Source organism: Gardnerella sp. DNF00753, assembly GCF_049244275.1.
GTDB lineage: Bacteria > Actinomycetota > Actinomycetes > Actinomycetales > Bifidobacteriaceae > Bifidobacterium > Bifidobacterium greenwoodii.
The window spans coordinates 57672-115342 of record NZ_CP058393.1; the positions used below are offsets into that span (position 1 = coordinate 57672).

Annotated in this window: 54 protein-coding genes and 1 tRNA gene (1 of these 55 only partly in view); 51 read left to right on the forward strand and 4 right to left on the reverse strand. The window is 43.0% G+C overall.

Translation table 11 applies throughout. The annotated features are described in order from the left end of the window. The 8 genes from HXT33_RS00235 to HXT33_RS00270 form a co-directional block, all read left to right on the forward strand. Window positions 1–720, forward strand: partial view of an ABC transporter ATP-binding protein gene (locus HXT33_RS00235; protein ID WP_419388964.1) — the 3' portion only. It extends 48 nt beyond the left edge of the window; only the last 720 of its 768 coding nucleotides appear in the window; its start codon lies off the left edge, out of view; its stop codon occupies window positions 718–720. Window positions 721–791: 71 nt separating this feature from the next. Continuing rightward, window positions 792–2348 (forward strand): hypothetical protein, encoded by a 1557-nt coding sequence (locus tag HXT33_RS00240; protein ID WP_421787062.1) that lies wholly within the window; start codon window positions 792–794, stop codon window positions 2346–2348. Further along, window positions 2338–3069, forward strand: coding sequence for a hypothetical protein (locus tag HXT33_RS00245; RefSeq protein WP_421787064.1), 732 nt, complete (start codon window positions 2338–2340; stop codon window positions 3067–3069). Before HXT33_RS00240 ends, HXT33_RS00245 begins: the two co-directional genes overlap by 11 nt. A 54-nt stretch (window positions 3070–3123) precedes the next feature. Further along, window positions 3124–4464 (forward strand): DNA recombination protein RmuC, encoded by a 1341-nt coding sequence (gene rmuC / locus HXT33_RS00250; RefSeq protein ID WP_421787066.1) that lies wholly within the window; start codon window positions 3124–3126, stop codon window positions 4462–4464. A 58-nt stretch (window positions 4465–4522) separates the two neighbouring features. Continuing rightward, window positions 4523–5371, forward strand: coding sequence for a hypothetical protein (locus HXT33_RS00255; protein ID WP_410310126.1), 849 nt, complete (start codon window positions 4523–4525; stop codon window positions 5369–5371). A 57-nt stretch (window positions 5372–5428) separates the two neighbouring features. Then, complete coding sequence (locus HXT33_RS00260; RefSeq protein WP_421787067.1) at window positions 5429–6235, forward strand: TrmH family RNA methyltransferase; 807 nt, start codon at window positions 5429–5431, stop codon at window positions 6233–6235. A gap of 132 nt (window positions 6236–6367) precedes the next feature. Further along, entirely contained in the window at window positions 6368–7372 is a 1005-nt protein-coding gene (locus HXT33_RS00265) for an ATP-binding cassette domain-containing protein (protein ID WP_004126328.1), read from the forward strand. Further along, window positions 7369–8373, forward strand: coding sequence for an ABC transporter permease subunit (locus HXT33_RS00270; protein WP_421787070.1), 1005 nt, complete (start codon window positions 7369–7371; stop codon window positions 8371–8373). The genes HXT33_RS00265 and HXT33_RS00270 overlap by 4 nt, the downstream gene beginning before the upstream one ends. Before the next feature lie 147 nt (window positions 8374–8520). On the opposite strand, the gene vly is transcribed toward HXT33_RS00270, so the two are convergent. Next, window positions 8521–10071 (reverse strand): cholesterol-dependent cytolysin vaginolysin, encoded by a 1551-nt coding sequence (gene vly, locus HXT33_RS00275; protein ID WP_004136501.1) that lies wholly within the window; start codon window positions 10069–10071, stop codon window positions 8521–8523. Between the two features lie 381 nt (window positions 10072–10452). On the opposite strand from vly, the gene gatC reads away from it, so the two are divergent. The 7 genes from gatC (at window position 10453) to rho (ending at window position 19238) form a co-directional block, all read left to right on the forward strand. After that, window positions 10453–10749, forward strand: coding sequence for an Asp-tRNA(Asn)/Glu-tRNA(Gln) amidotransferase subunit GatC (gene gatC / locus HXT33_RS00280; protein WP_004136500.1), 297 nt, complete (start codon window positions 10453–10455; stop codon window positions 10747–10749). Between the two features lies 1 nt (window position 10750). Further along, on the forward strand, window positions 10751–12292 hold the full coding sequence (gene gatA / locus HXT33_RS00285) for an Asp-tRNA(Asn)/Glu-tRNA(Gln) amidotransferase subunit GatA (RefSeq protein WP_421787073.1): 1542 nt from the start codon (window positions 10751–10753) through the stop codon (window positions 12290–12292). A 33-nt stretch (window positions 12293–12325) separates the two neighbouring features. Beyond that, window positions 12326–13825, forward strand: coding sequence for an Asp-tRNA(Asn)/Glu-tRNA(Gln) amidotransferase subunit GatB (gene gatB / locus HXT33_RS00290; RefSeq protein ID WP_004136497.1), 1500 nt, complete (start codon window positions 12326–12328; stop codon window positions 13823–13825). Between the two features lie 252 nt (window positions 13826–14077). Further along, window positions 14078–14995 carry a GNAT family N-acetyltransferase gene (locus HXT33_RS00295; RefSeq protein ID WP_421787075.1) on the forward strand — a complete coding sequence of 306 codons (918 nt, stop codon included), beginning with the start codon at window positions 14078–14080 and terminating at the stop codon, window positions 14993–14995. After that, window positions 14992–15306, forward strand: coding sequence for a DUF2469 domain-containing protein (locus tag HXT33_RS00300; protein ID WP_004105898.1), 315 nt, complete (start codon window positions 14992–14994; stop codon window positions 15304–15306). Before HXT33_RS00295 ends, HXT33_RS00300 begins: the two co-directional genes overlap by 4 nt. A 90-nt stretch (window positions 15307–15396) precedes the next feature. Then, entirely contained in the window at window positions 15397–17016 is a 1620-nt protein-coding gene (locus HXT33_RS00305) for an NAD(P)/FAD-dependent oxidoreductase (protein ID WP_004136495.1), read from the forward strand. Window positions 17017–17312: 296 nt separating this feature from the next. Beyond that, a complete protein-coding gene (gene rho / locus HXT33_RS00310; protein ID WP_421787077.1) occupies window positions 17313–19238 on the forward strand; it encodes a transcription termination factor Rho in 1926 nt (641 codons plus the stop codon). Between the two features lie 133 nt (window positions 19239–19371). Here the strand turns inward: rho and HXT33_RS00315 are convergent, their stop codons facing one another. Beyond that, window positions 19372–20577, reverse strand: a complete 1206-nt coding sequence (locus tag HXT33_RS00315) for a pyridoxal phosphate-dependent aminotransferase (RefSeq protein ID WP_102695068.1) — start codon at window positions 20575–20577, stop codon at window positions 19372–19374. Window positions 20578–20799: 222 nt separating this feature from the next. Between HXT33_RS00315 and HXT33_RS00320 the strand changes: the two genes are divergently transcribed. The 24 genes from HXT33_RS00320 to nucS all read left to right on the forward strand — a co-directional run bounded on the left by HXT33_RS00320 (window position 20800) and on the right by nucS (window position 43714). Beyond that, on the forward strand, window positions 20800–21261 hold the full coding sequence (locus HXT33_RS00320) for an Lrp/AsnC family transcriptional regulator (protein ID WP_415699183.1): 462 nt from the start codon (window positions 20800–20802) through the stop codon (window positions 21259–21261). Between the two features lie 20 nt (window positions 21262–21281). After that, window positions 21282–21623 (forward strand): chorismate mutase, encoded by a 342-nt coding sequence (locus HXT33_RS00325; protein WP_004134022.1) that lies wholly within the window; start codon window positions 21282–21284, stop codon window positions 21621–21623. A gap of 97 nt (window positions 21624–21720) precedes the next feature. Further along, complete coding sequence (gene fbaA, locus HXT33_RS00330) at window positions 21721–22776, forward strand: class II fructose-bisphosphate aldolase (RefSeq protein WP_421787080.1); 1056 nt, start codon at window positions 21721–21723, stop codon at window positions 22774–22776. Between the two features lie 119 nt (window positions 22777–22895). Beyond that, window positions 22896–24197 (forward strand): adenylosuccinate synthase, encoded by a 1302-nt coding sequence (locus HXT33_RS00335; RefSeq protein ID WP_102695065.1) that lies wholly within the window; start codon window positions 22896–22898, stop codon window positions 24195–24197. A gap of 95 nt (window positions 24198–24292) precedes the next feature. After that, the gene (locus HXT33_RS00340) at window positions 24293–24796 is read left to right on the forward strand and encodes a fluoride efflux transporter FluC (RefSeq protein ID WP_421787083.1); all 504 of its coding nucleotides are present in this window, start codon (window positions 24293–24295) and stop codon (window positions 24794–24796) included. After that, a complete protein-coding gene (locus HXT33_RS00345) occupies window positions 24796–25212 on the forward strand; it encodes a fluoride efflux transporter FluC (RefSeq protein WP_421787627.1) in 417 nt (138 codons plus the stop codon). Before HXT33_RS00340 ends, HXT33_RS00345 begins: the two co-directional genes overlap by 1 nt. 32 nt (window positions 25213–25244) lie before the next feature. Then, a complete protein-coding gene (locus HXT33_RS00350; protein ID WP_421787085.1) occupies window positions 25245–26612 on the forward strand; it encodes a ClC family H(+)/Cl(-) exchange transporter in 1368 nt (455 codons plus the stop codon). Between the two features lie 67 nt (window positions 26613–26679). Next, window positions 26680–27828 (forward strand): ATPase, encoded by a 1149-nt coding sequence (locus HXT33_RS00355; RefSeq protein ID WP_421787087.1) that lies wholly within the window; start codon window positions 26680–26682, stop codon window positions 27826–27828. Then, the gene (locus HXT33_RS00360) at window positions 27815–28948 is read left to right on the forward strand and encodes a CpaF family protein (protein ID WP_421787089.1); all 1134 of its coding nucleotides are present in this window, start codon (window positions 27815–27817) and stop codon (window positions 28946–28948) included. The genes HXT33_RS00355 and HXT33_RS00360 overlap by 14 nt, the downstream gene beginning before the upstream one ends. A gap of 24 nt (window positions 28949–28972) precedes the next feature. Then, window positions 28973–29548, forward strand: a complete 576-nt coding sequence (locus tag HXT33_RS00365) for a type II secretion system F family protein (RefSeq protein WP_415699179.1) — start codon at window positions 28973–28975, stop codon at window positions 29546–29548. 2 nt (window positions 29549–29550) lie between these two features. After that, window positions 29551–30201, forward strand: coding sequence for a type II secretion system F family protein (locus HXT33_RS00370; protein WP_421787092.1), 651 nt, complete (start codon window positions 29551–29553; stop codon window positions 30199–30201). A 178-nt stretch (window positions 30202–30379) separates the two neighbouring features. Continuing rightward, window positions 30380–30655 (forward strand): DUF4244 domain-containing protein, encoded by a 276-nt coding sequence (locus HXT33_RS00375; protein WP_004126283.1) that lies wholly within the window; start codon window positions 30380–30382, stop codon window positions 30653–30655. Window positions 30656–30706: 51 nt separating this feature from the next. Next, on the forward strand, window positions 30707–31102 hold the full coding sequence (locus tag HXT33_RS00380) for a TadE family type IV pilus minor pilin (RefSeq protein ID WP_308582723.1): 396 nt from the start codon (window positions 30707–30709) through the stop codon (window positions 31100–31102). Then, window positions 31099–31500, forward strand: a complete 402-nt coding sequence (locus HXT33_RS00385) for an Rv3654c family TadE-like protein (protein ID WP_116794568.1) — start codon at window positions 31099–31101, stop codon at window positions 31498–31500. Before HXT33_RS00380 ends, HXT33_RS00385 begins: the two co-directional genes overlap by 4 nt. Window positions 31501–31600: 100 nt before the next feature. Then, window positions 31601–34000 carry a DNA polymerase III subunit gamma/tau gene (gene dnaX / locus HXT33_RS00390; RefSeq protein ID WP_421787094.1) on the forward strand — a complete coding sequence of 800 codons (2400 nt, stop codon included), beginning with the start codon at window positions 31601–31603 and terminating at the stop codon, window positions 33998–34000. Between the two features lie 6 nt (window positions 34001–34006). Continuing rightward, window positions 34007–34615, forward strand: a complete 609-nt coding sequence (recR, locus tag HXT33_RS00395; RefSeq protein WP_004126278.1) for a recombination mediator RecR — start codon at window positions 34007–34009, stop codon at window positions 34613–34615. Between the two features lie 127 nt (window positions 34616–34742). Next, entirely contained in the window at window positions 34743–35507 is a 765-nt protein-coding gene (locus HXT33_RS00400) for an aspartate kinase (protein ID WP_004136463.1), read from the forward strand. A gap of 77 nt (window positions 35508–35584) precedes the next feature. Then, complete coding sequence (locus HXT33_RS00405) at window positions 35585–36154, forward strand: ACT domain-containing protein (RefSeq protein ID WP_004136461.1); 570 nt, start codon at window positions 35585–35587, stop codon at window positions 36152–36154. A gap of 43 nt (window positions 36155–36197) precedes the next feature. Then, window positions 36198–37262 (forward strand): aspartate-semialdehyde dehydrogenase, encoded by a 1065-nt coding sequence (locus HXT33_RS00410; protein ID WP_421787096.1) that lies wholly within the window; start codon window positions 36198–36200, stop codon window positions 37260–37262. A 52-nt stretch (window positions 37263–37314) separates the two neighbouring features. After that, window positions 37315–37932, forward strand: coding sequence for a DUF5701 family protein (locus tag HXT33_RS00415; protein ID WP_004136457.1), 618 nt, complete (start codon window positions 37315–37317; stop codon window positions 37930–37932). Window positions 37933–38048: 116 nt separating this feature from the next. After that, a complete protein-coding gene (locus tag HXT33_RS00420; protein ID WP_004136445.1) occupies window positions 38049–38750 on the forward strand; it encodes an ABC transporter ATP-binding protein in 702 nt (233 codons plus the stop codon). 5 nt (window positions 38751–38755) lie between these two features. Then, a complete protein-coding gene (locus tag HXT33_RS00425; RefSeq protein ID WP_421787098.1) occupies window positions 38756–41437 on the forward strand; it encodes an FtsX-like permease family protein in 2682 nt (893 codons plus the stop codon). A gap of 63 nt (window positions 41438–41500) precedes the next feature. Further along, window positions 41501–42970: an amino acid permease gene (locus HXT33_RS00430; RefSeq protein WP_375169159.1), complete on the forward strand. Its 1470-nt coding sequence runs from the start codon at window positions 41501–41503 to the stop codon at window positions 42968–42970. 36 nt (window positions 42971–43006) lie between these two features. After that, window positions 43007–43714, forward strand: coding sequence for an endonuclease NucS (gene nucS / locus HXT33_RS00435; RefSeq protein WP_421787100.1), 708 nt, complete (start codon window positions 43007–43009; stop codon window positions 43712–43714). Between the two features lie 146 nt (window positions 43715–43860). Here the strand turns inward: nucS and HXT33_RS00440 are convergent, their stop codons facing one another. Next, window positions 43861–44850 carry an FKBP-type peptidyl-prolyl cis-trans isomerase gene (locus HXT33_RS00440; RefSeq protein ID WP_375169157.1) on the reverse strand — a complete coding sequence of 330 codons (990 nt, stop codon included), beginning with the start codon at window positions 44848–44850 and terminating at the stop codon, window positions 43861–43863. Between the two features lie 78 nt (window positions 44851–44928). Between HXT33_RS00440 and HXT33_RS00445 the strand changes: the two genes are divergently transcribed. The 3 genes from HXT33_RS00445 to HXT33_RS00455 are packed head-to-tail and all read left to right on the forward strand — an operon-like array spanning window position 44929 to window position 48722. After that, window positions 44929–46575: a hypothetical protein gene (locus tag HXT33_RS00445; RefSeq protein WP_421775883.1), complete on the forward strand. Its 1647-nt coding sequence runs from the start codon at window positions 44929–44931 to the stop codon at window positions 46573–46575. Then, window positions 46575–47648 (forward strand): hypothetical protein, encoded by a 1074-nt coding sequence (locus tag HXT33_RS00450; protein ID WP_004136439.1) that lies wholly within the window; start codon window positions 46575–46577, stop codon window positions 47646–47648. Before HXT33_RS00445 ends, HXT33_RS00450 begins: the two co-directional genes overlap by 1 nt. A gap of 42 nt (window positions 47649–47690) precedes the next feature. Further along, a complete protein-coding gene (locus tag HXT33_RS00455) occupies window positions 47691–48722 on the forward strand; it encodes a tetratricopeptide repeat protein (RefSeq protein ID WP_004136438.1) in 1032 nt (343 codons plus the stop codon). 117 nt (window positions 48723–48839) lie between these two features. Here the strand turns inward: HXT33_RS00455 and HXT33_RS00460 are convergent. Then, window positions 48840–48913, reverse strand: a tRNA-Met gene (locus HXT33_RS00460). 154 nt (window positions 48914–49067) lie between these two features. On the opposite strand from HXT33_RS00460, the gene HXT33_RS00465 reads away from it, so the two are divergent. The 9 genes from HXT33_RS00465 (at window position 49068) to HXT33_RS00505 (ending at window position 57237) form a co-directional block, all read left to right on the forward strand. Beyond that, window positions 49068–50099, forward strand: coding sequence for a homoserine O-succinyltransferase (locus tag HXT33_RS00465; RefSeq protein ID WP_004136437.1), 1032 nt, complete (start codon window positions 49068–49070; stop codon window positions 50097–50099). Window positions 50100–50300: 201 nt separating this feature from the next. Beyond that, complete coding sequence (gene atpB / locus HXT33_RS00470) at window positions 50301–51155, forward strand: F0F1 ATP synthase subunit A (RefSeq protein WP_004126224.1); 855 nt, start codon at window positions 50301–50303, stop codon at window positions 51153–51155. 76 nt (window positions 51156–51231) lie between these two features. Beyond that, window positions 51232–51465 carry an ATP synthase F0 subunit C gene (gene atpE, locus HXT33_RS00475; RefSeq protein WP_004126223.1) on the forward strand — a complete coding sequence of 78 codons (234 nt, stop codon included), beginning with the start codon at window positions 51232–51234 and terminating at the stop codon, window positions 51463–51465. A 64-nt stretch (window positions 51466–51529) separates the two neighbouring features. Then, window positions 51530–52072, forward strand: a complete 543-nt coding sequence (locus HXT33_RS00480; RefSeq protein WP_421775881.1) for a F0F1 ATP synthase subunit B — start codon at window positions 51530–51532, stop codon at window positions 52070–52072. Window positions 52073–52158: 86 nt separating this feature from the next. Then, window positions 52159–52740: a F0F1 ATP synthase subunit delta gene (locus tag HXT33_RS00485; RefSeq protein ID WP_116794577.1), complete on the forward strand. Its 582-nt coding sequence runs from the start codon at window positions 52159–52161 to the stop codon at window positions 52738–52740. A 16-nt stretch (window positions 52741–52756) separates the two neighbouring features. Next, a complete protein-coding gene (gene atpA / locus HXT33_RS00490; RefSeq protein WP_004126217.1) occupies window positions 52757–54418 on the forward strand; it encodes a F0F1 ATP synthase subunit alpha in 1662 nt (553 codons plus the stop codon). 3 nt (window positions 54419–54421) lie between these two features. Further along, complete coding sequence (locus HXT33_RS00495) at window positions 54422–55426, forward strand: F0F1 ATP synthase subunit gamma (protein ID WP_004134077.1); 1005 nt, start codon at window positions 54422–54424, stop codon at window positions 55424–55426. Window positions 55427–55432: 6 nt separating this feature from the next. Next, entirely contained in the window at window positions 55433–56920 is a 1488-nt protein-coding gene (atpD, locus tag HXT33_RS00500) for a F0F1 ATP synthase subunit beta (RefSeq protein ID WP_004134078.1), read from the forward strand. Window positions 56921–56922: 2 nt separating this feature from the next. Further along, window positions 56923–57237, forward strand: coding sequence for a F0F1 ATP synthase subunit epsilon (locus HXT33_RS00505; RefSeq protein ID WP_004134079.1), 315 nt, complete (start codon window positions 56923–56925; stop codon window positions 57235–57237). Window positions 57238–57671: the final 434 nt, after the last annotated feature.

The window sequence follows — 57671 nt, forward strand, 5'->3', positions numbered from 1 at the left end:
TTTTCGTATGGGAAAAAACAAATTTTGCATAATCTTTCTATAGATTTATCTTTTGGCATATGTGGTCTTTTGGGGCCAAATGGTGCTGGGAAAACTACTTTGCTTAACGTTATGGCGACGATTTATGCTCCCTCTAGTGGAAAACTTTTTGTTCATGGCTTTGATGTAACTTGTCGTGCGGAAAGGGCTAAAGCTCGGTCAAATATTGGTTATTTGCCACAATCATTTGAACTTATGAATGCATCGAGTGTGTTAAAAAATGTTCAATATGCCGCATGGGCGCGAGGTTTATCGTGGAGCGCTGCGTATCAAGCTGCTTGGAATGCTCTCAAACAGGTTGGCTTGGAAAAACAAGCGCATCGCATCGTTGCTAAAATATCAGGAGGCCAGCGTCAGCGTGCTGGTATTGCTTGTGTGATTGCTAGTCAGCCTGCAGTATTAATACTTGATGAGCCTACTGTTGGTTTAGATCCTGAGCAGCGTATTGATATTCGTAATTTTCTTAAGTCTTATTCGCAAAAGCATACTGTTATTGTCAGTACACATTTAGTAGAAGATTTAGCAGTAATTGCGGATCGGGTTATAGTTCTTAATGAAGGAATTATATTGCTTGATGGGAAAATGGATAATCTTCTTCAATATGCTAATCGTGAAGATCTTATGGTAACTCCATGGGAATCAGGGTATAGACATTTGCTATCTAAATTTCATAAAAATTAGTAGTAGCAGTAACTGGATATGTATAGTTTCTTATTTTGTTAATGTGGTAGCAAGTAGGGATGTGATTAAATATGCGTCAATATTCTAACTTTTTAACTGAATTCAGATTTTTTACGAAAAATCATAAGAAGTGCACAATTGTTTCACATATTATGTCCCCATTATCTCTAATAAGCAGTTGTGTTTTTAGCTTATTTTTGATTGCATATCCTATTTTTTTGGGTGTGGCAAATTTTTTAGCGCATAATAATAATTATGCGCTTTGGTTAAGAATTGATGTCACATGGATGCATTGTTTGTCTGATATTGTTGCTTGCATTTTTGGCGCATGGTGTTCATGTAAAGCTTGCTCGCCCAGATGTTTGGTTAATCCTGCGTGGTGTGCAGGAAAATCAGCCAGTCGTTACGCTATTCCTATACTAAAAGGCGCTATACTGTGCAGTTTGTTATATTGTGTAAGTATATTGCCAACAGTAATTCAGAGTGATGTAAATATTACAAATTTTCCGTATTTTCCACTATTGTGTGGAGGCGTGACGCCGAGTGCATTTTTTGCAATTGGTTTTACTTTAGGGGTAATTATTGGCAATCGTTGGGCAATTGTGTTTTCAGCTTTATTATCTTTTGCAATAATTTGGTGCTGTATTTATGGCGTCATTATAATGCGTAATGGCGCCATACCTCAGGGAGATATTTTTCCTAGATATTGGGGTAGTAGTTTATACGCAATACTTCCAGTGTCGGATGCTGGTATTGGTGCTGAGCCTGGTTTGCGTATGAACCCATGGTTGGTGACTTTGCGCATATTCTTTGTGTGTGTTGTTATCGTTTCATGCATTCTTTGTTGCGCGCATATTAGATATTTTTGGCAAAAGGGATCTTATTGGCGCATAAAAGCAATAAGTCTTTCTTTAATTATGCCAATAGTATGTGCTTGTTGTATAGCTATGTGGGGTCCAAAACCTTGGATTCGCTCTGGACCTTTTGTGCCTCAGTGTACGACGTTTAAAGATACTGCTTTTTCTGTTTGTGTACATCCTGAAGAAGCTTATATTCGTAAACTTCGTGCTGTTAAACATTTGAAAACTGTTGCTTCTTGGTTTCCTAAGAATCAGAGAGATTCGCAAGGTAAAGGAATTGTGCTTGTACTGGGGAATGCGTTTACTCCAACAAATACTGAAAAATCTTGGAATCTTACTAATAGTGGTTTAATAAAGTTACGTAATCTTAAAGCTACTGTTATTCAACAACAAACAGATACATTTGTTAGGCGTTCTGAGAAATATGGTGATATGACTGGTATCGCTCAAGAAGTGTTACAAAGATTTGTGCCTGCAAAATGTGCATCAAGTGCTATGAAAGAAGTATATGTAAAAAAGAATCTTGATTCAAACGCTTCTGTTACAGCATTTTTGCTTGCACAACTTCCTTCTCGTATAAGTAATGATGTGTATGGGTCATATGGATTTATTCCAGGTGAAGCAAACGATAAAGTGGCTATGAGTATTAATAATGCTGATGATGCTAAGCTGAAACAATTTGTAAAAAATCATGTTAAAGAACTTAATCAATGCCTCATAACTCCACAACAAGTCTTATCGGAACTTGGTGATAAGCATGAAAAATAATTTTCGCGCTTGGCTTGAAGGTAGGCATTATATTGTTGCAATCGTTGCAATTTTATTGTCCGTAGTCCTTCCCTCTTTGATGTTTGTTATATTCAGATCATTTGTAACGCAGTTGCCAGTTTATGTTGGTTATATTTGTTTGCCGGATTCTGCTAATGTGCATAATGCGGTAGAAGGTATAACGTTCCAATGTCAATCTGGTAGTAGTGCTGTTAATTTTGTTGTTCCTCTGTATGAAGTTATTGTAGTTGGGTTTATTACCGCGGCATTCGTTTGCCTTGCTCCGATTATGGTATCGTGGGAACGTTTCGTGATGAAAAGGCTGCGAATATATGCATTGAGTGCTGCTTTATTGTGTTTGTTTGTTTCATTCGGCGCTTCAGTGTTAATTGTTCGTATAATTGACTTGCAGTTATTGAGTACATTGCAGATGATTTTAGGTAATGCTTGGATTGATATTGTGCTCATAATGATTGGATTAGCCTGTTTTGGAAGGTTTTATGGCCTTGCATTTGGTGTCTTTTTAGCGGTGATGAACATTGCCACACAAGGTTTGCAAAGTAAAATTGGATTGATTTTGCGATGGTATCCTTCTGGAACTTTGCCTGTAATTCCTGGACAATCCATATTGTTATATGTCGTTGTTGTGCTTACTGTAATTGCAGTTTGCCTGTGGAGCGGCACGTGTGGACGTGGATTGCTTTATTTTGAACGTGCTTAAAAGACGTATCTAATTATGTGTTAAAAGTCAACTCAATAGTGTTTAATAGAACGTATGTTCGATAATATTGTGATGCTTGTTTTAATGGTGGTTGCTATTGTAATCACCGCCATTGTTGTGTTGGCTATTGTTAAGCGCAACTCTGGAATGCAAGGAGTTAATGGCGTAAACCAGCGCGAATTTAACGAATTGCGCTCGCAGTATGAACAAGCGCGCGCTCAAGCGCAAGAAAATGGCAATCAGGCTATACGGTATCGCACACAAGCAGAGCAGCTTGCTGAGCGATTAAAGTTTGTTGAAGCAGAACTTGCTAAAGCGCAGCAAGCAGAACAATTGCGAGTGAATCGTGAAGAACAATTGCGTGCAGAGCGAGAAGAACGCGAACGGTTAAATCGTGAAAAAACTTTGAAAGAGCAAGGTAAAGTTTTGGAAGCGCTTGCTCCAGTAAAAGACAATCTTGAAGCATTGAAGAATAAAGTTTCGCAGATTGAAGAAGGACGCAAGCAAGAAATGGGTGTGCTGAGCACTCAGCTTAAAGGCTTAAGCGAGCAGCAAACAAGGCTTGACCGCGAAACAAGTTCGCTTTCTGCAGCATTGCGAAATAACAAGGTTCGCGGAGCTTGGGGCGAGGCTCAACTAAAGAATATTGTGGAATCCGCAGGCTTGCTTGAACATGTTGATTTTGATACGCAGGTTGTTGTAACTGGAGTAAATGGCGAGCAGCAGAGGCCGGATATGGTTGTGCATCTGCCAGGAGGCAAAACAATTCCAGTTGATGCAAAAGTTCCATATGCGGATTATCAACGCGCTTGCGAAATACCAGATAATGCAAGTGACGAAGAATTAGCTAGAAGGAACGAGCTTCTAAAAGCGCACGCTAAGGCTTTGCGAGAGCACGTTAGAGTATTGGGAGCTAAAGCATATTGGCAGGCTTTTGAAACAGCACCAGATTTTGTAGTTGCATTTATTCCAAACGAAGCGTTGCTTCAGGCAGCTCTTGAGGCGGATCCAACGCTTATGGATGATGCTTTTGCGCAAAAAGTAGCACTCACTTCGCCAGTTACTTTGTGGGCCGTGCTTAAGTCTGTTGCGTACGCATGGCAGCAGCAAAGTCTCACAGATGATGCAAAAGAACTTTTCGATTTATCTCGAGAATTGTACGATCGCTTTGCAGTTCTTGGAGAAAATGCTTCAAAACTTGGCGTATCTTTGGCAAGAACAGTTGCAGCTTACAATAAGTTTGCTTCCTCGCTTGAATCGCGAGTGTTGGTAACAGCGCGTAAACTTCAGAAGTTAGATCAAAGTAAAGTTATTGCTTCAATAGATCTTATAGATTCTGATAAAGCTGATGTTAAAGAGCTGAGCGCTCCGGAAGTATCAGTAGAAGATCGTTAAGCATAAAAACATCAAAGCATCAAAAATTAAAGAACTCTAAACGCTAAGGAGTGTAATAATGACGGAATTACAAGAGGAACGCGCGGAACTTAAGCGCATGCTTTGTGCGGATATGAGTGCGAAACCATTTAGCGAACTGTTTTCTGTTACTTTTGCTCAGCGCGGCTCCAAGTTGGTTGGTGATGTTCTTTTTGATGCAATTGAGAAAGCTGGGTATTCGTTAGAACGCGATGTTGACGCTATTGGTGCGTTAACTGCTGCTGCAGTGCCGATGGTTTTTGCGCTTATTCATGCTGCAGAACGTAAAGGAATTGCACTCGACGGCTTCGTTATGGATTTTGTTTTCCCTGCAACAAAAGGTCCGTCAGTTAAAGGCAAGCGAGTATTGTTACTTGACTCTTGGCTTTCTGAAAAATCGTATGTTCAAACTTCTTCGCTTGTGACTTTACGACACGGCAATGAATTAAGTCTTGATTTTGGCATTGTTAATCAGCAAGGCGCGCAAATTCTTGCTATAGTTGCATTAATTGGTGGTGTTGACGCCGACGAACAAGGCACAAGGCATCTTCAATTAGTAAATCCAATAAGTGAGGAGAGTACTAAAATGGCATTTGTTCAAGCTTTCGATGAAGAAGAATTACGTGCAGATGCAGATCACGACGATTGCTGCAACGACAACTGCTGTGGCGGTCATTGCGAGGTTAAATGCACTGGTGATTGCAAGCATGATGGTTGCACTGAGCCATGCTGTGAAGACAATTGCTGTGGCGGCCATTGCAAAGTAGAGTGCACGGGTGATTGCGCTCACGATGGCTGCACGGAGCCTTGCTGTGAAGACAATTGCTGTGGCGGTCACTGCAAGTCAGGTTGCACAGGAGATTGCGCAACTGACGGCTGCCAAGACTAGCTGCAATTGCCAGCTGCCAATACTAAGCAAAAGTATTAAACGGAGCAAAACTCACACATGCACGAACCGAATCCAATTACTTTGGCTGCAAAAGCTTCCGATGAGCCAGAATTCCGACCTATAGGAGTTGGCCCGTGGGAAGAAGAGCATCCAGGTGAGCCTCGTCCAGATAATCCAGAATCGCCAAATTATGATGCGCGGTTTAGCACTGAATTACTAGACGAAGGCGACCAGCGTAACGTTTTAGACCGTTACCGGTACTGGAAAGTAGAAGCCATAAAAGCGGATCTCGATTCTAAAGGCCGCCATGAGTTTGAAGTAGCTGTAGAAAATTGGACTCACGATTTCAACATAGGCTCTATGGTTCGCACTGCAAACGCGTTTACTGCTAAAAAAGTGTATATCGTAGGGCCTCATAAATGGAATCGCAAAGGCTCGTTAATGACTGAGCTTTACCAATACGTTGAATGCTGCCCAACTATTGAAACTCTAGTAACTAATTGGCGCGAAAATATAGCACGAGAAGCAGAAGAAGCGCATCAACTTTTGCTTAAAGCGCAAGCAGAAGGCAATATAAAGGCCGAAAAAATCGCAAATATTAAGGAACAAGACGCTAAAAACGCGCGCGTTATAGCGCTCGATATTATTCCAGGCGCTGTTGCTATGGAAAACTACAAGTTCCCTAAACGTTGCCTTATGCTTTTTGGTGCAGAAGGTCCAGGTCTTTCTAAAAAAGCGTTAGAAATGGCGGATGATGTTGTTTATATTTCGCAATTCGGCTCTGTTCGCTCGCTAAACGCAGGAGCTGCTGCGGCTGTTTCCATGCACGCGTGGATTGCGCAACATGCAGTACCAAATTGCTGATACAAGCTACAAACAAGCAAATATAAGCAAACAATCGCAAACAAACAATCGCATTACAAAACGCAGCAGCCTGTACTCATAAACGCTTACATTTAATGTGTATTTTTTTTTTATTTGTGATACTGTTAAGCTATGTTAGAATTCCAACATATTACAAAGCGTTTCGGCGCAAAAACAGCGCTTAACGACGTTTCTTTCGTCGCTGAAGACGGTAAAGTCACGGGCTTTTTAGGCCCTAATGGCGCTGGTAAATCTACTACCATGCGTTGCGCGTTAAATCTTATTCATGCCAATAGTGGTACTTCTCTTATTGACGGAAAACCTTACGCAAAAATCGCATCCCCAATGACGGAAGTTGGCGCAGTTCTTGACGCAAAGTCTGCCCACAGAGGTCGTTCCGCTTATAATCACTTGTACTCGCTCGCTTTAACTCACGGAATATCAAAAAAGCGCGTTGACGAAGTGATTGATATTACTGGTTTAACTAGCGTAAAAACTCGCAAAGCGGGATCCTTCTCGCTCGGTATGAGCCAGCGTCTTTCGATTGCGGCGGCACTTTTAGCAGATCCACACAATCTTATTTTGGATGAGCCAATTAACGGTTTGGATCCAGAAGGCGTTAAGTGGGTTCGCGAATTGTGCAAGTATTACGCAAGTCAAGGTCGAGCAATACTACTTAGTTCGCACTTAATGAGCGAAGTTGCGCTTACTGCAGATAACCTTGTGATTATTGCGCATGGCGAAATTTTGAAGCGTACAACAGTACAAGATTTTGTTAATGCACATTCGCAGCACGCTGTGCGACTTGTGACTCCAGAAGGCGAAAAGCTAAAGTCTGTGCTTGCTCAAAATCATCCTGAATGCAAGATTTTGCAAGATGTTCGCACTCCTCAAGACGTTCAAGAAGGCGAGCTCCTCAGAATAACAGGATGTGAGCTTAATCAGCTTGCTCGCGAAATTGCAGATAATCAAATCATGGTTTATCAGCTGAATCAAGAGCATGCATCGCTTGAGGAAGCATATTTGGCTCTTACGCATGGCCAAGAGCAGTACGTGACTAGGACTATTCCTTCCGGAAACTTAAATCCTGCTGAGCAAAGTGTAGCTCAATTTAATAATCAGGGGAGTGCAAAATGAGTGAGCAAGTAGCAAATCAGCAAGTGCAATTGGCTGAATCTAACGCATATCAATCTAACGCACACCAATCTAACGCATACAAGACTGGCCGTAGCATGAACGCTCAGCACTTACGCCTTACATTTATGCACACGCTTAAATCTGAAATTGTTAAGCTGCGCGGACTTGCATCAACATGGTGGTGCATGGCATTAACAGTTGTTTTGCCAGTAATTTTCAGCTTTATAATCGCGCTTGTGCAAAAAGCAATGTCTAAAGTTGACATTAAGAATGGAGCAAGTCAAAGTAAATCAAGCGCTGCAATTACTGTTGGGCCGAGCAATAAAAGTGACCTTATTGCATCTCAAGAAAGCATTTTCCGCTTGGTCATTAGCTTTGCTTCTATATCTTTGATTGTTTTGGCGATTTTTGCAGTGCTTGCTGTAACTGCGGAACATTCTACGACTTCAGTTCAGGCTTCTCTTACGGCTGTACCTAAAAGGGGTATGTTCTTTACGGCTAAGTTTATTGCGGTTGCAATCTATGTTTTTGTAGCCCAACTTATTGCAATGGCAGTTTCTTTAGCTGCTGCAGAATTAGCTTTTATGGGAGATAACATTTCCGGATTATCGGGAAGCAACGTGTGGAAATTGCCGCTTACTCTGTTCCTTGGATCTCCTGCAATCATGGTTGTTGTGGCAGCAATGGCCTACGGTTTTGGCATGATTTGCAAGTCAACTGCCGGCGGAATTATGTGCGTTATTGGAGCCGTGGTGATTCTGCAGACCATTGTTAGCATTATTATGCTTGCAAGCAATTTCGCGAAGTGGACTTCAATACTTATTCAGATTTTGCCAGGCAGTGCTGTAAGCCAATTCTTAGGTGCCTCTGCTAATTCTGGGCTGCAACTTCCACCAAACGCATATGTTTTCACATGGTGGCAGTCCGGTTTAGTGGTTCTTGCTTGGGCGGTAGTTATGTACGCAATTGGTTACGTAATTGAAAGGCACCGCGATATTTAAAATATCTAAATAATATTTCGCAAATAAAATAAATAATACAAATAAAATAAGGGCTTTATCTCGTAACTGGCTACAAGATAAAGCCCTTATTTGTATTCATTTATCTTTAATTATAAATTAAATTATCTTATTAAATTATAGGAAGCATCAGTCGTTCTTCACAGTTTCAGCAACGCGTGGCCACAAGGTTGTGCCCCAGTTCTTGATTGTGCGCTGGCGAACCAGTGGCAAATCGGAACGGTCATACACTGTACGCCATGGCTCCCAAACCAAGCCGGTCTTCTCAACAAGCTTGATGCGGAGGTTGCGCACATTGCCCTTGAACTGAATAGTTGTGTTGAAGTGAGCTGTACGATACTTGCCGTTGCCTTCCCAAGCGCGAGAACGCACGTAAGGAGTGCCGTCAATTTCGGTGCCATACTCATCCCAGTAGATGTAGTAGCGAGCTACATAAGCTCCACGGTGGTCCAAAGTCAAGTAGCCGTCGCGGTAGGAAGAAACCTTAGTTTCAACGTAATCGCTATTGGTTTGCAAAGTTGCTACTTCGTTATCCTTGACGAAGGAAGTGGTGTAAGCAATTGGAACTGCTGGGCTGGAGGTGCTCAAATTTGCGCCTTCCTGAATCAAAGACTTCAACGTATCGATGTTGCCAGTAACAACCTTGGCTGCACCGTTTGCGCTGCCGCCGAGAATTACAGCAGTTACAGAAGTGTTCTGCAAAATGCGATGGAACTCGGTATTTGGCTTGATTTCAACACCCTTGATTGCAGCTTCAACAGCAGCCTGGAAATCGGTGCTCTTGCTGCGGGTGTCGAACTTTACGTACATTGAACGGCCGTAGGCTACGTTGGACACGTATACTGGCGGACGCTGGCTGTCAACGCCTCGGTTCTTCAAGCTTTCTGGCGTAGTGCATGGTGCGAAGAAGTCAGCTGGGCTATCTGGAGCATCAACACTTACGGTGTAGTAGGTCTGCTTGAAGTTCACAATTTGAGTCTGCTTTTCGCCCTTGTGCACAGCGTCGAAATCAATCTTCAGCGGAACGCCAATCTTGGCGAAATCAGCACCAAACTTTGCTTTGAGTTGGTTCATGCTTTGTGCGCTTGCAGAATCGTACTGCATGCGAGCTGCAACATGATGGCTTGCAGCATACTGTGCATTCCACTTGGAAACTAAGCCGTTCACAGCGGAAGTTACAGAGCTCTTGGTTGGGCGCTGAACAGTTACAGCACTTTCGCCGCCGTGGAATCCTGGCAAATCAACGCTCAACGTGATTGGAGCGCGGTTTGCGGAAATCAGGCTTGGCATATTGTCCATCAAATTCTTATCAGCACGGAAAAGAGCACCTGGGTATACGCGATCATCGTTGGCGGAAGTAACCGACAAGTTTGAAGTTGTATTGGTGATGTTCTTCTTCTGATGCTCAACAACAACGAATTCACCGTTCTTGTTGAAGCTGTCGCTGGAGAATTTGTTGTCAATGGTTTCGCCATGACGGGCGAGAATGTTTGTTTTATCGTATTGCAAATCCCACAAATAATTATTCAACGAGTCTTTCTTGGCTGCGCAAGATGTGGCTGGTTCAGAATCCTTAGCGGAAGGAGCGGCCATTGCTGGTACTGCTAAGCATTGTGGAATAATAGTTGCGCCCGCGAGCAACAACATTGCTGCATTACGGTAGAACTTTGAGTTCTTCATATGTGTCCTTCGATTTTTATTAGATTATTTTTATTAGATTATTTTGATGAGATGCTGAAATTTATATGCTTCAATGCATAATGTGCCTCAGTGCATTAGTTTTTAGCGTCTCACAAAACACGATTATTACACACTTTTTATTTATGCGATAATCGCTTAAAAAATTTTTTTATTTTGAAAACAAGAGTTTAAATATCGTTGAAATATCAACAATTTTTGGTTACGTCGTTTTTGCTTATGCGGCGTGTTGATATAGCAATTGCTGCAAATTTTGAAATTTTATATGCGTAATAATTTTGTGAAAACGCGCACGTGCGGTATGTGGATATAATAGATTTTTTCAGCTTTGAAAGGTCACGCATCACACATATAGTTGGGGTTATGCCTACATTCACACGAGAAGAAATTGAGCATTTGGGTGTTCTTTCCCAGATTGCTTTAAGCGACGAGGAAATTAGTCGCTTGCAAGGCGAATTAAACGTCATTGCAGAATCTATTAATAAGGTGCAGGAAGTTGCTGGCGAAGATGTGCCACCTACTGCAAATCCAGTGCCTCTGGAAGCTTATTTGCGCCCTGATGTGCCTGCTACACCATTGACTCAAGAAGAAGCGCTTTCTGGCGCTCCTAGAAGTGAGTCTGGCATGTTTGTAGCACCTCGCATTTTAGGGGAGGAGTGATATGTCGAATACTCAAGATTTAGTAAAGCTTTCTGCTGCCGATATGGCAAAAGCTGTAAAAGCTAAAGAAGTTTCTAGCCGCGAGCTTGTTGAAGCTCACTTGGCAGTAATCGAAGCAGCCGAACCAGAAATCAAAGCATTCTTGCATGTTTCTGCAGATGTTGCACTTGAACAAGCAGATGCTTTTGATAAAAAGAACGCTAATGGCGAGACTGAGGGATTGCCTGAGTTGGCTGGTGTGCCAATTGCCATTAAGGACATGATTGTTACTAAGGGCATTCCGACCACTGCAGCATCTAAGATTCTTGAAGGCTGGGTTCCACCTTACGATGCTACTGTTATTGAAAAGCTCAAGGCAGCTGGCATGCCAATTCTAGGCAAGACTAACCTAGATGAATTTGCTCAGGGTTCTTCTACCGAGCATTCTGCTTACCAAACTACTTGCAATCCTTGGGATACTGAGCGCGTTCCTGGCGGCTCTGGCGGTGGCTCTGCTGCGGCCGTGGCTGCATTCGAAGCTCCTATTGCTTTGGGCACAGATACCGGCGGCTCTATTCGTCAGCCAGGTGCTTTAACTGGTACAGTCGGCGCAAAGCCAACTTACGGTGGAGTCAGCCGCTTTGGTGCAATCGCTATGGCAAGCTCCTTGGATCAGATTGGACCTGTTTCTCGTACCGTTCTTGACTCTGCGCTTTTGCAGGAGATTATTGGCGGCAACGATAGGCGCGATTCAACTTCGATTCCAGCTCCTGTTCCTCCAATGGCTCAGGCTGCGCGTGAAGGCGCTCGCCGTGATTTGAAGGGCGTAAAAGTTGGTCTTGTTAAGGAGCTTAGCGGTGATGGTTTCCAGCCAGGCGTTGAAGCTCGCTTTAACGAAGCTGTGCAATTGCTTAAGGATATGGGCGCAGAGGTTACGGAAGTTTCCTGCCCTCACTTCCCTTACTCACTAGCTGCTTACTACATTATTATGCCTTCAGAAGTTAGCTCCAACTTGGCTCGCTATGATGGAATGCGCTACGGTTTGCGCGTAATGCCACCTGCCGATAAGCCTCAGACTGCTGCAAATATGATGGCTGCAACTCGTGAGGCTGGTTTCGGCGACGAAGTAAAGCGCCGTATTATTCTCGGTACTTATGCTCTTTCCGCCGGCTACTATGACGCGTGGTACGGTTCTGCTCAAAAGGTTCGTACGCTTATTATTCGTGACTTTGAAGAAGCATTTAATAAGGTAGATGTTCTCGTTTCCCCAACAAGCCCTACAACGGCATTTAAGTTCGGCGAGAAGATGAACGATCCGCTTTCCATGTACATGAATGATATTGCTACTATTCCTGCAAACATGGCTGGCGTTCCAGCTTTGAGCCTTCCAACTGGCTTGAGTGACGACGGCTTGCCTGTTGGTATTCAGATTATTGCTCCGCAATGCCATGATGAAAAAATGTACAAGCCTGCAGCAGCCTTGGAATCTGCTCTCGAAGAGCAGTGGGGCGGCCCAATCTGGAAGTCGCTTAAAGCTGGCTGGCTCGATTCATTGGCTAAGTAAAAGTGAAGTAAAGCTTAAGTAAGAAGGATTCTCATGGCTGAAAAACTTATGAAATACGCCGATGCTGTTGAGCAGTTTGATCCAGTATTCGGTTTGGAAACGCACGTTGAGCTTTGCACTCGCACTAAGCTGTTCTGCCCAGCAGAAGTATCTTTTGGTGGCGAGCCAAACACTCAGCTAACTCCTGTAAGCCTTGGTTTGCCAGGCTCTTTGCCAGTTGTAAACAAGACTGCGGTTGATTACGCGATTAAGCTCGGTTTGGCGTTGCATTGCGAAATCGCTGAGTGGAGCCAGTTCGCTCGTAAGAACTACTTCTACCCAGATATGCCTCGCGATTATCAGATTTCCCAGTACGATAAGCCTACTAATGGCAACGGTTACTTGGACGTTGAGCTGGAAGACGGCACTGTGTTTCGCGTGCCGATTGAGCGCGCTCACATTGAGGATGACGCTGGTAAGAATACTCACGTTGGTGGTGCTGACGGTCGTATTGAAGGCGCAAATCATTCTTTGGTTGATTACAATCGTGCAGGCGTGCCTTTAATTGAGATTGTAACTAAGCCAATCGAAGGTGCGGGCAGCCGCGCTCCAGAAATTGCTGGTGCTTATATGCGTGCTATTCGCGATATTGTTCGCGCTCTTAACATTTCCCACGCTCGCATGGAGCAGGGCAATATGCGTGCTGACGTGAACGTTTCGCTTCGTGCAAAGCCAACCGATCCATTTGGTACGCGTTCTGAAACTAAGAATGTGAACACATTCCGTGGAATTGAAAAGACGCTGCAATATGAGATTCGTCGTCAGGCTGCTATTTTGAGCGAAGGCGGCGAGATTTTGCAGGAGACACGCCACTGGGATGAGGCAACTCAGACCACTGCTGGCGGTCGCGTAAAGTCGGATGCTGACGATTATCGCTACTTCCCAGATCCTGATTTGGTTATGCTTCACATCACTAAAGAGCATATTGAGCAAATGAAGGCGCAAATGCCGGAAATGCCTCGTGAGCGTCGTAACCGTTTGCAAAGCGAATGGGGTATTAGTGATCTTGAAATGCGCGATATTTTGAACGCAGATGCTCTTGATTTGGTTGAAGAAACCGTTAAGGCTGGAGCAACTGCAGCAGGTGCTAAGAAGTGGTGGCTTGGTGAGCTTGCTCGCGAAGCAAACACTCGTGGCGTAACTTTGGAAGAATTGCCTATTACTCCGCAAGATGTTGCTGAAGTTGAAAAGCTAATTGCAGACGGCAATCTTAACGATAAGCTCGCTAAGCAAACTGTTGCTTGCGTTTTGGCTGGTGAGGGTAAGCCTGATGAAGTTGTTAAGAAGCACGGATTCAAGGTTATGAACGACGACGGTGCTTTGGAAGCTGCTGTTGACGCTGCTCTTGCAGCCGACCCTGAAGTTGCAGAAAAGCTTAAGGCTGGAAATATGAAGCCGATGGGCGCGATTATTGGTGCTGTTATGCGTGCGACTAAAGGTCAGGCAGACGCTAAGGCTGTTACTAAGATCGTTATGGCAAAAATCAAGGGCTGAAAAACCAAAAGCTAAAAAATTTAATATTTGATAACGCTAATGTATAAGCGCAAAAGCGTAATCAATATCAAAAAGTAAGTGCTGCGTACTTGCTGCATAATCAAATCAGATTTGTTTGTGTAGCAGGTGCGCAGAATTTGCTATTTAGAAATATCGTGACGCATTTTTCGTCTTCTGGATTATCATATATTATGCGACGTGAGAATTATGCGAAGGGCTTAATACTCAAAGGCACAATACAAGTAGGTGACTATGCAACAAACCAATGATGGTGTGAACAACTCTCGCGAGTTACCAAAATCTATAGTAATCCCTCCAATTCGTGGAGAAATGGCGCATCTTCGCCCAGCAACATGCGATGATTTACAGCGTATGGATGAGCTTTGCGCATATGATAACGCTTCGGTTATTACCGGAAAAGATTCTCAATCTGAGCGATCTATGGTTCATGCGTGGGTTGAGCGTTCTGTTCAGTGGTCTAATGACGGTTTTGCTGTTGAAAAAGCTGCTGAATCATGTCGTTTTGCTGGGGATATACAATCTCGTCCTACAATTGCTTGGGCTATAGTTCCAGATGTTTTAGATGATGTTAAGAATACTTCTGGCGCGATTATTGGCATGATTTTTCTTATTGACATAGATGGGTGGTCTCGTTCTGCGCGTATTCAAGTTGTACTTGGCAAGGATTATCGCGGACGTGGCTATTCGCGCGATGCTATGCCTCGAGTGATGACTTACGGTTTTGCTTCAGAGCCAGTAGGTTTAGGATTACATCGTATTTGGGTTGGTGTTCCTGCTGCGAATACTCGCTCGCTTTCTGTATATCAATCTCTTGGTTTTGCACAAACCGGTACTGCGCGCGATGCTTTGTGGGATGCGCAAAATCAAAAGTATCAAGATTTTGTTGTTATGGATACGATTGCAGATGAGTACGATGCAATTCGTTCTCTTGATGCGTTTGGTCTGCATGTTATAGAGGAAAATCCGGGAGTAGTGGAAGCATTGAGTGCACACGAGCACTCAATGGCTATACCGGTGCGTCGTGATAATCTTGATGAAGAATGGCCTTATAATGCAAATAACACCGAAGGTAGTTCTTCAAAAAGAGCTTGGTGGCGCATTATAGGTCGCGGTCGTAAACGTAACACCAATACGGAAGGGAAGCAATGAGCGCCGAAGATCTCGACAATTATGAAACCGATGCTGAACTTGCGTTGTATAAAGAATATCGTGATGTTATTAAGCTTTTTACGTACGTTGTAGAAACAGAACGCCGATTCTATTTGGCAAATAAGGTTGATTTCAACGTGCGTTCGGCCGGCCAAGACGTTTATTTCGACGTTCAACTTACAGATGCGTGGGTTTGGGATGTTTATAGGCCTTCGCGTTTTGTTAAAAATGTGCGAATAGTGACTTTTAAGGATGTTAATGTTGAAGAAGTGCAGAAAACAGACATTGATATTCCGGAATCTATCGCGTGATAAGCGTATGCTCAATAAAGATATATAGAAATTTTACCTAGCACAAAATGTGTTTTTGTAAAAATTGATGTATTAAGGTATGGAGGACAAGTGACGGATACACAATCCCCAAAGAAATCTGTTGTGATTATTGGCGGCGGTCCGGCAGGGTTGACGGCAGCCTGGGAGCTCGTTAAAGATGGCGGTTCTAGTCGCTATGACGTAACGCTGCTCGAAGCAACGCGTGAATTTGGTGGTATTTCGCGTACTGTAAAGTACAACGGTAATCGTATGGATATTGGCGGTCACCGTTTCTTCTCGAAGGATGATCGCATTATGCAGTGGTGGCGTGAAATGTTGCCGTTGCAGGGTGCGCCTTCATACGATGATAAGAAGCTTGGTCGTCACCATGACTTGGAACCAGGTGGACCTGATCCTGAAGTTGAAGACGAAGTTATGTTGAAGCGCCATCGTGTTTCGCGCATTTTCTGGAATCATCATTTCTTCGATTATCCGATTTCTCTTTCCGCAGCCACCTTGCGCTCTATGGGCTTTATTTTGACGATGAAGGTTGGTTTTAGCTACTTGTGGTCGATGATTCACAAGTTGCCAGAAACTAATCTTGAAAACTTCTACATTAATCGCTTTGGTAAGAAGCTTTATTCAATGTTCTTTGAGGGTTATACCGAGAAGCTTTGGGGTAGGCATCCAAGCCAGATTTCTGCAGATTGGGGTGCTCAGCGCGTTAAGGGTTTGAGCATTGTTGAAGTTTTGAAGAATGCTTTTTCTAAGCTTTTCCCTAAGAAAAATGGTAAGAAGAAGGAAGTAGAAACCTCATTAATTGAGGAATTCTGGTATCCAAAGCTTGGCCCTGGTCAATTGTGGGAAACTGTTGAACGCCGTTGCCGTGAAAATGGTGCTACTGTGCGCACAGATGCAAAGGTTGTTGCTATTAAGCAGTCTGATGGCAAGATTTCAAGCGTTGTTATTGAAGATGCCAACGGTGAACGTTCTGAATTGCATGCTGACGAGTTTGTTTCCTCTATGCCTATTAAAGATTTGGTTGCAGCTCTTGAGCAAGGTACAAATGGTGACGAAAAAGCTGAAGTTCCAGCAGAAATGCAACGTGTTGCCAAAGGTTTGCCTTATCGCGATTTTGTGACTGTAGGTTTGCTTGTTAAGCGTGTTCGTCTGCGTAATACTACTACTATTCCAACGCTTGGTAATCCTCCTATTGTTCCTGATTGCTGGATTTATGTGCAGGATCCTGGTTACAAGGTTGGCCGTCTGCAAATCTTCAACAACTGGAGTCCTTATCTTGTTAAAGATGTTGACAACACTGTTTGGATTGGTCTTGAGTACTTCTGCGAAGAAGGCGACGACTTCTGGAATATGAGTGATGAAGACGCTCGTAAGATGGCTATCGACGAATTAACTCGCATGCAGGTTATTAATGGCGAAGAAGATGTTCTTGATTCCCATCGTGAACGTGTTCCAAAGGCTTACCCAGCTTACTTTGACACTTATGCACAAATGCCTGAGTTGATTAAGTATTTGGATAGCTTCGGCAACTTGTATTGCGTTGGTCGAAACGGACAGCATCGTTATAATAACCAGGATCATTCCATGGCTACTGCAATCGAAGCTGTAGAAAATATTCACACTGGCGCAGAATCTAAAGCAAATGTGTGGTCTGTAAATACTGAAAAGTCTTATCACGAAAAGAAGTAGTAAGTATTTATAAATAACTTAAGTAAAAATTAAGCTAAAAGTAGCGTCAATAGTAGTGGCATAGTCCATTATTATTGGCGCTTTTTTATTAGAATATTCAGTTTATAATTTAAAAATAATTGGACTTGCTGGCGCGTCGCGGTTTGCAGCGTCGTAGAGCTGTAGTAGCATACATAATGTTCGTGGTTGTGTACATTGTTATGTAGTAATCATGAGTTCGTGACGGATTTTCCGTAATCTTCCATACAAAGGCTTACCGGTAGTATATTCCGTGTGAGTTAGGGAAAGGTAAAATTGTGGCAACAAGCCAAAATCTTGAGAAAATGAAGCTCTCAGAATTGAAAGATCTTGCGAAGCAAATGGGTTTGCGCGGCACTTCGACCATGCGTAAGCCTGAATTGTTAGCTACATTGAATGCGGCACGCAATGGGGGAGAAGCGCCTGCCGGTGTAAGTGTTCGCACGCCTTACAATTCTACGAGTGCAAGTAAGTCTGCAGATACTCGTGCAGATAATGAAGAAGTTCGTTCGTTGGGCGACGATAAAGACTTGGAAGCGTTGGAAAACTTAGTGCCAAATGCAACTAATGATCATCGCAGGCGCGACGAAGATTTTGGATCTAAGAATTATCGACGAGATAACAATCGTAATTCTTCTTTCCAGCGTCGTCGTGTAAATGATGAGCGAGATAACAATCGTGATCGTCGTGCAGAAGGAGTAGATTCGCGCGATTTAGATCAGATTTTGGCAACTTTGCCAGGAGATGAATCTCGCTCTGAAGGCGAATCTCGTCGACAGCGTGGAGCTTCTCGTGATTTTGATCGAGAAGAGCAAGATAATAAGTCGGAGCGTTTCCAGCGTCGCATGCGTGGTCGCGGTAGAGATTATGAGGATGATCGAGAGGATTATTCTGATCATGATGATCGTCAAGATCGACAGGATCGCCAGGAACGTCAAGATCGTAAAGATCGCTCCGAGCGCAATTCTCGTTTAGACCGTGATAATCGTGAGAGCCGCGAAGAGCGCGATTCTCGAGAATCTCGCCGCGAAGAGCCTCAGGAAGATCTTGTTCCAGTCGCAGGTATTGTTGATGTGCTCGAATCTTATGCATTTGTGCGCACTTCTGGCTACCTTCCAGGGCCAAATGACGTGTATGTTTCAATGAGCCAAATTAAAAAGTATGGTTTGCGCAAGGGCGATGCTGTGCAAGGCTCTATTCGTGCACCTCGCGAGGGTGATCGTAGAAATCAGCGTCAGAAGTTTGTTCCGTTGCAAACTGTTAATAGTATCAATGGAATGAGTGTTGAAGAAGCTCAGAATCGTCCGCAATTTGCTAAGCTTACGCCGCTGTACCCTAATGAGCGCTTACGCCAAGAAACTACTGCTAATCGTATGCTTGGTCGTGTTATTGATTTGGTTGCGCCAATCGGTAAGGGTCAGCGCGGTTTGATTGTGTCTCCTCCAAAAGCTGGCAAGACTATTACGCTGCAAAATATTGCTAACGCTATTACTACGAACAATCCTGAAGTGCATTTGATGGTTGTTCTTGTAGATGAGCGTCCAGAAGAAGTTACGGATATGGAGCGTACGGTTCAGGGTGAAGTTATTTCTTCAACGTTTGACCGTCCTGCTTCCGACCATACTACAGTTGCAGAGCTTGCAATTGAGCGTGCTAAGCGTTTAGTTGAGCTTGGTCAGGATGTTGTTGTTTTGCTTGATTCTATGACTCGTTTGGCTCGTGCATACAACATCGCTGCTCCTGCTTCTGGACGTATTCTTTCTGGTGGTGTTGATGCTCAGGCGTTGTACCCACCAAAGAAGTTCTTTGGTGCTGCTCGAAATATTGAAGACGGCGGCTCTTTGACGATTATTTCTTCCGCTCTGGTTGAAACTGGATCTAAGATGGATGAGGTTATTTTCGAAGAGTTCAAGGGCACTGGCAACATGGAATTGCGTTTGAGCCGCGACTTGGCAGATAAGCGTCTGTTCCCTGCTGTAGATATTAATGCTTCTGGAACTCGTCGTGAGGAATTGATTACTCCGGCTAACGAACTTCCTATTATCTACCGTTTGCGTCGCCTATTTGGCGGTCTTGAGCCTGAGCAAGCGTATCAGACTTTGATTCCTCGCTTAAAGAAGACTGCTTCAAACCGTGATTTTTTGGCTGCTATTGTTCAGCAGGCAAACGGTTCTTCAAATACTTCTGCGCCAACTGCTGCTTAAGTGATTTGAGTGTTATTTTTAAGTTTGTAAGCTGAAAAATAACAGAATAAATAATTTTGCGCACAATCTTAAGAATTTATCCTAGGATTGTGCGCTTTTATTTATTGCTTTTATTTATTGCTTTTAATTGTTTTTACGCATTATTAGCAGCCTGCTGCTCAAGCGCAAACTTTCGCATGCGAGCCACAGCTTCCTTAAGTTCTTCCGATTTTCCAGCGTAAGAAAGTCGCACAAATCCGCTTCCTTCTTTTCCGAAAGCTTCTCCCGGAACAACAGCAACTTTTTCTTCTTCCAAAAGTTTTCTGCTGAATTCTTTGGAAGTTAATCCAGTTGGGCGAACGTCGACGAAAACGTAGAAAGCTCCTTGTGGCTCAATAAGTTTTAATGCGTCGCAATCTTGTAATGCGTTAAGTACCAGATTTCGTTTTTCACGGTATTCTTCACGCATTTGACGAACATGATCTTGAGGTCCGGTAAGAGCAGCAACTCCGCCGTATTGTGCAGTCGAATTGACGGAAGAGTGTATCATTTCCGCAATTTTACTACTTTGTTCAATAACGTTAGCTGGTGCAAGAATATAGCCGATTCTCCAACCTGTCATTGCGTAAGTTTTAGACAAACTTTCTACAATAATGGTTCTATCTTTCATTCCTTCAACTGCTGCAATAGATGGCGCTACAGCATCTCCTGCAGGTTCTGTTTCAGGATCACTTGCGAATACAAATGGATGATACACTTCGTCAGAAATTACCCACAAATCAAATTCTTTACATAATTTCGCAACTTCTGCAAGCTCTTCGGCTGTAGTTACTGCGCCAGTTGGGTTGCAAGGTGAGTTAATAATAATAGCTTTAGTTCGTGGAGTAATTGCTTTGCGTATTTCTTCGGCATTAACATGCATTCCATGCTCAGGTTTAAGAGCAACCGTTACAGGAGTGGCGTCGCACATTAAAACTTCGGCATCGTAAGAAGTGAAGTATGGCGAAGGAATAATTACTTCGTCGCCCGGATCAATTACTGCTTTAATAGCTAAATATAAACCAATTGTAGCGCCGTCAACTGCTTGAATTTCAGTATCGGCATCATAAACTAAGCCTTTTACTCTTTTTGTGTAATCAACTGCGGCTTTGCGGAATTCTGGAATTCCTAAAACGTCTGTATATTTTGTTTTTCCAGCTTCAATAGATTCGCAAGCTGCTTTAACAATATGGTTAGAAGCGGTTTCGCCAGGCTCTCCTAGGCAGAGCGAAATAGCATCAGGGATTTGTTCTACGCGATCAAATACGTCACGAATACCAGATCTAGGTATTGAGATTGCGTGTTCTGCTACAACAGCCATATTATCTCCCTCTACTCTTTCGACAATAAATATTATTATTTAGTTTATATTTTTATTATTTTTCCACAAAAAAACTGAATAAAGCAAGGTATAAAAAAATTTTTTATATTATTTTGTTCTTTTTCTGTAAAAAATAAGGTAACATAGGTATTGCTGCCTGCCGGCGCTAGCATAAATCCGACTATAATTCTCGTTCAGCGTCGATTAGAGAATGGAGAAAATATGACAGGAAGTTCCCGTAAAGTTGAAGGCGCTTTGCCAATGGATTCAACCGATGGAGTTATTGTAGATATTCTTGAGCATGATGGTCGTGCCACGTTAACGCGTTTAGCAAAGGCTTCAGGCTTATCTGTTTCTGCCGTACAGTCGCGTGTTCAAAAGCTTGAGCGCAAGGGTGTTATTACTGGTTATCGTGCGCTTATTGATTACGAGCGTCGCGGCTTGCCTGTTAGTGCATTCGTGTCAGTTACTCCGCTTGATTTTGGTAAGGAAGCAACAATTCCTACAAAGTTGCGCGATATTCCTGGTATTGAAGCGTGCTATTCCATTACCGGAAGCCCAAGTTTTATGCTGGTAGTTCGTGTTGCAACGCCAAGTAAGTTGGAAGAGTTAATCAATACTATTCATCGCATTGTGCCGGTAAGTACGGAAACCACAATGGTTTTGCAGACTTATTTTGATTAAAGTTTTGGATAAATCATATTATGTGTGATTTTTCTGAAACAACAATTAATTCGAGCAATACTTCATTAAATAAAAGTTGTGAAGATGCTGCGGATAAGATTTTAACGCTGCGCAAAACGATTGATAATATTGACGGCGCGATTATTGCGCTTCTAGCGGAACGTTTTAAGACTACTAATCGCATTGGTGAGCTTAAAGCTAAAGCTAAATTTGCCCCTTTGGATTCTAAGCGTGAACAGGAGCAGATTCAGCGTCTGCTAAATCTTTCTGCTGCTGCTGGTTTAGACGAATCAATCGCATTACAGTATCACGAATTTGTAGTTACAGAAGCTAAAAAGCGTCATCAAAAGATGCAGTCGTAACTTAAAGCGTTTTAGTTAGTAAGTTAGTAAAACAGCTTTTGTAACACTTTTGTGGATTTGTGTAGCTTTGTGAATTATAAAGGCGGATAATACAAGTATGACTATTGCAACCGTTGAACGTTACGCGCATATGCTTGATGCTGCAAGTCGAGGTGGCTACGCGTATCCTGCTATTAATGTTACAAGTACTCAAACGCTTAATGCAGCTCTACAGGGATTTGCAGAGGCTGAGTCTGATGGCATTATTCAGGTTTCTGTTGGCGGTTCGGCTTATTTTTCTGGGCAGTGCGTAAATAATCGTGTTGTTGGATCTCTTGCGTTTGCTGCTTTTGCGCATGAAGTTGCATCTCAGTACCCAAATATTACTATTGCTCTTCATACTGATCACTGTGCAGAGGCTTACCTTGACGACTGGATTCGCCCACTGTTAGCTAAAGAAGCAGAGCAGGTAAAAAGGGGCGCGGAACCTCTTTTCCAATCGCATATGTGGGATGGCTCAACTGTTAATTTGCAACATAATTTAGACGTTGCAGAAGAGCTACTTGACGCTTCACAAAAGGCTCGTACAATTCTTGAAATTGAGATTGGTGCGGTTGGTGGAGAAGAAGATGGGCATCGTGCAGATATTGACGAGCGCCTATATTCTACGCCTGAAGATGCATTACGTGTTGTAAAAAAGCTTGGTTTGGGAGAGCGCGGCAGATATATGGCAGCGTTTACTTTTGGCAATGTTCACGGAGCGTATAAGCCTGGCGTTGTAAAGTTACGCCCGCAATTGTTGCAAGAAATCCAGCAAACTGTGTATGAAGAATATAAAGATATTTGCGATACTCGTACATTTGGCGCGTCTAAAAAGCCTTTCCTGCTGGTATTTCACGGAGGCTCTGGTTCTACTGCTCAAGAAATTGCAGAAGCTGTGCGCTACGGCGTAGTTAAAATGAATATTGATACGGATACGCAATATGCTTTTACTCGCGCTATTGCAGGGCACATGTTTAGCAATTACGATTCTGTTCTTAAAATAGATGGCGAAGTTGGAGAAAAGAAACTTTACGATCCTCGTTCTTGGGGCCGTGAAGCCGAAAAAGCCATGGCTCAACGCGTGGTAGAAGCTTGTGTGCAGCTTGGTTCTGCTGGTAAAGCATTGAAATAGTTAGCTTTCATGCTTAAAAGATTTTTCTTCCCTCTTAATCGGTAGGGGCGTAGCGATAATCTTGTCAGGTAGGATTGTGCAAATTTGGGCAACGTTAGCCCAAAAAATGGAGGTGCGGCATGCCTGGTATTGTGCTTATTGGCGCTCAATGGGGTGACGAAGGTAAAGGTAAAGCAACAGATTTAATTGGATCTAAAGTTGATATTGTCGCACGTTTTAATGGTGGCAACAATGCTGGTCATACCGTTGTAGTTGGAGATAAATCTTACGCGCTGCATTTGCTTCCAAGCGGCATTATTAGCCCTAATGTAACACCTGTAATTGGCAACGGCGTTGTTGTTGACCCGGAAGTTTTGCTTGAAGAGATTGATGCTTTGGAATCTCGTGGAGTTGATTGCTCTCGTTTGCTGGTAAGCGAAGCTGCGCACATTATTACGCCGTATCATCGCGTAATAGATAAGGTTACGGAGCGTTTTCTTGGAAAGCACAAGATTGGTACAACCGGTCGCGGTATTGGACCTACTTATGCGGATAAAATTAATCGCGTTGGTATTCGAGTGCATGATTTATTTAATGCTGAGCATTTGCGTGACAAGGTTGAGGCGAGCTTGCATCAAAAGAATCAGATGCTTGTGAAGCTTTATAATCAGCATCCTATTGATATTGACGCTGTAACTGCCCAGCTTGTTGAGCTTGGTAAGCGTTTGAAGCCTTATGTTGCTGACACTTCGCTAGTTTTGAATAAGGCAATGGATGAAGGCAAAACCGTTCTGTTTGAAGGCGGACAAGCCACAATGCTTGACGTTGATCACGGCACCTACCCATTCGTTACTTCTTCGAATCCTACTGCTGGCGGTGCTTGCACAGGTACGGGCGTTGGTCCAACTCGCATTACTCGCGTAATTGGTGTTGCTAAGGCTTATATCACTCGTGTTGGTGAAGGCCCATTCCCAACTGAGCTTTTGGACGAGCAGGGTGATTGGCTTCGTGAGCAGGGCCATGAATATGGTGTTACAACAGGCCGTCCTCGTCGCTGCGGTTGGTTTGATTCTGTAGTAAGCCGTTATGCAACTCGCGTAAATGGTTTAACAGATATTGTTCTTACTAAGCTTGATGTTTTAACAGGCTTGAAGGAAATTCCAGTTTGCGTAGCTTACGACGTGACTTTGGCAGATGGAACTTGCAAGCGCGTGGAAGAAATGCCTGTGGACCAGTCTCTATTTGCTTGTGCAAAGCCAGTTTATGAGATGGTTCCTGGTTGGAGTGAGGATATTTCTCAAATTCACAAGTTTGAAGACTTGCCTCAGAATACTCAGAATTACGTGAAGCGTTTGGAAGAGCTTTCTAATTGCCGTATTTCTGCCATTGGCACTGGTCCGCAGCGAGATCACATTATTAGTGTTCACTCTCTGACTAACTGAATTGTCTATTGGTTGATGATTAACTTAACAAAACGGCACTTCTCAATTGAGAGTGTCGTTTTGGTTTATGGAAATAGTTTTGTAAAAGAGTGAGAATGAGTAAAATAAGCGAGAAAAATTGTAAAAATAGCCGCCGCTTATATCTTTTAGTTTTTATTGGTGGCACGTGCGGAGCGTTTGTACGTGGAGTAATTTCTTCCTACGCGCCTTTAATTTACCCGGTAAATCTACAATCTTCTATATTTGGTCAGCTTACTTTAGGCACTTTCTTGTCTAATATGATTGCGTGCTTTATTTTCGCTCTTATTACTGCAATATCTGTTAAAGCGTTATCTAAAGAAAAGCAAACTTTTTACAAATATGCTTTAGGAACGGGCTTTTGCGGCGGATTGTCAACTATGTCTACTTTCGCATTTGAAGGTGCTATGTCGTTTATTTCTCCGCGCATGACTTTTGCTATTTTTGGTATGGTTCTTTCCTTAATATTTGGCGTTTTTATGGCGTTTGTTGGTAGTCGGATTGGAACGGGAATTGCAAAGCGCATTAATAGCAAGCAAGAGCAAACTGTTCAAGAAGATAATACTAAGGCGGTGAAGTGATGAATCCATTGTACGTTTTTACTATATTTGTTTTGCCGTGCTTCTTTGGCGGTTTGGGTGCTGTTTTAAGATGCGCAATGACTAAAAAAATTTCTGCAAGCCATGATAGTAGAATTCCTGTTGCAACGCTGTTTATCAATTGTGTAGCCTCGTTTGCTTTAGGAGTTGTTGCTAATGTTTTTATGGTTGCGGTAACAATTTTTGGCGCTAATTTTATTTATTTGATGATTTTGGGATTCTTGGGTGGATTTTCCACGTTTTCTACCGCAATTTTTGAAGGTGTGGATCTTATTCAAGGAAAGCGCATAAAAGATGGCATTTTTCTACTTTGTGCGGAGCTTATTGCGCCATTTTTGTCTGCTTCTATTGGTTATGTTGCTTTGCAAATTTTGTTATTCCAAATTTTTAGTATTTAAAAGTTAAGTTTTGCGCGCAGAATCGAGTAGTTGTGAGCTTTAAGAATGTGGTGAGCTTTTTAAGTAAGCAGTCAAAGCAAATATTAGAAACTTTTTGCCAGCTTCGCTGGAAAGTAATATTAGTGGGCGTTTTAGTTGGCGTAGTTTCCGGTTCTCTCGTAGCTTTCTACAGATTTGGCATTGAGTATGGTACTGATTTTGCGCGTTGGATGTACTTGCAAATTTTGCATAACACATGGTGGATTGTGCCATGCTTAATTTTTGCCATAATTGCAGGCCTGATTATTGGTTGGATGAGCGTTAAGGAAAGCATGGCTTCCGGAAGTGGTATTCCACAAGTTGTTGGCTACGTTCGCCGCGGTTTGAATATGCGATGGCACACTATTTTGCCGGTGCGTTTTGTTGGCGGTTTGCTAGGTTCTTTATTTGGATTGTCGCTTGGGCGTGAAGGTCCGTCAATTCAAATCGGCGCGTGCGGCGCTCAAATGTTATCTCGAATCTTCCGTAAAGGAAAGAGAGACGACATTGAGGAGCATTATATTGTAACTGCTGGTGCTGCTGCTGGTCTTTCTGCAGCATTTTCTGCTCCTCTTTCTGGAGTTATGTTTGCTTTAGAAGAAGTACAGCATGGAATGTCGTCTACAGTTTTAATGGGCGCTGCTGTTGCTTCTCTTTTTGCTGATTTTGTTTCACAAACCTGCTTCGGTTTACGCCCAGTACTTGATTTCGGCCAAATTCCAGATTTACCAATGGGATTGCATATTTGGCTTATTCCACTTGGTATTTTTGCCGGATTTGTGGGCTCTTTAATGAATCGTTCTCTTCTTGGGTTGCAAACATTGTATGGATATTTGCCTCAGTGGATGCCGGTTGTAGTAGCCTGCTTAATTGCAATACCAGTTGGCTTATTCCTTCCCGAAGTTCTCGGAGGCGGATCTAACTTAGTGCGTCTTTCGGAATATGGAAAAATAAGTATTGCAATGCTCTGTTTGCTTTTTGTTGCAAAAATGCTTTTTACGTCAACAAGTTTTGGTTGTGGTGCTCCTGGAGGCATTTTTATGCCAATACTTGCTGTTGGTGCGCTCGCAGGCGGAGTTGCAGCTCGCAGTATTACTAGCGTTTCAGCATTCGGTATTGACGCAAAATTCGTATCCGTGTTTGCAGTTTGTGTGATGGCTGGAACGCTATCTGCTTCTGTAAAAGCTCCACTTACTTCGATTTTGCTAACAGTTGAAATGTCTGGAACTATGATCCATACACTTCCAGTGGCAGCTTGCGCATTTATTGCGTTGCTTGTTTCGGATATTCTAAAAACTAAGCCGGTCTATGGTGAACTTCTTGAACGGTATATGCAATCTCATGGAGATCTTGTTCTTAATAATGCGCTAATTGCCGAATGATTAATGTTTTAACCACATTGATTTAATTTTATTGCAAACCAACTTGCGTATGCGTTTCAATAGGCGCATGAGTACAAATATTGATTTAAATAACAAGTTGGTTAGCGCTAGGCAAACTGATTTAAGCGGTACTAGTAATTTAGCTAGATTTAGTGCGTCGAAAGACGTTAATCGTTACGTTTACCCGCCTCAAGCGTCGAGCTATTCTAATCCAAGCGCAATTCGTAGCGATTGTGTTAATTTATCTACTCTTGTAGACGATCACACTGTAATAACTACTATCGCTCCCAAAAATCGCAATATTTCATTACAAAATCTAAATCAGTCTTTGTGTGAATATTCAGAAGAAGCGCCGCTTGAAAGTGAATTTCTTGAGGCACTGCCTTCGAATATATTGGTTGGAACTGCGGCAACTGATGGAATTGGTTTGAGCACGTTATTGTCTATTATGGCTCGTTATATAAGCAAGCAAGGCTACAGTGTTGCGATTGTAGATGCTGATTTAACGCATGGCGGTTTGGATGTTTTGTTGGGGTTAGAATCCGATGAAGGTAGGCGTCTGCAAGAAGTAGAAGCACCTCTTGGTCGTTGCGATGGATATGTGCTAAAAAATGAGCTTATTCATTGGGATGATGTTGATGTTTTAGCATTTTCTCCTTGGCGAAGCGAGCGTCCAGAGCCGTGGGTTGTTGAGGCTGTAATTCGCGCTTTGGCTGAAGCTTGCGACGTGGTTATTGTAGATATTGGATCTGGAAAATCCTCAGTTGAAATTTACAAAAGTATTCCCCAACTTTCTGCTTCTGCAACGCTTGCTTCTGTTGAATTATCTGTTCTTGATTTAGCTCGTTTTCGCGCATATTCGCATGTTCTTAAGTCAACTTGCAATGTTGATATTAGCAGCGATGACTTTGCCGCAATAGGGATGTGCCCTAGAGGTCTAAAACAAAAATCATATGTTTTAAGTGTTGACGAAGCTTCTGAATATCTTTCAACGCAGATATTAGGGTTTTTGCCGTATGATTCAAACCTTCATGCAGACATTATAGGAGGATACGGTATTCGCGAAGTCCCTTCTTGCATGAAATCTGCTATGAAAAAACTAGGAAACTGGCTTTTTGCAGAGGCAATCTTTAGCAAAAAAGAAAGTTCAAGCAAACGTCGTCACTCTAAATTTAGTCATTTTTCATATTCAAGGGGAAAGTATGGTCGTAAATAATTCTCGCGATATTGATTTCGGAATTTTGCAGGAATTTGCAAATGATTCACGAGTTACAGATATGGTTGTGAGCGAAGATGGACGCGTGTGGGTAGATTGTGGTCAGGGTTTAAGAGAGTGTAAGCCTAGAGTGCCAATGCATAGCCCCAAATTATTAAGAGAGTATGCAGTGTGGTTATGTGCTCAGCTTGGCAAGAGGCTTGATGATGCTTGCCCTATTGCAGATGCTTCAACTAACTCTGGTATTCGTATTCACGCGGTTTTGGCACCAGTTGTGGCACAAGGTGCAGCTTTGTCGGTGCGATTCCCAACTTTAAAAAAGTATGATCTATTAGCATTAAGTGGCCAAGGAATGTTTCCTAAAGAAATTGCGTATATTCTTGGATTCCTTGTGAAATTAAAGGCAAACATATTGATTACAGGCAGCACTGGTTCTGGTAAAACTACGCTTATGAAAGCTCTTCTTGCTATGGCGGATGCGCGTGATCGAATTATTTCTGTGGAAGAAACTCGTGAATTAGGTGAGCTGACTGCAAATCATGTTTCGCTAAGCGTTCGCGAAGCCAATGTGGAAGGGGTTGGAGAAATTGGATTATCTCAATTAGTAAAAGCAACTTTGAGGATGCGCCCAGACAGAATTGTTTTAGGCGAGTGCAGAGGGGAAGAAATTGCTGATTTGCTACGCGTTTTTACTTCCGGCCATAAAGGCGGCATGACTACGATTCATGCGGATGAGGTAGAAAAAGTTCCTGCTCGACTTATGGCTCTTGGCTTGCTCGCTAAATTAGAGCCTGCAGCATTATGCGCTTTGGCTGCGGGAGCTTTTGATGTAGTAATTCATGTGGAGCGCGCTTCGGATGGCAGACGCATGCTTCGCGAAATTGGCGTTCTGCAATATTTGCCTGCCGCTTCGGCTTTACAAGGTAAAGCAGTTTTGCGTTTAGAACGATGTTTTAGCGACGGTAGTATTCGCATGCTTGTTTTACCTGAGTGGAAAAAGTTTGCTAAGTGTTGGAGGCTTCCAGAAGATATTAGTAATATTTGCGCGAGTAATTTTAGTAAAAATAGTTTTAATCAACGTAATTTTAATCAACGTAATTTTAATCAAATAGCTTCGTAACTTTCATTTTTTGATTGGGGGAATATGGATATTGAAGAAGCTCTTGCCGGTTTAATTGCTGCATTGAGATCCGGCTCAACGTTTGAAATGATATTGCAAAATGATGCTGATTCTAAGAATAGTATTTGTTCTAATGAAGTAAGTGCAAAAATGATTTACAGATGGCTTAATAATAGATGTTCTATTAAAAATCGAAATCTATCTGCAGCTCAGCGTAGTCGCATTGAAAACCATATGCGATCTGTTTGTGAAAATCTTATGGCGGCTTATGAATTAAGCAATACTTTAGGCTGTGAAATGGCTACTTGCGTAGAAGCTGCTTCGGCATCGTACCATGCTCGCCGCAGAGCGGAAGATCTTCAAGCAGACGTATCTGCAATGCCAACTGCCACAATAAAATTACTCACCGCATTGCCTTGTTTGTCTCTATTAGCAGGTGAATTGCTTGGCGGACATCCGATTCTTATTTTGCTAACTACCGTATATGGGTGGGTTTTGTTGATTGTTGGAGCGATTTCTTACAGCCTTGGCTTGGCATGGGTTAAGTCAATGTTGCGAATATCTAATCATACTATGGCAAGTTCGGTTATTAGGAAGTAAAAATGGAGTATAACAGTCGTCTTTTGCTGATTGTGCCTGTATTCGTTATTATGGCTTGGCAATTTTGCAATATTTCTTTTGGTTCTAAAACGTTACTCGGTTATAAAAGATTAAATATTGGCGATTCTGATACTAAATATGAGTGGCGTAATGCTTATTCTAAAGATATTGATCCTCTGCTTGGATTGCATATGATTATTGTTGCTTTGCGCAGTGGCGTTGCTATTCCTAGAGCTTTGAATGTAGTCGGTGCTGTTTTGCCTGGCGGGCATGGGTTGTGGATGTGTGAGGTGTCCAGAGCTTTGATTTCTGGGGATAGCTGGCATGAAGCGTGGTCTCCTCCGCATGTTCTTAAAAATATTCAATCTGTTTCAAAAAGCAAAAACCGTCACAAAAAACTTGAAAAAATAGATTCATCGTCAGTTTTAGCAACTTGGTTAATGACTTCTTTGCGCGAATCCTGGTGTAATGGTTCTTCGCCTGTTCCGGTACTACTTGCGCTTTCTAAGCATTACGAAATCACTATGGAAAATGTTGCTAGGCAAGAAACTTCCAAGCTGTCTGTGCGATTATTGCTACCAGTTGGATTGTGCTTTTTGCCAGCTTTTATATGTATTGGTATTATTCCTACGGTTGCTTCTCTTATGCGATAGTAGATTAAATTTTGTTAAGAAAATCTTATTTTTGAATTTTCTTAAGCGGTTTCCAAAAGATTTCAATGCTTTTTAGCTTTTATCCACAATGAAGATTTTTTCTTGGACTTTGCAAATCAACCTGCAAAAATATTTTTATCCGAAAATTTCGGATAAATTGAAGGGAAAGGTACAAATAATGGTTGGGATAATTCAAAAGCTTGTTGCAAGATACACTGTATCGATGCTTCAAGTAAATGACCAATTATCAGTTGTAGAAATGCGCCTTAATCAAAAAGGTAAGCAGTATATTAACAATCTTCAAAAGCAAGATTCTGGTGCTGTAACCGCCGAGTATGCTGTAGTGCTTATTGCTGCGACTGGTTTTGCTGCATTATTAGTTGCCATTTTGAAATCAGATGCAATACGCAAAACATTGACAGAATTAGTGAAAAAAGCGTTGAAAATTGGTTGATTGATTTTGGCTAATTTATTGATGCTTTATGTTTAGTGAAATGAGCTTATGATGCGGAAGAATATTTTGCATGAATGTTTTGTGTTATGCAAAAAATTATTGCGTAATATTAATACGCGTGATTTTGGTGCTGTAACTGCTGAATTTGCAGTTGTTTTGCCGTGTGCAATAGTGCTTGTAGTTGTGCTTCTTGGAGTTGGTAGAGCAGTAGTATGCAATATGAATTGTCATGATGCAGCTTCCCAGGTTGCTTACTACATGGTTACTCATCACGACGATAAAGCTGCTGCAAGTATCGTGCAGAAAGTTGCAGGTTCAGGAGCATCTGTGCAAATAAATCGTAATGGGAATATGGCTAATATTGTTGTGAAATGTCCTCTTATTCCAGATCCGCTTCACATATTGCCTCCTTTGGTGGAAAGTCGCGTAAGTCAGGTTTTGGAATGAGTTCGCATTGTTGTTTTAATTGTTTAGTATCTTTCGCTCGTAAGAAGAGCAGTAAGGCAGATTGCGGTTCTGGCACAGCGCTAGGCATTATGCTGGTAATCGCAGTCTGCTCAATGCTTGCTGTTGCTGCAATTTTGGGGCATGTTCTTAGTGCTAGGCATCAAGCTTACGCAGTTGCTACTGCAGCTGCGTTGTCAGGGGCTTCCGCTTTACAGCGCATGGAAAATAATCCTTGTGAATTTTCTACTAGAACTGTTACGTCAAGTCACGCAATATTGAAATCTTGTAAGTCGGCTAAAGATGAAGTCACTGTAAGCGTTACAGTTCCTTTGAATATTCCTTTAGCTCCAAGCGTAGAAGCTTCGGCTCGAGCAGCATTGGAAGATTGTGATAAATAAAAGTAATTAATATTCTTTTGTTTATAAGAGGGTGGCGGCTGCTGCTAATCTGAAATAAGATATATCGGGGAAACATTTAGGTCGCGGTAGGTTAGAAAACATGGCACTTGCACTGTATCGTAGATATCGTCCGGACACATTTGATGGTGTTATTGGGCAGGATCAAGTTACCGTACCTTTGTCTAGAGCATTAGACCAAGGCAAAATCACTCATGCTTATTTATTCTCTGGTCCTCGCGGATGCGGTAAGACCAGTTCTGCGCGCATTTTGGCACGTTGCATTAATTGCGAAGAAGGTCCTACTTCTCACCCGTGTGGTAAATGTCAGAGCTGTAAAGATTTGGCAACTGGTGGCCCTGGGTCTATTGATGTTGTAGAAATAGATGCTGCAAGCCATAACGGTGTTGACGATGCTCGAGAGCTTCGAGAGCGTGCGGGTTTTGCTCCAGCTCGAGGCCGCTATAAAATCTTTATTCTCGATGAAGCTCATATGGTAACTCCACAAGGTTTCAACGCATTGTTGAAAATTGTGGAAGAGCCTCCTGAGCACGTTATGTTCATTTTTGCTACCACTGAACCAGATAAAGTAATTGGCACTATTCGTTCCCGCACCCATCACTACCCATTCCGCCTAGTTCCTCCAGAAGTTATGGGTCCTTATCTTGAAGATATATGTAAGAAGGAAAGCATTAATCCTGCTCCTGGTGTTTTACGTCTTGCTATGAGAGCAGGTGCGGGTTCCATGCGTGACACTCTTTCTGTGCTTGATCAACTTATGGTCGGCGCAGTTGATGGTGCTATTTCTCTGGATTCTGCAGTTGCTTTGCTTGGATTTACGCCTAGTGAATTAATTTCTGAAGCCATTGATGCGCTTATTGAGCATGATGGTGCTGCAATATATGACGTTGTTCGTCGCGTTGTTGTTGGCGGCTACGATACTCGAAAATTTGTTGAAGATTTGTTAGGCAGAGTGCGAGATTTACTTCTTATGGTTTCTGCCGGAGCTAAAGCTGCTTCCGATCTGCTTAATGATATTGCTCCAGAAGATTTGGAAACCTTGCAGCGTCAATCTTCGCAAATGACGTTACCTAATTTAGCGCGTATGGCTCAAACTATTAATGAAGCGCTAAGCTCAATGGCTGGTGCTGTTTCGCCTCGCATGAATCTGGAAATTCTTGTTGCTCGTTTGCTTGCAGATAGTGACATTACTGCAAATGTGCAGGGTAAATCTTTTATAGGTGCAACAAATACGCAAAATAAATCTTTTGCGCAAAAGCAGCAAGATAAGTCTTCTGTGAAAGAAACTAAGCATGAAGAGCCTTCGGAATCTTCTGCTGGATCTTTCGCTGAATCTTCTGCTGGACCTTCGCCGGTAGCTTCTTTGGAATCTCCGTTGCAATCTTCGTCAGAATCTTCTGCAGAATCCTCTAATTCTGTTACAAAAACGCAGAATAATGATTCTCTAAGTGCAGACGAAATGTGGGATGAAGTAGTCTCTAAGTTGCCAGAAGATGCGCGCGAATATGTGACGCGTAAGTACGTTCCTAAAGTGCAATTAAACTCTGAGCAATCTGGGCGTCAGCGTTTAGTGCTTACTTTTAATGAGCCTATGAGTCAGCATGCTTTTGCGCTCGCAGTATGCACTACATCTCCTTACGATGGTCAAAAAGTACCAAAAGTGGTAATGAGCGTAGTGAAAGACGTTTTTGGTAATCAAGTAATGATTGCTCCTGCTCCTGTTGCGTCTAACGGAGAAGCGGTGGAATCTGTTGCAAGAATGGATCCTAAGCGTCTTGCTCAAGTAAAACGCGATATTTTATTGCGCAAAACTGGCATGACTGCAGGATTTATTGGTAAAACAACTTCTGACAGCGGTGGATTTACTGAAAGTAAAACAGAAAAGGATTCCTCGGATTTTCTAAACGCTGATGGCTCCGCAGCATCAGTAGTATTTGAGAATACTGCGGAAGATGCAAGGCAAGAAGCTGCTTTGCCGGACGTTGAAGATGATGCTTGGGCGGATATGTCATCTGTGCCTATTGCGGATGTTATGACACTTCCTAACGCTTCTACTTCGGCTGATGTATCTACTAAAACGCAAAGCAAGCCGCAAGTAAAAATGCAGTCTGCACAATCTAATGTTGACGAGTCTAATGTTGACGAGTCTAATACTGACGTTGCTAATGCGCATGTTTCAAATGTAGCTGTTTTAGGTGCTTCTAAGTCAAGTATTTCTGATTCAGGTGCTGCTGGTTCAAGTTCTGTTGATCCAAGTTCTGCTGGTCCAAAAGAAATTACGCAAGAGCCTGTAGTTCCTACAAGTGGAGCGTCTGCAGATGAATGTTCTATGGATGATATTTCCTTGGAAGCTGCATCTTCAGTAGGCGTGGATGATCTTAAGGCAATGTTTGAGGTTAAAACGGTTGAAGAATTTGCTGCAACCGATCCAAAAAATCCAAAGAATATTTCTGCAAACGTTAAGAAAAAGCAAGAGGAGTAGTTAACTGTGCATAATGCATCGTCGTACGATGGCGCAATTGGTCGTTTAATTGACGAGTTTTCAAAACTTCCTGGAATCGGACCTAAAGGCGCTCAACGCATTGCTTTTTATATACTTTCTGCGTCTGAACAAGAAGCGCAATCTTTAATAGATGCCATAAACGATATGAAGTCGAGTGTGCGCTTTTGTGATATTTGCGGAAATGTTTGCGAACAAAGCCCTTGTGCGGTTTGTGCAGATCCTCGCAGAGACCATAGCAAAATTTGCGTAGTTGAAGAGCCTAAAGACATTATGAGCATTGAGCGCACTCACGAATATGATGGCGTTTACCATGTTCTTGGCGGAGCTATAAATCCAATGGCAAATGTTGGTCCTGGAGATTTATCAATTACTCAATTACTTGAGCGTCTTAAAAATCCTCAAATTAAAGAGGTTATTCTCGCGCTTGACCCAAATATTGAAGGCGAAGCAACAGTTACATATTTGGCTCGCCTGTTAGATCCTCTAGGTATTAAAATTACGCGTTTGGCAAGTGGCTTGCCTGTTGGTGGTGATTTGGAATATGCGGATGAAATTACTCTCGGACGCGCTTTCAGCGGGCGACAAGCTGTGTAGGAGTAAAATTTAACGAACAAATTATCAATAATTGCGAATAATAGGGCGCAGTTGATACTCTGATACCAGACCAAATATTTGGAATATCCGTTCGTTCATCTGTTTATACATGAGCAAGGGGTAAAAATTGGCGCTTATCGTACAGAAATACGGCGGCTCGTCTGTGGCTGACACTGATTCCATACAGCGCGTTGCTAAACGTATTCTTTCCACAAAAGCAGCTGGCAATGATGTAGCAGTTGTAGTTTCTGCAATGGGGGACACTACTGACGATTTAATTGATCAGGCAATGAGTGTTAATGCGCATCCTCCTGCTCGCGAAATGGATATGCTTATGACTGCAGGCGAACGCATCTCTATGAGCTTGCTTGCTATGGCTATTCATGCTCAAGGATCTCACGCATACTCTTTTACCGGTTCTCAAGCAGGTTTTATGACCGACATGAAATTTGGTGCAGCTCATATTCGCGCAGTAAAACCAGACCGTGTTCGTCGTGCACTTAGTAAGGGAAGTGTTGCGATTGTTGCCGGATTCCAAGGCATTAGCGAAATGGGGGATGACACTACTCTTGGTCGCGGAGGTTCGGATACTTCAGCAGTTGCTCTTGCAGTTGCTTTAGGAGCTGACGTTTGTGAAATTTATACAGATGTTGATGGTGTTTTCACCGCAGATCCTCGTATTGTTCCAACTGCTAAACGTATTCCAGTTATTGATTACGATTCGATACTAGAAATGTCTTCATGTGGTTCGCGTGTGCTCGCTTTGCGTTGCGTTGAGTATGCTCAGCGTTTTAGTATGCCGCTTCACGTTAGGAGTTCCTTCTCTCACAGAAATGGAACTCTTATTGTGCCGCGAAATGTTAATCCACGTACTTTACCTAATTTAAGTTGATTTAAGCAAGTTTATTTTTATAGATAATTATTTTTTATAGATAATATTTAAGCAAATAGAAATTAAGGGCGGTAATAATGGTAAACCAGGAGATTCGTTCTACTATGGGCGACTTGTTCCCAGATTTAGGTGTTGAAACGCCTGTTATTTCAGGTGTTGCTCACGATCGCAGTGAGTCTATGATTACAGTTCGCGGTATTCCGGACGTTCCTGGAATGGCTGCAAAAGTATTTACTACTCTTGCAAAAGCTAATGCAAATATAGATATGATTGCACAAGCAAGCGCATCTACGGGTACTGCGGATATTTCCCTTACTGCTCCTAGCTCGTCGATGAAAGCAATTTGTAAAGTTCTTGAAGAAGCGCGTGATGAATTGAAGTTTACTTCTATGGATGTTGACCCTACTGTTGGGAAAGTTGCAGTGGTTGGTGTTGGTATGAAGATGCACTCTGGTTTAGCGGCTACTTTCTTTACTGCATTAAGTGATCACGGTATTAATACGCTTATGATTTCTACTTCAGAAATTCGTATTGCCGCTTTGGTTCCTGTTAATCAGCTTGATGAAGCTGTTCGAGCCTTACACACGGCTTACGGATTGGATGCTAACCAAATCGAAGCTGTTGTTTACGGCGGCAGCGGACGTTAAAAATCGAAATTATTGGCATAACCACTATTAAGGGAGAAATAAGATGACGATTATCAATGAAACAGGTGTAAACGTAGCTGTTTTAGGTGCTACTGGCCAAGTTGGTATGGTAATGCGCCGTGTTCTTGATGAGCGTGATTTTCCCGTTCGAGATTTACGTTTTATGGCTTCTGCTCACTCTGCGGGAACAGTTTTGCAATATCGTGGGAAAGATATTGTTGTAGAAGATGTAGAAAAAGCTGATTTGCGCGGAATTGATATAGCTATTTTTTCTGCAGGCGGTGGAACTTCAAAAATCTGGGCTCCAAAATTTGCTGAAGCTGGCGCAATAGTAGTAGACAATTCTTCTCAATGGCGTATGCATGACGATGTGCCTCTGGTTGTTGCAGAAGTAAATCCCGAAGATTTAGACACAATACCTTGTGGAATAGTAGCAAATCCAAATTGCACAACAATGGCTTGTATGCCAGTGTTGAAGCCACTTGCAGATGCTTTTGGATTAAAGCGGTTAATAGTATCTTCCTATCAGGCTGTTTCTGGAGCTGGAAGAGCTGGTGCTTTGCAGCTTATGAATGAGGCTCAAGCTGCGCTGAATCAAGGCGCGGATAAATTAGTTTTTGATGGTAGTGCAATAGATTTTCCAGAACCTACCAAAGTTGTTCGCACAATCGCATTCAATGCAGTGCCTTTTATTGGTGCAATTGTTGACGACGGTTCTGAAGAAACTGACGAAGAGCAAAAGTTGCGTAATGAAAGTCGTAAGATTTTGCATCTGCCAAATCTTGCCGCGTCGTGCACTTGCGTTCGAGTAGGCGTTTTTACTGGCCACGGTATGAGTGTTAATGCTGAGTTTGATAATGACGTAACACCGGATGTGGCTCGCGAAGTTTTAAGCAAGGCGTCTGGTGTTGAATTGAATGATATTCCTACTCCTCAGCTTGCTGCAGGTAAATCTGCAAGCTATGTTGGGCGTATTCGCCAAGATCAAGCTGTGGACGGCAAGCGAGGGCTGGCGCTTTTTATTACTAACGATAATCTTAGGAAAGGCGCTGCGCTTAATGCTGTTCAATTGGCGGAAATTATTGCGAAAAAACGTAATTTTGCTTAAATATCGAAATTAATTGCTCGCAATTGTGAAAGTCTCTGCGTAAACTGTAAGTATGTCGGTAGCATCGGAAGAAATACAGCAGCAGCTTGATCGTATAGTAGCACTCGGGTATCCGGACGTGGCGGATATGAGTGCTGACGCTTTTCGTTCTCTTGCTCTGCCTCTTTTGCGCGCGCTTAAAAATAGTGATTTAGGAACGAATATTTTATTGGTTCCTACGCGTGAGCTTGTTTCTCCAGAGTCTTTGATTTCTCGTACGAGTATTGACCGCATGGCTGGTTTTACAACTATGCCTCCTCGCGATATTGCTAGTTTTATGCCAAAAGATGGTTTTGAGCCTCCTGAAGGTCCGTTCTATTTGGCAATTGATCCTCATGCGGGCGGATCTTACTTAAACAGAGAGCCGGATGTTGCTAGTAAGCTTATTGATTCCGACGAACGCTTACCTCTTACTTTGGAAGAAGGGCTTGCGATTGTTACTCAACATCCGGATTGGTTGGAAAATAAGAATGGGTTTAATCTGCTCGGCTCTCAAAGCACGGATGGAAGAGTTCCTAGCATTTGGATGAGTCAGGGCGCTCCACGCTTAGGTGCAGTTTGGCCAAATTCTCGTCATACTTGGCTTGGTAACGCGTATTGCATGGCACGCCGTGGAATCTCGATTCTTTAAGTACAATTCATAAAATCTTCACGGTTATTACGTAAAATAGTTATAACAATAAAACAAGAATCCATAACAAAAGTTGAAAACCACTATCAATGGATGATACTTACGAAAGGCGCATTGTGGCATATATAACTTTTGATCATGTTGTAAAAGAATACCCGTCTGGTTCTTCTGCCGTTCGGGCTTTAGATGATGCCAGTTTTACGGCAGAACGTGGTGAGCTTACAGTAATTTTGGGCGCATCTGGCGCTGGAAAAACAACGGCCTTAAATATTTTAGGCGGTATGGATACGGCTACGAGTGGTCGCGTTATTGTTGGGGATTGCGATGTTACTAAGCTTAAAGGAAAAGGTTTAGTGCGTTATCGCCGCGAAGATATTGGTTTTGTTTTTCAATTCTATAATTTAGTTCCAAATTTGACTGCTCTTGAAAATGTTGAGCTAGCTTCGCAGATTTGTTCAGATCATTTTGATCCTGCCCAAACGCTTAAAGATGTTGGCTTGGCAGATCGTTTACAAAACTTCCCAGCGCAACTTTCCGGCGGCGAGCAGCAGCGCGTATCTATTGCTCGAGCTCTTGCTAAAAAGCCGAAGCTTCTTCTATGCGACGAGCCTACAGGTGCTTTGGATTATGAAACAGGCAAGTCAGTATTGCAATTATTGCAAGATATTTGCCGCACGGAAGGCATGACAGTTTTAATCATTACCCATAATGCTGCAATTGCGCCTATGGCACATAAAGTTGTGCGCTTCCGCTCTGGAAAAGTCGTAAGCGAGACTATACAAGAGAATCCTATGGCCATTGCGGATATTGAGTGGTGATTTTAATGAGTGCATTATTTATTAGCGCCGTTAGAATGTGGATTCATCAGTGGCGACGTTTCTGTGTACTTGCAGTTATTGCAATGCTTGGCGTTGCTGTTATGACAGGAATTTACGCTGGCTGCAACGATATGCTTCTTGGTACGAACGACATGTACGAAAAGTTGCATGCATACGATTTGCAAATCGTATCTACCTTGGGTTTAACTAAAGATGATGTTGCTTCTTTGCAAAAATTATCTAACATAAGAGAAATTGAAGCCGAACGTTTTTGGAAAGCTACAGCGCATCCTGATGACGATGCAAGTTCCACATATGCAATGAATTTTGTGCATTACGATTCGCAAAAAAATATGAATCGTCTTCATTTGCTTCACGGCAATATGCCTACTAATAATCGAGAAGCCGTTGTAACTCAACGATTTTTGCACGATAGCGGCTTAAATATTGGCAGTACCGTTGTTGTAAATTTGCAGCAGTCGGCCGCATCTGGCAGCAGTGTTTCAAATAATTCAAATAAAAAATCTGAAAAATATAATCTTCTAATTACTGGAAGCGTCTTAGATAGTAACGATTTAAACAATCCTGAAGGTTACCAGTCAAAAGCTTTTCGTAATTCTGTAACATCTCGCTACCCAATCTTTACGTCTGCAGCCCCAAGCAACATGAGTGACCTGCCGTATTCTGCAATATCTGTGAGATTGAACGATACTAAGAATGTTAATGCGTTTTCTAAATCGTATCGCAATATTGTTGACGACGCGTCTGAGCAAATTCGCGAAAAAGTGCAGTCTAAGCGCGAAAAAGTTCGTCGAAATCAGATTATTGATGAGATAGCGAATAGAGAAGCGAAAAATATTATTGCGAATGACCCAAGGATAAAGCTTGCTTCAAATTCTGTGAAAGAACAAGTAAAAGCGAAAATTCTAAAGCAGATTAGGCCAGAAATACAAAAGAAAGTTCCTCAAGCACAATGGCATATATCTACTAGAATTGCTAATGATAGTTACGCAAGCTTACGCTCCGACGTTGCTTCGATTCAGTCACTTGGTTATGCTTTCCCGGCAGTATTTCTTGTAGTTGCCATGATGATGAGTTTAACAGCTATGGCACGTATGGTTGAGGAAGAGCGAAGTCTTATTGGAACGTACCTAAGCCTGGGTTATGGACGTTCTGCTGCAGTTACAAGGCACGCGTTCTTCGCTATTTTAGCATGCTTTATTGGTGGTGGAGTTGGGGATATTGTTGGATTCCTTGCAATCCCTTCGCTTCTTTTGAAGATTTTGCGCGGACTTTACGCTGTACCAGGTGTTAGTTTGCGTTACGACTGGTTATACGGTTCACTGTGTGTGATTGCTTTTGTGATTCCTGTAGCAGTTTGCACAATAGTTGTTAGTTGGCGTGAAACAAAGCAAGTTCCTGCTGATTTACTTCGTCCAAAAGCTCCAAAAGCTGGCGCTCGCGTACTTCTTGAGCGTTTGCCTTGGATTTGGAAGCGTATGAGCTTCCTAAATAAAGTAACTATTCGCAACATAGCGCGCTTTAAAGGCAGATTATGCATGACAATCGGCGGTGTTGCTGGCTGCACTGCACTTATTGTGTGCGGTCTTGCATTAAACGATACCGTCGCAACTTTAGGCACTCGTCAATATGAGGGAATCTACCATTACGATATGATCGCGATTTCTGCTCCCGATTCTTTCCAAAGCATGAGAAAGCGTGTGGAACAAGATAAGTCGAATAATAAAGTAGAAACTATGCTTCCTGCTTACATAAGTTCTGGCGAAATTGCTAAGCATCAAAATTCGGGCAACAACAAATCTGAGCATAACAATGTAGAAGATTCTGAAAGTGTGCAAATGATTGTTGTAAAAGATGCGGATACTTTAGCTCGTCTTGTGCGATTGCAAAATATTGACAACAATTTGCAACCTGTTAAGCTCACAGATGACGGCCCGTTGCTTTCTCAAAGCGCAGCCGCTTCTTTGGATATCAATCGCGGAAATGAAATCACAGTAACTAACGCAAGTTTTAAGCGCACAACAGTAAAAGTTAATGCTATTGTTCGAAATCTAATTGGTTCAAACATGTATATGACTTCTAGATGTTACGAACGATTGTTTAATGATAAAAATAGTAAATCTCTAAAGCATAATGCGTTGATTCTTCGTTTGCGTGGCAGCGATGATAAAAAAATAAAGTACGCGAATAATGTTTCGGAGCGTGATAGCGTTCTTGCGGTTATGAATATTACGAAAATGAAGCATGCTTTTAGTTTTGATCTTATGAATGCTGTTGTTGCTCTGATTGTAACGTTAGCTGCAGGTTTGGCTTTAGCAGTGCTATTTACTTTGGCTAGTACGAATATTTCGGAGCGTTCGCGTGAAATGGCAACTCTAAAAGTTCTTGGCTTCTATAGAAGAGAAATTCATTCTTACGTACATAAAGAGATGCTAACTCTTACTGTAATCGGTATCGCTGTAGGTTTGCCGTTGGGAAGGTTGATTGCAGGCTTGCTGACCAAAGCTCTTAGAATGCCATCGCTTTATTTTGAGGTGGAAGTAGCTCCGTTAAGTTACTTTATTGCAGGCGTTGCAACATTAATTTTCGCTTTGATTGTGCAGTGGGCCACTAATCCTGCTCTTGATCGCATAGATCCGGTTAGCTCTCTAAAAAGTGTGGAATAGCGCAATAGTTAAGGGTGCAGATAGAATAAAAAGTTCGTATATACAAGGAACGGAGTTTTGGCAATGAATATGACGGCGAATAATGACAATTCCAACCAAATGGAACGCAGTCTTACTAAGCGTCATGTGCAATTTATTGCTATCGGCGGCACAATTGGTACTGGTTTGTTCCTTGGTTCCGGAAAATCTATTAGCTTAACAGGTCCGAGTATTGTATTTGTTTACATTATTGTTGGCTTGATTATGTTCTTGCTTATGCGCGGCATTGGCGAACTTATGTACAAAGATCCGAACCAGCATACTTTTATTAGTTTTATTACGCGTTATCTTGGCAGAGGCTGGGGTAATTTTGCTGGGTGGTCTTATTGGTTTGTGCTTGTGCTTATTGGTATGAGCGAGATTACGGCAGTTAGCACGTATTGCGTCACATTTTTCCAAACTTTCGATATTGACGTAAGTCATTGGAAATGGCTTATAGAAGTAGTATTTTTAGCGGCTTTAGTGTGCATAAATCTGGTTGCTGTAAAGCTTTTTGGAGAAACTGAGTTTTGGTTCTCCATGATTAAAATTACTTTGATTGTTGCGCTTATAGTTACTGCTATTGTGATGGTTGTAATTGGGTATCATTACCCAGCAACTCAACTTCATGGAGGGGTTATTAGTCCTGCTGGGCATGCTAGCGTCGATAACATTTTCAATAATTTTTCTCTTATGCCAAATGGTTGGGTTGCATTTTTGATGAGCTTCCAGATGGTGTTTTATGCGTATCAGCTTATTGAGTTCGTCGGCGTGACTGTTTCGGAAACAAAAAATCCTCGCAAAGTTTTGCCTAAGGCTATAAACGGCATAATTACGCGTATTTTGATTTTTTATGTTGGCGCTCTTGTGGCAATTATGCTTATTGTTCCATGGCAGCGTTTCAAGGCTACTAATGCTGAAGGCACATTTATGTCTCCGTTCATTATGGTGTTCCAGTATGCTGGCTTGCATTGGGCCTCTGCGCTAGTATTCTTCGTGGTTATTACGGCTGCATCTTCTGCTCTTAACTCTTTGCTGTATTCTGCCGGCCGCCACATGTATCAGATTGCTATTGAATCTCCTTCTCCCATTTTGGGTAAGTTGCGGAAGGTGTCGCATACTAAAGTTCCTGCTCGCGCAATCATATTTTCTTCTGTATTAATCCTTCTTTCTCCGGTAGTTAATTCGATTCCTGGAGTTCATGGTGCGTTTATTTTGTTCGCTTCTGCGTCTTCGGCTGTAATCATCATGATTTACATTCTGATTATGGTTACGCACCGTAAGTATCGTAAATCTGCTGATTTTATGGCGGATGGTTTCTTAATGCCGCATTATAAGCTTCTTAACTCGCTTACCATTGCGTTCTTCGTGTTTGTGTATATCACATTGTTTATTAGTGAAGATACTCGCGTTTCTGCAATTGGCGGTTTAGTTTGGCTTGTGCTATTTGGAGGTTACTGTGCTCTGCACGAGCATTGGCAGAATCGCGATTTAGCAGCTGCTTTGCGCAAGTGACATTCTTTCCTGCACAAGTTCTGTTATGCTTACTGTGTGCGAATTATTGTTGCAGATTGTAGTGCTGAATATACAGGTAGATTAAACGCTACGCTTCCGCTATCTAAGCGTGTGCTGCTTATTAAAGCAGATGGTAGTGTGCTGATTTTTTCGGAGCTTGGAGCGTATAAACCACTTAATTGGATGGTTGCACCTTGTACAATGCGCATACTTCAAAAAGAAAATGGTGAAGAATCCACTTCTAACAATCTTTCTGATGGTTGTATTCTTCGAGTTGCTGCATCAAAAGGTGATGATTTACTCAAAATTTCTTTAGAGCACATATACAGTGACAGCACTTATGATTTGGGTGAGGATCCTGGATTAGTTAAAGATGGTGTTGAGGAGCATTTGCAGCGATATTTGGCTGAGCAGATTGAGCGCATTGGGGAAGGCGCGAAGCTTGTTCGTCGAGAGTATCCTACTGCTATTGGTCCAGTTGATATTATGGCTCAGGATGCTGAAGGCGTGCACGTTGCGATTGAGATTAAGCGTCACGGTGGCATTGATGGTGTAGAGCAACTTACTCGTTACTGTGAGTTGCTTAATCGCGATCCGTTACTTAAGCCTGTTCGCGGCATTTTTGCTGCTCAAACAATTAGTCCACAGGCTAGAGTTTTGGCGGAAGATCGCGGTTTTACTTGTCTTATTCTCGACTATGACGATATGCGCGGTGTTGAATCCGACGACCTTCTTCTGTTTTAGATTTAGACGCATACACAAAAACCCCTCGAAAATGAGGGGTTTTTGTAATCAATCACTTGCGTATTTTTGTAAATTATCTCGCAAATTATCTAGCTAATTATTTTGCAAAATATTTTGCTTTGCTAGGTATTGCGAAATTTACAAACTCACGAAGCGTAAAGAATATCCACAACGAAGTACAGAGTGGAGTTTGCAGGGATTGTTACATTTCCCTTTGCATCCTTCTTATCTTCTTTGCCGTAGCCATCTTCTGGAGGAATTACAAGCAGAACTCGAGATCCAACTTTCTTTCCAGCCAAACCTTTAGTCCAACCTGGTATTACGCCTCCCGCAAGAGAGAAGTCTGCAGGCATTGAGCGAAGCCAAGAGGAATCAAACTGATGCATTTTGCCGTCTTTATCTGTGGTCCATCCGGCATAATGAGCAGTTACGGTGCTTTTTGCGGTTACCTTTTTGCCGGTTCCTTCAATCAAAGTCTGAGAAACAAGCTTTCCATCTGGCACATAGTTGTTCTTATCTAAGGATGGAACTCCAGATTTATCAAGAGTTACCTTTGGCAAATTTGCAGGAATATCTGTTACTGCTTTACCTTCTGCGTGCTTTAATGCTTTTGAGCGGGACACAAGCGTTAGAACCATAACGTATGAAGGTCCCTTATTTTCTCCAGCGACTCCAAAAGCAATAGTTGTATTAATCTTCTTGCCTTTAATAAGCGCGTAGTATGGTCGGCTGGTGACGTTTTTGTCAATAGAAATTGAGCAATCAACTCTGCCCTTATCCCACGTATTCATAAGTTCTTTGCCATCTTTAGCGTTAAGCACAATGCCTTGCGAGCAGACGCGATCGCCTTCTTGAATAGTCTCACCATTGCCGTGCTGTAAGATAGCGTAAGTATTTCTTTTTATATCTGCAGGTGTTTTAAGCGTAATTTTTGGCTTTTTGCCAAGCTCTCCAGAAGCGCTTATGCCTTCAATAAGCTGCATTCCGGCTTTTTGTGCGTTTTCGTCTGCAGCACCTTTTGTATTGTCGGAATTGCCGCTGCAAGAAGCTAATCCTACGCATAATGCTACTGTGCTAATAGCAGCAAAAGTGCGTGCAATAAAGGATTTTTGTTTAGATATTGTAGTTTTTTGCATAGGTTCACATTACCGCTTGATATTGATTTTAAGGCAAAACCTGCAACTGGTATGAAAAGATTGTAGAATAGTATCGTTATGACTAATACCAACAATGCTCCTGAAAAAGAAGGACAATCAATGCGACAGTCAGCAAGGCGAGTAACATTGCGCACTAAAATTATGCGACGTATCGTAGCTCCATTTTTTGTAGTGCTTGCAGTATTAAGTGTTGCTCTTGGTGTTGCTAACGCAACATTTTGGAAGCCGAATGACGTGGTTATTGCTTATGCGCAAGTAACTGGAACTCGTTATATTGTTACAGATCCAGGTGTTCTTAATTTGGTTGACAGTAAGGTTCGCGTAAGTGTTGCAGCTTTGCGCACGCGTAAACCTATTTGTGTTGCTGTTGGTTTAACAAAAGATGTGCGTGGTTGGGTAGCTGGCTCTCCAGTTCAGCGCATTACAGGTCTTAAAGATTGGAATAATCTGTCTGTATCGGAAATGTCTGGCAAAAGCACTTTGCAACAAGATTTTAATACAGATATAAAAGATGCTGACGTTAAGTTCCAACAATCTAACTTATGGTCTTCTGTTACGTGTCAGATTGGTTTAGCAAAGCTTCCAATAAATACTTATGATTATGTTCAAACTGCAGGTTCTGCTTCATATGACCATGCAGTTGCAACTGGTGCAGTTCTTAAGTCTGGTAAGAATTCAAAAAAGAGTTCAAATCGTCGCTACTCGCGTTCTATGAGAGCTAGATCTCAAGCAGCTCGACGTGTTCTATTAATTGATTTGGGAGATAACGTTCCTGCTGCTTCTGTGGAATTGCGCTGGCGCAGGCATCAAGTTCCAGATTTCGCAACACCTTTGTACTTTGTAGGTGCTCTTTTTGCTGTTTTAGCTTTGCTGGCCGCAACTATTTTCGCCATGGCTCCGCATCGTCGCAGGAATAAGCAACTTGCGGCAAATCCTTCCGGTTTGCTATCTAAACAATCTAAAGATGAAGAAGTCACATTTTCTGAAGCATTTTCTGGAACAGTGCATGGCATGCTTGCTCATAAGAAGCACAAAAAAGCTTCAGGGTCGCATGCGCGCCATGGATGCCACACTCGTCGTGGTAAAAATTCTGTAGAAAATCAGAATATTGCAAATAATTCTGATTCTAAGCAACTTAACCAGGAGTCTCCGTCGTCACAAGTATCTTCTGAAGATTCAATAGCGCAGACCACAGTTATTTCTAAGGACGATATGCTTGCATTTGCTGCTCGTTTTATTCAACAGCATGATGATGGTGAATTTGCGTATGAATTGCCAAGCGATGAGGAAAATCGTGAAAGTGTTGTTGATGAATCTTCAGATTTGAACGACGAAAATCTAAAGAACTCTTATTCCGAAACTAAAGACGATGCTAAAAATAATCAGGATCTTCAGTCCGCTCGCGTAGATAAGAATCGTAAGAATTCTCAAACTAGGCGAAATCAGCAGAATAAAAAGAACTCTAGAAATAGGCAGGATAGGCAGGAAAAGCAAGATAGGCGAGATAAGCAAGACAGTCAGGGTAGGCTAGCTAAGCAGGAAAATCAAAATAAGCAATCTAAGTCAACAAAACAGACAGATAATTCTAAGAAAACTCGCGGCAATCGTCGTGGGTACAACGCAAATAGCAATAATTCGCGATATCGCAAGAATAATAAAGGTTATCGAGGCAATTTCTCGAGTGAGCGAGGTAACAAGCAATAATGCGTAGTATTAAAATGCGTAATCTTAATAAGTATATTCGCGAGTTTAATAATGGCGGAATTATGCGAAAAACGTTGCGCGTAGCTTCTCTTTGTGTTGCAAGTGCTGTATCTGTTGCTCTTGTTGCGGGATTATCTGCTTGCGATGGTCAAGTACCTAAGCCTGTGGAAGCTCGCAGCGGCCAAGAGCTTCCTAATGTAACTATGATTCAAGAAAAGGATATTCGTCTTGGTTTGCTTCGAACACTGGAACGGGCAAATGATGAAAAAGACGTTAACGCCTTGCCTAAAGCTGTTTCTGGGCCTGCTCTTGATGTTCGCACAAGCGAGCTTGTTATTGCTGGTAAAACCGGTAAATTAGACCCTAAAACTATTATTCCGCGCGCTTCGGCTCAGACGATTGTGCCAACAAATGCTGGGTGGCCTAGAGACTTAATGACAATTACAACCACCACTAAGGATCAGCAATCAAAGCGTTTGCTTGTTTTGCGTCAGCAACGAGCTAGGTCGAATTATAAGTTGTGGGCTGTGGCTCGACTTTTCCCTGGTGTGCATCTTCCTAAATTTGCTGTTCCAAGTATTGGTGCTTCAATGGGAAAATCAAATGACACTGGCTTAATTATGACTCCAGAAGAATCAGTAAAAGCTTATGCTGATGTTCTTCAGCATGGTGGTGAAAGCAAGTATGCAAAATATTTTGAGGAAGATTATCTTCGTCAAAAACTTGCAGAACTTTCTAAAGCTGTACAAGTTGGCATGGAGCGCAACAAAGGTTCGCAGGAACAGGTTTTTACTCCACAATTGAAGCAAATAAGCGTTATGCGTTCGAGTGATGGAAGCGATTTAGTTGTTGCAAGAATTGATTCTGTTTGGACGCGTATTGCCGGAGAAGGACGTGAATCCAGGCCAGCATCTGACGAAGAAAAAGCACTATTTGGCGACGGAAGAGCAAAAAGTACTATGCGCGTAACTTATGTAAATGTTATTGCGCTTGTTGTGCCGCCTGCTGGATCTCATATGAAAATTACGCCGGTTGGTGCTGAACGACAGCCTATTAAAGTAGAAGCGTTGTAAATATAAGAATCAACAATATTGCAATTAGCAAAAGAGGCAATAATGGTAAACGGTCAGTCGCAAGGAATGAATCCAGGAGGATTTTCGCTTGCTGGAGCTGTAGATTTAGAAGGCGTGAAGCGTCGCGTGGAAGCGCAAGCTAAGCAGGCTGCAAAAGCTGGAGCTGGTTCGAATGCTGGTTCTTCTGCCAATAATTCGGCGCCAAAAGCAGGCGGATACGTTATTGACGTTAACGATAAGTCTTTCCAGGCAATGGTTCAAACTTCCGTAAGTTTTCCTATTATTTTGTTGCTTTGGCAGCCTGGAGATACTGCTTATTACGATGTTGCACAAAAATTAGCTGATGCAGTAAATTCACTCGACGGTCGTATGCAGTTGGCGCGTATTGATGCAGACGAAAGCCCAAGTATTGCTCAAGCTTTGAGAGCTGAGCAACTTCCTGCAATTTATGGTTTGATTGGCGGACGCCCTATGCCAATTTCGCAAGGATTACCTAGCGATGATGAGTTGCAGCAGATTTGTAGCGCAATTTTACCTCAATTAGTGCAGGTGGCAGAGCGTTCGGGGGTTGCTGGAACGGCTCCTTTTGTACAGCCGTCTGAAGATGCTAAGGATGATTCAGAAGAATCTTCAGATAATAATTCTAATTGTGAAAATCAAGTTCCTGCAGCTCATGAAAAAGCGCATGAACTTGCTATGAAAGGTGATTACGAGGGCGCTGCTTTAGAATATGCGAAGCTTATGGATGCAGATCCGCACGATTCTATTGCTGCGCGTGAACATGCCAAAGCTTTGCTGCTTGCGCGCAATACTAATACAGATGTTGCTTTAGTGCGCAAAAATGCTGGTGATAATCCTAATGATGTAGATGCGCAGCTTGCTGTGGCAGATGTCGATATGATTGATGGTCATATTGATGACGCTTTTGGCCGTTTGCTTGATTTTTTGGCTGCGGGGCATCGTTCGGATGCTGAAGCTATTCGATCTAGAATGCTTGAGTATTTTGCTATGCTTCCTGCAGATGATGCTCGATTAGCGCGCGCTCGCCGTCGCCTTGCAATACTTCTTTATTGATTTTTATGCAGATGACTTGTATTTTGGCGATTGAAGATTGAACTTCTTATGCGTTACTAAACAAAAAAGCCAAGAACCACAACAATCGTGAGAAATTCGTGTGATTCTTGGCTTTAGTAGCGGGGCATGGATTTGAACCATGGACCTCTGGGTTATGAGCCCAGCGAGCTACCGAGCTGCTCCACCCCGCGTCGGCTACTTTTAGCAGCTCTATCTACGATAGGTGCAAATTTGAATTTGTCAAATTCGGGCGTGTCTCTCTGTATTTGGTTAAAATTTTACGATTCGTGCACATTAGTGACATAGACACAATAAACATAAACAAGTGTGGAGTATAATAAACACATGCCTATTAAGATTCCTGAAGGATTGCCAGCGCGAAGCATATTAGATGCTGAGCGAATTTTTGCATTGGAACGCCCAGAAGCAGAACAGCAGGATGTTCGACCACTTCGTTTGTTGATTTTGAATCTTATGCCCAAAAAAATCGAGACAGAAACTCAGCTTTTGAGACTCATCTCTAAGTCTCCTTTGCAAGTCGATGTCGATTTTATGAAAACTTCCACGCATGTATCCACACACGTTAACGCTGATCATTTAGTAAAATTCTACGAAAATCTTGACGCACTTCGTAACAACTATTACGACGGATTTGTTGTAACGGGAGCTCCTGTTGAGCACATGGAATTTGAGGATGTCGACTACTGGCACGAATTTACGCAAATTCTTGACTGGGCAGCAACACACGTTTTCTCAACAATGTATTTGTGCTGGGGTGCAATGGGTGCGCTTTACTATCGATATGGCATAAAAAAGCATGTTCTCAGCGAAAAAATTTTTGGTGTGTTCCCACAATATTTGCAGGATGAGTACTGTTTTCTTACAAATGGTTTTGATGAAATCGCTTTACAGCCGCATTCTAGGATAGCGAGTGTTGATGTTGACAGCATTTCTTCAGATCAGCGTTTGCAAATTCTTACGTATGGTCCCGAATCCGGCCCAGGCTTAGTTGCTACGCGTGATTTTTCTGAAGTTTTTGCGCTTGGACACTGGGAATACAGCAAAATGACTCTTGCGCAAGAATATGAGCGTGACATGTTAAAAGGTTTGAGCAACGTGCCATTCCCTTACAACTATTTCCCTTATGACGATCCAAAATTAGAGCCACTATTTTCTTGGCGTGCACACGCGAATTTGCTTTGGCGCAACTGGCTTAACTGGGTGTACGAAACTACGCCTTACAATCTTTCTGATATTCCACATTTAAGAACTGCTGGAAAGCTTGGAACTGAACGTTCTATAAGACATGAGCCGGCTTCTCCGCGTTCTGATAACTTTTGTCCATTTGACGGTATTAAGTACGGTATGAGCAAATAAATTTTGAAGTTGCGTAATTTATGTACAAGCGAAGAGTACAATCAGCAGTTAGATGTATTTTTCGTTTCGTGCCCCGCGCCTTACGAGATACGGAATAGATGATTTAGATAATATGTAACGCCGCAAGATGATTGAATTTAATAATGTGAGTGAGTGGCGTAGTTGTGAAGGCGTGTGAACGAATTGCTTAAGGAGGCACTTATGGATGGAATGGTTGACTTTTTACTGAGGACTACCAATGTAGCTTCAGCAGTGGCTTCGTCTGGACCAGAATTGCCTAATATTGGCGAGTTTTTGCCTCCAGAGATTTTGTTCCAGGGCACACCGTTTGCCATGAATCGCATTATTTTGGTGCGTGTTCTTATGGCTGTAGTCGTTATGATTATTTTCGGCATTGGTGCCGCTCGCGCAAAGTTAGTTCCAGGAAGATTCCAAAGTGTGCTAGAAATCTTAATGGACTTTGTGCGCTACAACATCGTTTACGAGATGATTGGTGAAGAACGTGGCAAGCGTTACGTGCCAATGATGTCTACACTTTTCATCACGATTTTCTTCTTTAATCTTTGTTCTGTGATTCCAGGATTAAATATGGCTGCAACCGCAACCATTACTGGTCCGTTGGTATTTGCTTTGTGGGTTGTGTGTCAATATCTTCTTGCTGGCATTCGTGAAAAAGGTTTTTTGCGATTCTTCCGTGAAGCGTTGTTCCCAGCGGGCGTGCCATGGCCGATTTACTTCATTCTTTCGCCATTGCAGCTCATAGAATTAATAATTGTGCGACCACTTTCGCTTACAATCCGTTTGTTTGCGAATATGATTGCTGGCCATTTGCTGGTGGCCACTTGCTTAGTATTCACCAATTTCTTTGTGGTGGATTCCAGCAATAAACTCCTTGCCTTCGGCGGTGCTTTGTGGCTGCTTGGTGGCATTCTGTTTACCCTATTCGAAATTATGGTAGCCGGTTTGCAGGCGTTTATTTTCACTGTGCTTGCTTCTGTCTACATTTCGGAAAGTTACCCGGAGGAAGAAGAAAAGTCTGCTGTTGCTGTTGCCTGATAGCATAGCTTAAATCTTCAGATTTTACCCATCTTACGGGTTTATACTGGTTACTGTTTTAACAGAAAGGAAACCAATGAATAATATCATCGCTCTCGCAGGTTTGGTCGGCAACCTCAGCATTCTTGGCTTTGCTGTCGCAACAATTTCTCCTGCACTTGGTATGGCAATAGTCGTTGCTAAAGCTATGGAATCTACTGCACGTCAGCCAGAAGTTGGCAACCGTATTCAGTTGTTCATGTTCGTTGGCTTGGCATTTATTGAGGTTCTGGGCTTGCTCGGATTCGTTGCCTACATTATGGGAAAGTGAACCGAACGAAACAACTCGTTCCAGCACAAATATAAAAGTGTTGAAGGAATAGAAAGGACAAGCCATGGCACATGCATCTGAGAGTAATGGTTTGGCGTTGTTCTTGCCTGAGCCTTATGACTTAGTGTGGTCGTTAGTTGTTTTGGTAGTTCTTGCAGCGTTTTTCTACAAGTTCGTTATGCCTAAATTCCAGGCAATTCTCGATGAACGTGCAGAAAAAATCGAAGGCGGAATAGCTAAAGCAGCAAACGTGCAGCATGAAGCTGACGAATTAAAAAGTCAGATGGAAGAAGAGCTTGCTCAAGCTCAAGCTGATGCTGCAAAAACTCGAGAAGAGGCTCGTACGGAAGCTTCAAAAATCATTGGCGAAGCTAGACAACGCGCTGAAAAGGATGCTGCAAAAATCATTAGTGAAGCGCAGCATTCTATTGAAGCTCAGCATCAGCATGCCATGTCCAGCCTCCAAGGAGAGGTATCGGTTCTTGCAGCGGCATTAGCTGGCAAGATTCTTGCATCCAAGCTGGATGACGATACTGTGAGCTCCAAAATTATTGATCATGTGATTGATGAAGTTGGAGAAGCTAAAAATTCGGATCAAAGCAAGTAAAGCTTTAAAGTATTCATCTAAATTAATTTATTGAGATTAATACGTAAATTGCGTTACTTCGTTATTACAGAAACGAGGAGGTAAGAATGCCAGAAAAGGCATCGCGTGCAAACGACAGTTTGTCGCGTTCTTCTCTTGCGCAGGCCATCTCAGATGCGCACGATGAAGCGCAGCGCATCGCTGACGAACTTTCGTCAATGATGGACATGATTGATCAGTATCCTGAGCTTTCTGATGCGATTACCGATCCGAATAGATCTTCGGAAGATAAGTCTCGTCTAATTGACGAGCTTATTGGAGGTAAAGCGCACCCTGTCGTATTGCGCATTATGCATTATCTAGTAGGAACGTGGCATGGTGGTTCTGAAAGTGGCAAAACCGGCAGCTTCGGCGGCGCTTGGTCAGGATTTGAGCGTGAAGCTGGCGAAACATTGGTCACTGTCACTACTGCTCAGCCGCTTACAGATAAGCAAATTAAGCGTTTGATTGAAATCTACAGTAATAAGTTGGGTCATCGTGCATACATTAACCCAATTGTGGATCCAAACGTGCTTGGCGGCATGCGTATACAGATTGGTGATCAAATAACTGATCGCACCATGTTGATGCAGCTTAAGCAGTTGCAACGTTCTGCGCGCAATGGCGCTTGGACACAGGCAGTGAAGTAGTAAATTAAGGAGAATTATGGCGGAACTATCTATTGATCCCGCCCTGATACGCAAGGCGCTCGACGGGTTCGTTGACTCGTACAAGCCTACCGACATGCCAACACAAGAAGTTGGCTATGTTGTTACGGCTGGTGACGGCATTGCGCACGTAGCTGGATTGTCCGGCTGCATGGCAAACGAGCTGCTCACATTCGAGAACGACACCTTGGGCCTTGCGTTTAACCTTGATGCGCATGAAATCGGCGTTGTTATTCTTGGCGATTTCACAGGCATTGAGGAAGGGCAGGAAGTATACCGCACAGGTGAAGTGTTGTCTGTGCCGGTTGGTGACGCTTATCTTGGTCGTACTGTGGACCCGTTGGGTAATCCAATCGATGGTTTGGGTGCGATTGAGTGCAGTGAGCGTCGTATTCTTGAAGCCCAGGCTCCAGACGTTATTCACCGTCATCCAGTTGACGAACCTTTGTCTACTGGTTTGAAGGCTATTGACGCAATGACGCCAATCGGTCGCGGTCAGCGCCAGTTGATTATTGGCGACCGTCAAACTGGTAAGACGGCAATTGCAATCGATACGATTATCAACCAGCGTGCTAACTGGGAAACTGGAGATCCAAAGAAGCAGGTTCGCTGCATTTATGTAGCAATCGGTCAAAAGGGTTCAACAATTGCTTCCGTGCGTCAAAGCCTCGAAGAAGCTGGCGCTATGAAGTACACCACAATCGTGGCAAGCCCAGCTTCTGATTCTGCAGGTTTTAAGTACATTGCACCTTACACCGGTTCTGCAATCGGCCAACACTGGATGTACAACGGTAAGCATGTTTTGATTGTTTTCGACGATTTGTCTAAGCAAGCAGAAGCATACCGTTCAATTTCCTTGCTTTTGCGTCGTCCACCTGGGCGTGAAGCATACCCAGGCGACGTGTTCTATTTGCACTCTCGTCTGCTTGAACGTTGCGCTAAGCTTTCCGACGATTTGGGTGGCGGTTCTATGACCGGCCTTCCAATTATCGAAACCAAGGCAAACGACGTTTCTGCATACATTCCAACCAACGTGATTTCTATCACCGACGGTCAGATCTTCTTGCAGTCTGATTTGTTCAACGCAGGTCAGCGTCCAGCAGTTGACGTCGGTATTTCTGTTTCTCGTGTTGGTGGTGCGGCACAGGCTAAGGCTTTGAAGAAAGTTTCAGGCATGTTGAAGATTTCTTTGGCTCGTTACAAGTCTTTGGAATCCTTCGCAATGTTTGCTTCCGATTTGGATGCAGCTTCCAAGGCTCAGCTTACTCGCGGTGCGCGTTTGACGGAGCTGCTTAAGCAGAAGCAGTTCTCTCCTCGAGCAATGGAGCAAGAAGTTGTTTCTGTGTGGGCAGGTACGCACGGCAAGCTTGACGATATTCCTGTGAAGGATGTTTTGCGTTTTGAAGACGAATTGTTGGATTACCTCGATAAGGGAACTGACATTTTGCAAGTAATTCGCGATACTGAAGATTTCACTAAGGAAACTGAAGCTAAGCTTGATGCGGCCATTGAAGATTTCCGTAGGACGTTTAAGACTTCTGTTGGCAAGCCTTTGATTGTAAAGGATTCGTTGCCGCCGGCTGAAAATCCTGCTCCTGTTGAAAAGGAACAGCTTGTAGCTAAGCCAAAAGCAGATAGTCGCGAGCCTGAGGGGAAGTAGCGTATGTCCTCCCAACTTGCATTGAAATCGAGAATTATTTCCACACAGTCTTTAGGTAAAATCTTTAAGGCTCAGGAAATGATTGCGTCTTCGCATATTGCAAAAGCGCGTGATATTGCGCTTAATGCTAAGCCTTATAGTGACGCAATTTTCGATGCCGTGCAGGCGTTGGTAGCTCATCACGAAGCAAATATTAAGCATCCTATTTTCGGTAAAGAGCATGCTGGCAATCGCGTAGCAGTTCTAGCTCTTACTTCTGATCGTGGAATGGCTGGTGCGTTTACGTCTTCGATTATTCGTGAGACTGAAGCGCTTTTAGCCAAGCTCGATGCAGAAGGTAAGCACGCGGAACTGTACGTGTACGGTCGACGCGGTGCAACTTACTACAAGTATCGCAATCGCGATGTGGCAGGTACGTGGGAAGGTTCTACTGACCATCCTGACGTTACTATTGCAGAAAAGATTTCCGATACTTTAATGGACGCTTATATGACGCCGGAAGCAGAAGGCGGAGTTTCGGAACTGTATATTGTTTTCACCGAATTTATTAATATGGTGAGGCAAAAAGTTCGTACGTTGCGTATGCTGCCAGTTGAGCTGGTTCCTTTGAAGGATGGTGAGGAGTTTGCTATGCACCGTCCTGATTACGAAGCAGCTTCTGGACCTTCAGCATCGTTGTCGTCTACTAGTGCAGTTTCAGCTCGCGAAGAAGCAGTGAGTCGCAGCAATCCAGAGGCTGTTGAGTATTGCTTCGAGCCAAGTCCGGATGAAGTGCTGGATGCTGTTTTGCCGAAGTATATTCAGTCTCGTATTCACGAGTGCTTACTTACTTCTGCTGCTTCTGAAACAGCAAGTAGGCAGAACGCTATGCATACGGCTACAGATAACGCCCGCAATTTGGTGGATGATTTGACAAGAAAGCTTAATGCTTCTCGCCAGGCATCCATTACTCAAGAACTTACCGAGATTATCGGCAGCGCTGATGCGCTGAATAATGAGGAGGATTAGGAGCATATGGCTGAAAATCAGACCACAGCGCCTCCAGAAGCTGAGCAGGAGGTCGATCCAACAGCTGGTCGCGTAACCCGCGTTCAGGGTTCCGTGATTGACGTTGAATTCCCAGTCGGCTATCTGCCGGATATTTACAATGCTCTCAAAGTCGATATCAACACCGTTGGAAACACGGAAGGTGATACCGTTCACGAGATTACGCTGGAAGTTGAGCAGCACCTTGGTGATTCGACTGTGCGTGCAGTTGCGTTGAAGCCTACTGACGGCTTGGTTCGTGGTGCTTTAGTGCGAGATACCGGCGGCCCAATTTCCGTACCTGTTGGCGATGTTACTAAGGGTCACGTTTTCGACGTTACCGGCAACATTTTGAATGCTAAGCCTGGCGAGAATATTGAAGTAACTGAGCGCTGGCCAATTCACCGTAACCCACCTGCTTTCGATCAGCTTGAGTCTAAGACTCAGATGTTCGAAACCGGCATTAAGGTTATCGATTTGCTCACCCCTTACGTTCAGGGCGGTAAAATTGGTCTGTTCGGTGGTGCAGGCGTTGGTAAAACCGTGTTGATTCAGGAAATGATTCAGCGCGTTGCACAGAACCACGGTGGTGTTTCTGTGTTTGCTGGCGTTGGTGAGCGTACCCGTGAAGGTAACGATTTGATTGGCGAAATGGCTGAGGCTGGCGTTTTGGAGAAAACGGCACTTGTCTTCGGTCAGATGGATGAGCCTCCTGGGACTCGTCTTCGCGTGCCTCTTACCGCGTTGACTATGGCTGAGTACTTCCGTGATGTGCAGAATCAGGATGTGTTGCTGTTCATCGATAACATATTCCGCTTTACTCAGGCTGGTTCTGAGGTGTCCACTTTGCTGGGTCGTATGCCTTCCGCAGTTGGTTACCAGCCAAATTTGGCAGATGAAATGGGTGCGTTGCAGGAGCGTATTACTTCTACGCGCGGCCATTCCATTACGTCGCTTCAGGCTATTTATGTGCCTGCTGATGATTACACCGATCCTGCGCCTGCAACAACCTTTACGCACTTGGATGCAACTACTGAGCTTTCGCGTGATATTGCAGCTAAGGGTATTTACCCAGCTGTGGATCCTTTGACTTCTACTTCTAGAATTTTGGATCCGCGTTACGTTGGTCAGGCTCACTACGATTGCGCAAACCGCGTTAAGGCTATTTTGCAGCGTAACAAGGAGCTTCAGGACATCATCGCCTTGATTGGTATCGATGAGCTTGGTGAGGAAGATAAGACCACTGTGAGCCGCGCTCGTAAGATTGAGCAGTTCCTTGGTCAGAACTTCTACGTGGCTGAAAAGTTCACAGGTCGTCCAGGTTCTTATGTGCCAGCAGACGAAACCATTGAGGCGTTTACTCGCATTTGCAATGGTACTTACGATGATATTCCGGAACAGGCGTTCTCGGGTATTGGTGGCATTGACGATCTTGAGCGTCGTTGGCACGACATGCAGCAAGAGTTTGGTGCGTGATCATGGCAGAGAAGCAAGTAAAATCGCTGCACGTTAGTGTTGTGGCAGCCAGGCATCCTGTTTGGGAAGGTGACGCCAAGTTTGTGGTCATTCCTTCTGTGAATGGCGCAATGGGTGTGCTTCCTGGGCATGAGGCTGTGCTTGCGTTGATTGATCACGGTTTTGTGAAGGTTGACGATTTGAAGGGTGTGCGTCACGTTTTTAAGGTGACGGATGGCTTCTTCTCGGTTGACTCTGACAATATTACGATTGCTGTTGAGCACAGTTGTAACGTTGATAAAGACGGCAACGTGCTGCCTAACGCTAAGGTGATTTAGGTTGCTTTTGTTGCTTATGTAAGTTTGTTGCTTTTGTAAGTTTGTTGCTTTTGTAAGTTTGTAAACTTACGTAAGTAAGGTAATCTCTTACAAGGTGGGAGTTTGGGTATTCTCAAGCTCCTACCTTTTTGTTATTATGTCTGATTTTTGATTAATTTCTGGGTAGGCGGCATAAACTGCTCAGCGGTGAGTAGTTTATGCCGCTTTTTCGCGTGATTCCGACCAAAACGACTCAGCTGTGAGTAGTTTATGTCGTGCGTGAAGGTGACCTCTGCGCGTGTCGTGTGTAAAGTGGCGGTTTTTCAAGGGTTTGCGGGTGGCGAGGGGGAGCTGCCGCGAGTTTTCTGAGAGTTTTCTGAGAAAAATCTTTGAAAATCGTGAAATAGTATTTTTTACGATTAAACAGTGCTGTTTGGCGTATTTTTTTGTGGTTT

Excerpts from the sequence above, each read along its gene's own strand:
- HXT33_RS00240 (WP_421787062.1), top strand. The coding sequence starts at position 792 with ATGCGTCAATATTCTAACTTTTTAACTGAATTCAGATTTTTTACGAAA.
- HXT33_RS00245 (WP_421787064.1), top strand. The coding sequence starts at position 2,338 with ATGAAAAATAATTTTCGCGCTTGGCTTGAAGGTAGGCATTATATTGTT.
- rmuC (WP_421787066.1), top strand. The coding sequence starts at position 3,124 with ATGTTCGATAATATTGTGATGCTTGTTTTAATGGTGGTTGCTATTGTA.
- HXT33_RS00255 (WP_410310126.1), top strand. The coding sequence starts at position 4,523 with ATGACGGAATTACAAGAGGAACGCGCGGAACTTAAGCGCATGCTTTGT.
- HXT33_RS00260 (WP_421787067.1), top strand. The coding sequence starts at position 5,429 with ATGCACGAACCGAATCCAATTACTTTGGCTGCAAAAGCTTCCGATGAG.
- HXT33_RS00265 (WP_004126328.1), top strand. The coding sequence starts at position 6,368 with ATGTTAGAATTCCAACATATTACAAAGCGTTTCGGCGCAAAAACAGCG.
- HXT33_RS00270 (WP_421787070.1), top strand. The coding sequence starts at position 7,369 with ATGAGTGAGCAAGTAGCAAATCAGCAAGTGCAATTGGCTGAATCTAAC.
- vly (WP_004136501.1), bottom strand. The coding sequence starts at position 10,071 with ATGAAGAACTCAAAGTTCTACCGTAATGCAGCAATGTTGTTGCTCGCG.
- gatC (WP_004136500.1), top strand. The coding sequence starts at position 10,453 with ATGCCTACATTCACACGAGAAGAAATTGAGCATTTGGGTGTTCTTTCC.
- gatA (WP_421787073.1), top strand. The coding sequence starts at position 10,751 with ATGTCGAATACTCAAGATTTAGTAAAGCTTTCTGCTGCCGATATGGCA.
- gatB (WP_004136497.1), top strand. The coding sequence starts at position 12,326 with ATGGCTGAAAAACTTATGAAATACGCCGATGCTGTTGAGCAGTTTGAT.
- HXT33_RS00295 (WP_421787075.1), top strand. The coding sequence starts at position 14,078 with ATGCAACAAACCAATGATGGTGTGAACAACTCTCGCGAGTTACCAAAA.
- HXT33_RS00300 (WP_004105898.1), top strand. The coding sequence starts at position 14,992 with ATGAGCGCCGAAGATCTCGACAATTATGAAACCGATGCTGAACTTGCG.
- HXT33_RS00315 (WP_102695068.1), bottom strand. The coding sequence starts at position 20,577 with ATGGCTGTTGTAGCAGAACACGCAATCTCAATACCTAGATCTGGTATT.
- HXT33_RS00320 (WP_415699183.1), top strand. The coding sequence starts at position 20,800 with ATGACAGGAAGTTCCCGTAAAGTTGAAGGCGCTTTGCCAATGGATTCA.
- HXT33_RS00325 (WP_004134022.1), top strand. The coding sequence starts at position 21,282 with ATGTGTGATTTTTCTGAAACAACAATTAATTCGAGCAATACTTCATTA.
- fbaA (WP_421787080.1), top strand. The coding sequence starts at position 21,721 with ATGACTATTGCAACCGTTGAACGTTACGCGCATATGCTTGATGCTGCA.
- HXT33_RS00335 (WP_102695065.1), top strand. The coding sequence starts at position 22,896 with ATGCCTGGTATTGTGCTTATTGGCGCTCAATGGGGTGACGAAGGTAAA.
- HXT33_RS00340 (WP_421787083.1), top strand. The coding sequence starts at position 24,293 with ATGAGTAAAATAAGCGAGAAAAATTGTAAAAATAGCCGCCGCTTATAT.
- HXT33_RS00345 (WP_421787627.1), top strand. The coding sequence starts at position 24,796 with ATGAATCCATTGTACGTTTTTACTATATTTGTTTTGCCGTGCTTCTTT.
- HXT33_RS00355 (WP_421787087.1), top strand. The coding sequence starts at position 26,680 with ATGAGTACAAATATTGATTTAAATAACAAGTTGGTTAGCGCTAGGCAA.
- HXT33_RS00360 (WP_421787089.1), top strand. The coding sequence starts at position 27,815 with ATGGTCGTAAATAATTCTCGCGATATTGATTTCGGAATTTTGCAGGAA.
- HXT33_RS00365 (WP_415699179.1), top strand. The coding sequence starts at position 28,973 with ATGGATATTGAAGAAGCTCTTGCCGGTTTAATTGCTGCATTGAGATCC.
- HXT33_RS00370 (WP_421787092.1), top strand. The coding sequence starts at position 29,551 with ATGGAGTATAACAGTCGTCTTTTGCTGATTGTGCCTGTATTCGTTATT.
- HXT33_RS00375 (WP_004126283.1), top strand. The coding sequence starts at position 30,380 with ATGGTTGGGATAATTCAAAAGCTTGTTGCAAGATACACTGTATCGATG.
- HXT33_RS00380 (WP_308582723.1), top strand. The coding sequence starts at position 30,707 with ATGCGGAAGAATATTTTGCATGAATGTTTTGTGTTATGCAAAAAATTA.
- HXT33_RS00385 (WP_116794568.1), top strand. The coding sequence starts at position 31,099 with ATGAGTTCGCATTGTTGTTTTAATTGTTTAGTATCTTTCGCTCGTAAG.
- dnaX (WP_421787094.1), top strand. The coding sequence starts at position 31,601 with ATGGCACTTGCACTGTATCGTAGATATCGTCCGGACACATTTGATGGT.
- HXT33_RS00405 (WP_004136461.1), top strand. The coding sequence starts at position 35,585 with ATGGTAAACCAGGAGATTCGTTCTACTATGGGCGACTTGTTCCCAGAT.
- HXT33_RS00410 (WP_421787096.1), top strand. The coding sequence starts at position 36,198 with ATGACGATTATCAATGAAACAGGTGTAAACGTAGCTGTTTTAGGTGCT.
- HXT33_RS00415 (WP_004136457.1), top strand. The coding sequence starts at position 37,315 with ATGTCGGTAGCATCGGAAGAAATACAGCAGCAGCTTGATCGTATAGTA.
- HXT33_RS00425 (WP_421787098.1), top strand. The coding sequence starts at position 38,756 with ATGAGTGCATTATTTATTAGCGCCGTTAGAATGTGGATTCATCAGTGG.
- HXT33_RS00430 (WP_375169159.1), top strand. The coding sequence starts at position 41,501 with ATGAATATGACGGCGAATAATGACAATTCCAACCAAATGGAACGCAGT.
- HXT33_RS00440 (WP_375169157.1), bottom strand. The coding sequence starts at position 44,850 with ATGCAAAAAACTACAATATCTAAACAAAAATCCTTTATTGCACGCACT.
- HXT33_RS00445 (WP_421775883.1), top strand. The coding sequence starts at position 44,929 with ATGACTAATACCAACAATGCTCCTGAAAAAGAAGGACAATCAATGCGA.
- HXT33_RS00450 (WP_004136439.1), top strand. The coding sequence starts at position 46,575 with ATGCGTAGTATTAAAATGCGTAATCTTAATAAGTATATTCGCGAGTTT.
- HXT33_RS00455 (WP_004136438.1), top strand. The coding sequence starts at position 47,691 with ATGGTAAACGGTCAGTCGCAAGGAATGAATCCAGGAGGATTTTCGCTT.
- HXT33_RS00465 (WP_004136437.1), top strand. The coding sequence starts at position 49,068 with ATGCCTATTAAGATTCCTGAAGGATTGCCAGCGCGAAGCATATTAGAT.
- atpB (WP_004126224.1), top strand. The coding sequence starts at position 50,301 with ATGGATGGAATGGTTGACTTTTTACTGAGGACTACCAATGTAGCTTCA.
- atpE (WP_004126223.1), top strand. The coding sequence starts at position 51,232 with ATGAATAATATCATCGCTCTCGCAGGTTTGGTCGGCAACCTCAGCATT.
- HXT33_RS00480 (WP_421775881.1), top strand. The coding sequence starts at position 51,530 with ATGGCACATGCATCTGAGAGTAATGGTTTGGCGTTGTTCTTGCCTGAG.
- HXT33_RS00485 (WP_116794577.1), top strand. The coding sequence starts at position 52,159 with ATGCCAGAAAAGGCATCGCGTGCAAACGACAGTTTGTCGCGTTCTTCT.
- atpA (WP_004126217.1), top strand. The coding sequence starts at position 52,757 with ATGGCGGAACTATCTATTGATCCCGCCCTGATACGCAAGGCGCTCGAC.
- HXT33_RS00495 (WP_004134077.1), top strand. The coding sequence starts at position 54,422 with ATGTCCTCCCAACTTGCATTGAAATCGAGAATTATTTCCACACAGTCT.
- atpD (WP_004134078.1), top strand. The coding sequence starts at position 55,433 with ATGGCTGAAAATCAGACCACAGCGCCTCCAGAAGCTGAGCAGGAGGTC.
- HXT33_RS00505 (WP_004134079.1), top strand. The coding sequence starts at position 56,923 with ATGGCAGAGAAGCAAGTAAAATCGCTGCACGTTAGTGTTGTGGCAGCC.